The sequence below is a fragment of the Photorhabdus bodei genome (assembly GCF_003287735.1).
Lineage (GTDB): Bacteria > Pseudomonadota > Gammaproteobacteria > Enterobacterales > Enterobacteriaceae > Photorhabdus > Photorhabdus kayaii.
Window position 1 is genome coordinate 1 of record NZ_NSCM01000034.1, and the last position, 52,362, is coordinate 52,362.

Annotated in this window: 60 protein-coding genes and 5 pseudogenes; 41 read left to right on the top strand and 24 right to left on the bottom strand. The window is 42.0% G+C overall.

The features are described from left to right. The 12 genes and pseudogenes from CKY02_RS16390 to CKY02_RS16435 form a co-directional block, all read left to right on the top strand. Positions 1 to 116 (top strand): annotated as a pseudogene (locus tag CKY02_RS16390) (IS630 family transposase); the annotation flags it as partial. A 187-nt stretch (positions 117 to 303) separates the two neighbouring features. Further along, positions 304 to 858, top strand: coding sequence for a cytochrome b (locus CKY02_RS16395; RefSeq protein WP_112896162.1), 555 nt, complete (start codon positions 304 to 306; stop codon positions 856 to 858). Positions 859 to 884: 26 nt separating this feature from the next. Continuing rightward, positions 885 to 1,463, top strand: a complete 579-nt coding sequence (locus CKY02_RS16400; protein ID WP_112896127.1) for a YceI family protein — start codon at positions 885 to 887, stop codon at positions 1,461 to 1,463. Positions 1,464 to 2,027: 564 nt separating this feature from the next. Next, a pseudogene (locus CKY02_RS25820) lies at positions 2,028 to 2,153 on the top strand (type II toxin-antitoxin system RelE/ParE family toxin); the annotation flags it as partial. A 2-nt stretch (positions 2,154 to 2,155) separates the two neighbouring features. Beyond that, positions 2,156 to 2,239 (top strand): annotated as a pseudogene (locus CKY02_RS16410) (transcriptional regulator); the annotation flags it as partial. Positions 2,240 to 2,285: 46 nt separating this feature from the next. Next, positions 2,286 to 2,453 carry a hypothetical protein gene (locus tag CKY02_RS24795; protein ID WP_167405321.1) on the top strand — a complete coding sequence of 56 codons (168 nt, stop codon included), beginning with the start codon at positions 2,286 to 2,288 and terminating at the stop codon, positions 2,451 to 2,453. 548 nt (positions 2,454 to 3,001) lie between these two features. Next, positions 3,002 to 3,274, top strand: coding sequence for a PAAR domain-containing protein (locus CKY02_RS16415; RefSeq protein ID WP_112896128.1), 273 nt, complete (start codon positions 3,002 to 3,004; stop codon positions 3,272 to 3,274). Positions 3,275 to 3,354: 80 nt separating this feature from the next. After that, entirely contained in the window at positions 3,355 to 4,626 is a 1,272-nt protein-coding gene (locus CKY02_RS16420; RefSeq protein ID WP_338015701.1) for a lipase family protein, read from the top strand. A gap of 23 nt (positions 4,627 to 4,649) precedes the next feature. Beyond that, positions 4,650 to 5,243: a hypothetical protein gene (locus CKY02_RS26550; RefSeq protein WP_338015702.1), complete on the top strand. Its 594-nt coding sequence runs from the start codon at positions 4,650 to 4,652 to the stop codon at positions 5,241 to 5,243. Continuing rightward, positions 5,240 to 5,971, top strand: coding sequence for a hypothetical protein (locus CKY02_RS16425; RefSeq protein ID WP_112896129.1), 732 nt, complete (start codon positions 5,240 to 5,242; stop codon positions 5,969 to 5,971). The genes CKY02_RS26550 and CKY02_RS16425 overlap by 4 nt, the downstream gene beginning before the upstream one ends. A 242-nt stretch (positions 5,972 to 6,213) precedes the next feature. Continuing rightward, entirely contained in the window at positions 6,214 to 6,453 is a 240-nt protein-coding gene (locus tag CKY02_RS16430) for a hypothetical protein (protein ID WP_193493147.1), read from the top strand. A gap of 171 nt (positions 6,454 to 6,624) precedes the next feature. Beyond that, complete coding sequence (locus CKY02_RS16435; protein ID WP_112896130.1) at positions 6,625 to 7,188, top strand: VOC family protein; 564 nt, start codon at positions 6,625 to 6,627, stop codon at positions 7,186 to 7,188. Between the two features lie 15 nt (positions 7,189 to 7,203). On the opposite strand, the gene CKY02_RS16440 is transcribed toward CKY02_RS16435, so the two are convergent. Together CKY02_RS16440 and CKY02_RS16445 are read right to left on the bottom strand one after the other, a co-directional pair. Continuing rightward, on the bottom strand, positions 7,204 to 7,518 hold the full coding sequence (locus CKY02_RS16440; protein WP_112896131.1) for a helix-turn-helix domain-containing protein: 315 nt from the start codon (positions 7,516 to 7,518) through the stop codon (positions 7,204 to 7,206). Between the two features lie 6 nt (positions 7,519 to 7,524). Next, positions 7,525 to 7,704, bottom strand: a pseudogene (locus CKY02_RS16445) (toxin); the annotation flags it as partial. 62 nt (positions 7,705 to 7,766) lie between these two features. On the opposite strand from CKY02_RS16445, the pseudogene CKY02_RS16450 reads away from it, so the two are divergent. Together CKY02_RS16450 and cutC are read left to right on the top strand one after the other, a co-directional pair. Then, positions 7,767 to 7,916, top strand: a pseudogene (locus CKY02_RS16450) (VOC family protein); the annotation flags it as partial. 137 nt (positions 7,917 to 8,053) lie between these two features. Continuing rightward, the gene (gene cutC, locus CKY02_RS16455; RefSeq protein ID WP_112896132.1) at positions 8,054 to 8,800 is read left to right on the top strand and encodes a copper homeostasis protein CutC; all 747 of its coding nucleotides are present in this window, start codon (positions 8,054 to 8,056) and stop codon (positions 8,798 to 8,800) included. A 42-nt stretch (positions 8,801 to 8,842) separates the two neighbouring features. Here the strand turns inward: cutC and cmoB are convergent, their stop codons facing one another. Together cmoB and cmoA are read right to left on the bottom strand one after the other, a co-directional pair. After that, positions 8,843 to 9,814, bottom strand: coding sequence for a tRNA 5-methoxyuridine(34)/uridine 5-oxyacetic acid(34) synthase CmoB (cmoB, locus tag CKY02_RS16460; protein ID WP_112896133.1), 972 nt, complete (start codon positions 9,812 to 9,814; stop codon positions 8,843 to 8,845). Next, positions 9,811 to 10,569 (bottom strand): carboxy-S-adenosyl-L-methionine synthase CmoA, encoded by a 759-nt coding sequence (gene cmoA, locus CKY02_RS16465; RefSeq protein ID WP_112896163.1) that lies wholly within the window; start codon positions 10,567 to 10,569, stop codon positions 9,811 to 9,813. Before cmoA ends, cmoB begins: the two co-directional genes overlap by 4 nt. 278 nt (positions 10,570 to 10,847) lie before the next feature. On the opposite strand from cmoA, the gene CKY02_RS16470 reads away from it, so the two are divergent. Then, on the top strand, positions 10,848 to 11,099 hold the full coding sequence (locus CKY02_RS16470; RefSeq protein ID WP_112896134.1) for a type II toxin-antitoxin system Phd/YefM family antitoxin: 252 nt from the start codon (positions 10,848 to 10,850) through the stop codon (positions 11,097 to 11,099). Beyond that, positions 11,089 to 11,370, top strand: a complete 282-nt coding sequence (locus CKY02_RS16475; protein ID WP_112896135.1) for a type II toxin-antitoxin system RelE family toxin — start codon at positions 11,089 to 11,091, stop codon at positions 11,368 to 11,370. The genes CKY02_RS16470 and CKY02_RS16475 overlap by 11 nt, the downstream gene beginning before the upstream one ends. Before the next feature lie 126 nt (positions 11,371 to 11,496). Here CKY02_RS16475 and CKY02_RS16480 read toward each other — a convergent pair whose 3' ends face one another. Continuing rightward, positions 11,497 to 11,892, bottom strand: a complete 396-nt coding sequence (locus CKY02_RS16480) for an MAPEG family protein (protein WP_112876061.1) — start codon at positions 11,890 to 11,892, stop codon at positions 11,497 to 11,499. Positions 11,893 to 12,168: 276 nt separating this feature from the next. On the opposite strand from CKY02_RS16480, the gene aspS reads away from it, so the two are divergent. The 6 genes from aspS to ruvB all read left to right on the top strand — a co-directional run bounded on the left by aspS (position 12,169) and on the right by ruvB (position 17,631). Beyond that, the gene (aspS, locus tag CKY02_RS16485; RefSeq protein WP_112896136.1) at positions 12,169 to 13,941 is read left to right on the top strand and encodes an aspartate--tRNA ligase; all 1,773 of its coding nucleotides are present in this window, start codon (positions 12,169 to 12,171) and stop codon (positions 13,939 to 13,941) included. Further along, positions 13,941 to 14,378, top strand: a complete 438-nt coding sequence (gene nudB, locus CKY02_RS16490; RefSeq protein WP_112876059.1) for a dihydroneopterin triphosphate diphosphatase — start codon at positions 13,941 to 13,943, stop codon at positions 14,376 to 14,378. Before aspS ends, nudB begins: the two co-directional genes overlap by 1 nt. A 29-nt stretch (positions 14,379 to 14,407) precedes the next feature. Further along, positions 14,408 to 15,151, top strand: a complete 744-nt coding sequence (locus tag CKY02_RS16495; RefSeq protein WP_112896137.1) for a YebC/PmpR family DNA-binding transcriptional regulator — start codon at positions 14,408 to 14,410, stop codon at positions 15,149 to 15,151. Between the two features lie 237 nt (positions 15,152 to 15,388). After that, positions 15,389 to 15,910, top strand: a complete 522-nt coding sequence (ruvC, locus tag CKY02_RS16500) for a crossover junction endodeoxyribonuclease RuvC (protein WP_112896138.1) — start codon at positions 15,389 to 15,391, stop codon at positions 15,908 to 15,910. 79 nt (positions 15,911 to 15,989) lie between these two features. Then, complete coding sequence (gene ruvA, locus CKY02_RS16505) at positions 15,990 to 16,607, top strand: Holliday junction branch migration protein RuvA (RefSeq protein ID WP_112896139.1); 618 nt, start codon at positions 15,990 to 15,992, stop codon at positions 16,605 to 16,607. A gap of 16 nt (positions 16,608 to 16,623) precedes the next feature. Beyond that, positions 16,624 to 17,631 (top strand): Holliday junction branch migration DNA helicase RuvB, encoded by a 1,008-nt coding sequence (gene ruvB, locus CKY02_RS16510; RefSeq protein ID WP_112876056.1) that lies wholly within the window; start codon positions 16,624 to 16,626, stop codon positions 17,629 to 17,631. A gap of 66 nt (positions 17,632 to 17,697) precedes the next feature. Here the strand turns inward: ruvB and CKY02_RS24800 are convergent, their stop codons facing one another. From CKY02_RS24800 to znuC, 3 genes are read right to left on the bottom strand one after another with little or no spacing between them, the layout of a single operon-like run. Beyond that, on the bottom strand, positions 17,698 to 17,841 hold the full coding sequence (locus CKY02_RS24800; protein ID WP_162120257.1) for a hypothetical protein: 144 nt from the start codon (positions 17,839 to 17,841) through the stop codon (positions 17,698 to 17,700). Between the two features lie 8 nt (positions 17,842 to 17,849). Then, positions 17,850 to 18,635: a zinc ABC transporter permease subunit ZnuB gene (gene znuB / locus CKY02_RS16515; protein WP_112896140.1), complete on the bottom strand. Its 786-nt coding sequence runs from the start codon at positions 18,633 to 18,635 to the stop codon at positions 17,850 to 17,852. Further along, a complete protein-coding gene (gene znuC / locus CKY02_RS16520) occupies positions 18,632 to 19,390 on the bottom strand; it encodes a zinc ABC transporter ATP-binding protein ZnuC (protein WP_112876054.1) in 759 nt (252 codons plus the stop codon). Before znuC ends, znuB begins: the two co-directional genes overlap by 4 nt. Before the next feature lie 76 nt (positions 19,391 to 19,466). On the opposite strand from znuC, the gene znuA reads away from it, so the two are divergent. The 3 genes from znuA to lpxM all read left to right on the top strand — a co-directional run bounded on the left by znuA (position 19,467) and on the right by lpxM (position 22,862). Further along, positions 19,467 to 20,414 (top strand): zinc ABC transporter substrate-binding protein ZnuA, encoded by a 948-nt coding sequence (gene znuA, locus CKY02_RS16525; RefSeq protein WP_112896141.1) that lies wholly within the window; start codon positions 19,467 to 19,469, stop codon positions 20,412 to 20,414. A 20-nt stretch (positions 20,415 to 20,434) separates the two neighbouring features. Beyond that, positions 20,435 to 21,742: a murein DD-endopeptidase MepM gene (gene mepM / locus CKY02_RS16530; RefSeq protein WP_112896142.1), complete on the top strand. Its 1,308-nt coding sequence runs from the start codon at positions 20,435 to 20,437 to the stop codon at positions 21,740 to 21,742. A 151-nt stretch (positions 21,743 to 21,893) separates the two neighbouring features. Further along, positions 21,894 to 22,862, top strand: coding sequence for a lauroyl-Kdo(2)-lipid IV(A) myristoyltransferase (lpxM, locus tag CKY02_RS16535; protein ID WP_112896143.1), 969 nt, complete (start codon positions 21,894 to 21,896; stop codon positions 22,860 to 22,862). A gap of 283 nt (positions 22,863 to 23,145) precedes the next feature. Here lpxM and pyk read toward each other — a convergent pair whose 3' ends face one another. From pyk to CKY02_RS16550, 3 genes are all read right to left on the bottom strand, one after another. After that, positions 23,146 to 24,588 carry a pyruvate kinase gene (gene pyk, locus CKY02_RS16540; RefSeq protein ID WP_112896144.1) on the bottom strand — a complete coding sequence of 481 codons (1,443 nt, stop codon included), beginning with the start codon at positions 24,586 to 24,588 and terminating at the stop codon, positions 23,146 to 23,148. Positions 24,589 to 25,203: 615 nt separating this feature from the next. Continuing rightward, positions 25,204 to 26,220, bottom strand: coding sequence for a tail fiber protein (locus CKY02_RS16545; RefSeq protein WP_112896145.1), 1,017 nt, complete (start codon positions 26,218 to 26,220; stop codon positions 25,204 to 25,206). 594 nt (positions 26,221 to 26,814) lie between these two features. Then, positions 26,815 to 27,675: a MurR/RpiR family transcriptional regulator gene (locus CKY02_RS16550; RefSeq protein WP_011146375.1), complete on the bottom strand. Its 861-nt coding sequence runs from the start codon at positions 27,673 to 27,675 to the stop codon at positions 26,815 to 26,817. Between the two features lie 344 nt (positions 27,676 to 28,019). On the opposite strand from CKY02_RS16550, the gene zwf reads away from it, so the two are divergent. The 4 genes from zwf to mdtI all read left to right on the top strand — a co-directional run bounded on the left by zwf (position 28,020) and on the right by mdtI (position 30,872). Continuing rightward, positions 28,020 to 29,495: a glucose-6-phosphate dehydrogenase gene (gene zwf, locus CKY02_RS16555; protein WP_112896146.1), complete on the top strand. Its 1,476-nt coding sequence runs from the start codon at positions 28,020 to 28,022 to the stop codon at positions 29,493 to 29,495. Between the two features lie 16 nt (positions 29,496 to 29,511). Beyond that, positions 29,512 to 29,679: a hypothetical protein gene (locus tag CKY02_RS24805; protein WP_167405322.1), complete on the top strand. Its 168-nt coding sequence runs from the start codon at positions 29,512 to 29,514 to the stop codon at positions 29,677 to 29,679. A gap of 442 nt (positions 29,680 to 30,121) precedes the next feature. Further along, entirely contained in the window at positions 30,122 to 30,538 is a 417-nt protein-coding gene (gene mdtJ, locus CKY02_RS16560; protein WP_112896147.1) for a multidrug/spermidine efflux SMR transporter subunit MdtJ, read from the top strand. A 1-nt stretch (position 30,539) separates the two neighbouring features. Beyond that, entirely contained in the window at positions 30,540 to 30,872 is a 333-nt protein-coding gene (mdtI, locus tag CKY02_RS16565; RefSeq protein ID WP_112896148.1) for a multidrug/spermidine efflux SMR transporter subunit MdtI, read from the top strand. 81 nt (positions 30,873 to 30,953) lie between these two features. Here the strand turns inward: mdtI and CKY02_RS24810 are convergent, their stop codons facing one another. From CKY02_RS24810 to CKY02_RS16585, 6 genes are all read right to left on the bottom strand, one after another. Beyond that, a complete protein-coding gene (locus CKY02_RS24810) occupies positions 30,954 to 31,178 on the bottom strand; it encodes a hypothetical protein (RefSeq protein ID WP_162120253.1) in 225 nt (74 codons plus the stop codon). Next, positions 31,144 to 31,380, bottom strand: a complete 237-nt coding sequence (locus CKY02_RS16570; RefSeq protein WP_112896149.1) for a hypothetical protein — start codon at positions 31,378 to 31,380, stop codon at positions 31,144 to 31,146. Before CKY02_RS16570 ends, CKY02_RS24810 begins: the two co-directional genes overlap by 35 nt. Before the next feature lie 295 nt (positions 31,381 to 31,675). Further along, positions 31,676 to 31,858: a hypothetical protein gene (locus tag CKY02_RS24815; RefSeq protein WP_167405323.1), complete on the bottom strand. Its 183-nt coding sequence runs from the start codon at positions 31,856 to 31,858 to the stop codon at positions 31,676 to 31,678. A 133-nt stretch (positions 31,859 to 31,991) separates the two neighbouring features. Then, on the bottom strand, positions 31,992 to 33,248 hold the full coding sequence (locus CKY02_RS16575; protein ID WP_193493149.1) for a type II toxin-antitoxin system HipA family toxin: 1,257 nt from the start codon (positions 33,246 to 33,248) through the stop codon (positions 31,992 to 31,994). Beyond that, a complete protein-coding gene (locus tag CKY02_RS16580) occupies positions 33,238 to 33,525 on the bottom strand; it encodes a helix-turn-helix transcriptional regulator (RefSeq protein ID WP_240002071.1) in 288 nt (95 codons plus the stop codon). Before CKY02_RS16580 ends, CKY02_RS16575 begins: the two co-directional genes overlap by 11 nt. A 531-nt stretch (positions 33,526 to 34,056) precedes the next feature. Beyond that, positions 34,057 to 34,401, bottom strand: a complete 345-nt coding sequence (locus CKY02_RS16585) for a RidA family protein (RefSeq protein WP_112896150.1) — start codon at positions 34,399 to 34,401, stop codon at positions 34,057 to 34,059. A gap of 100 nt (positions 34,402 to 34,501) precedes the next feature. Between CKY02_RS16585 and CKY02_RS16590 the strand changes: the two genes are divergently transcribed. The 3 genes from CKY02_RS16590 to CKY02_RS16600 all read left to right on the top strand — a co-directional run bounded on the left by CKY02_RS16590 (position 34,502) and on the right by CKY02_RS16600 (position 37,852). Continuing rightward, positions 34,502 to 36,412, top strand: a complete 1,911-nt coding sequence (locus CKY02_RS16590) for a DNA repair helicase YoaA (RefSeq protein ID WP_112896151.1) — start codon at positions 34,502 to 34,504, stop codon at positions 36,410 to 36,412. Between the two features lie 67 nt (positions 36,413 to 36,479). Beyond that, positions 36,480 to 37,175 carry a tRNA (adenosine(37)-N6)-threonylcarbamoyltransferase complex dimerization subunit type 1 TsaB gene (tsaB, locus tag CKY02_RS16595; RefSeq protein ID WP_112896152.1) on the top strand — a complete coding sequence of 232 codons (696 nt, stop codon included), beginning with the start codon at positions 36,480 to 36,482 and terminating at the stop codon, positions 37,173 to 37,175. A gap of 95 nt (positions 37,176 to 37,270) precedes the next feature. After that, positions 37,271 to 37,852, top strand: a complete 582-nt coding sequence (locus CKY02_RS16600) for a Slp family lipoprotein (protein WP_112896153.1) — start codon at positions 37,271 to 37,273, stop codon at positions 37,850 to 37,852. Positions 37,853 to 37,949: 97 nt separating this feature from the next. On the opposite strand, the gene CKY02_RS16605 is transcribed toward CKY02_RS16600, so the two are convergent. Continuing rightward, complete coding sequence (locus tag CKY02_RS16605) at positions 37,950 to 38,483, bottom strand: GNAT family N-acetyltransferase (protein WP_112876038.1); 534 nt, start codon at positions 38,481 to 38,483, stop codon at positions 37,950 to 37,952. Between the two features lie 353 nt (positions 38,484 to 38,836). Between CKY02_RS16605 and fadD the strand changes: the two genes are divergently transcribed. Together fadD and rnd are read left to right on the top strand one after the other, a co-directional pair. After that, positions 38,837 to 40,525 (top strand): long-chain-fatty-acid--CoA ligase FadD, encoded by a 1,689-nt coding sequence (gene fadD / locus CKY02_RS16610; RefSeq protein ID WP_112876037.1) that lies wholly within the window; start codon positions 38,837 to 38,839, stop codon positions 40,523 to 40,525. A gap of 90 nt (positions 40,526 to 40,615) precedes the next feature. Further along, complete coding sequence (rnd, locus tag CKY02_RS16615; RefSeq protein ID WP_112896154.1) at positions 40,616 to 41,743, top strand: ribonuclease D; 1,128 nt, start codon at positions 40,616 to 40,618, stop codon at positions 41,741 to 41,743. A gap of 142 nt (positions 41,744 to 41,885) precedes the next feature. Here the strand turns inward: rnd and minE are convergent, their stop codons facing one another. The 3 genes from minE to minC are packed head-to-tail and all read right to left on the bottom strand — an operon-like array spanning position 41,886 to position 43,678. Next, entirely contained in the window at positions 41,886 to 42,155 is a 270-nt protein-coding gene (gene minE / locus CKY02_RS16620; protein ID WP_112876035.1) for a cell division topological specificity factor MinE, read from the bottom strand. Between the two features lie 3 nt (positions 42,156 to 42,158). Then, positions 42,159 to 42,971 carry a septum site-determining protein MinD gene (gene minD / locus CKY02_RS16625; protein WP_112876034.1) on the bottom strand — a complete coding sequence of 271 codons (813 nt, stop codon included), beginning with the start codon at positions 42,969 to 42,971 and terminating at the stop codon, positions 42,159 to 42,161. 23 nt (positions 42,972 to 42,994) lie between these two features. Then, positions 42,995 to 43,678, bottom strand: a complete 684-nt coding sequence (minC, locus tag CKY02_RS16630; RefSeq protein ID WP_112896155.1) for a septum site-determining protein MinC — start codon at positions 43,676 to 43,678, stop codon at positions 42,995 to 42,997. Between the two features lie 144 nt (positions 43,679 to 43,822). On the opposite strand from minC, the gene CKY02_RS16635 reads away from it, so the two are divergent. The 4 genes from CKY02_RS16635 (at position 43,823) to CKY02_RS16650 (ending at position 46,265) form a co-directional block, all read left to right on the top strand. Then, positions 43,823 to 44,095 (top strand): YcgL domain-containing protein, encoded by a 273-nt coding sequence (locus CKY02_RS16635; RefSeq protein WP_112876032.1) that lies wholly within the window; start codon positions 43,823 to 43,825, stop codon positions 44,093 to 44,095. Between the two features lie 227 nt (positions 44,096 to 44,322). Next, positions 44,323 to 44,979: a fumarylacetoacetate hydrolase family protein gene (locus CKY02_RS16640; protein ID WP_112896156.1), complete on the top strand. Its 657-nt coding sequence runs from the start codon at positions 44,323 to 44,325 to the stop codon at positions 44,977 to 44,979. A 23-nt stretch (positions 44,980 to 45,002) separates the two neighbouring features. After that, positions 45,003 to 45,434, top strand: a complete 432-nt coding sequence (locus CKY02_RS16645; RefSeq protein WP_112876029.1) for a YcgN family cysteine cluster protein — start codon at positions 45,003 to 45,005, stop codon at positions 45,432 to 45,434. A gap of 189 nt (positions 45,435 to 45,623) precedes the next feature. Continuing rightward, positions 45,624 to 46,265, top strand: coding sequence for a hypothetical protein (locus CKY02_RS16650; RefSeq protein WP_112896157.1), 642 nt, complete (start codon positions 45,624 to 45,626; stop codon positions 46,263 to 46,265). 68 nt (positions 46,266 to 46,333) lie between these two features. Here CKY02_RS16650 and CKY02_RS16655 read toward each other — a convergent pair whose 3' ends face one another. The 3 genes from CKY02_RS16655 to CKY02_RS16665 all read right to left on the bottom strand — a co-directional run bounded on the left by CKY02_RS16655 (position 46,334) and on the right by CKY02_RS16665 (position 48,717). After that, positions 46,334 to 46,954 (bottom strand): hypothetical protein, encoded by a 621-nt coding sequence (locus CKY02_RS16655; protein ID WP_112896158.1) that lies wholly within the window; start codon positions 46,952 to 46,954, stop codon positions 46,334 to 46,336. A gap of 323 nt (positions 46,955 to 47,277) precedes the next feature. Beyond that, on the bottom strand, positions 47,278 to 47,691 hold the full coding sequence (gene hslJ / locus CKY02_RS16660; protein WP_112896159.1) for a heat shock protein HslJ: 414 nt from the start codon (positions 47,689 to 47,691) through the stop codon (positions 47,278 to 47,280). A gap of 21 nt (positions 47,692 to 47,712) precedes the next feature. Continuing rightward, a complete protein-coding gene (locus CKY02_RS16665) occupies positions 47,713 to 48,717 on the bottom strand; it encodes a 2-hydroxyacid dehydrogenase (protein ID WP_112896160.1) in 1,005 nt (334 codons plus the stop codon). A gap of 365 nt (positions 48,718 to 49,082) precedes the next feature. Between CKY02_RS16665 and CKY02_RS16670 the strand changes: the two genes are divergently transcribed. From CKY02_RS16670 to CKY02_RS16680, 3 genes are read left to right on the top strand one after another with little or no spacing between them, the layout of a single operon-like run. Beyond that, the gene (locus CKY02_RS16670; protein ID WP_193493151.1) at positions 49,083 to 51,710 is read left to right on the top strand and encodes a YdbH family protein; all 2,628 of its coding nucleotides are present in this window, start codon (positions 49,083 to 49,085) and stop codon (positions 51,708 to 51,710) included. Beyond that, positions 51,707 to 51,904, top strand: a complete 198-nt coding sequence (locus CKY02_RS16675) for a YnbE family lipoprotein (protein WP_011146401.1) — start codon at positions 51,707 to 51,709, stop codon at positions 51,902 to 51,904. The genes CKY02_RS16670 and CKY02_RS16675 overlap by 4 nt, the downstream gene beginning before the upstream one ends. Before the next feature lie 9 nt (positions 51,905 to 51,913). Beyond that, positions 51,914 to 52,243 carry a YdbL family probable chaperone protein gene (locus tag CKY02_RS16680; RefSeq protein ID WP_112896161.1) on the top strand — a complete coding sequence of 110 codons (330 nt, stop codon included), beginning with the start codon at positions 51,914 to 51,916 and terminating at the stop codon, positions 52,241 to 52,243. The last annotated feature ends 119 nt before the right edge of the window (positions 52,244 to 52,362 follow it).

The following is a 52,362-nucleotide window of genomic DNA, read 5'->3' on the forward strand; positions in this document are numbered from 1 at the left end:
GAAATCATTGTTGTCAATTTATGTGGCAGTTACTGAATTATGTTGATGCCTTTTTGGCATCGTTTTCATCACAGCAAAAGCCAGGAAGACAAAAAATGGGTGTAGCACAATTATGAAATCTTATTTATTTCTATCTTATTGTTATTTAATATTTTTTTACCTTAAATGATTTTCATTGATTAAAATTGAAAATCTTTTGCAAATTATTTGTTGGGATTTTTAATAAAAAAGAGATTAATATCATTCATAATTGAATTAGTTCAAAAAATGGCTAGTCTACATTTACCTAAAAAAGGAACTGTTATGCTTTGGAAGAATACTTCCAACCAGTTTGGTCACTTATCTGTCCTTTTACATTGGCTGGTTGCATTGGTCGTATATGGCATGTTTGCGCTAGGACTGTGGATGGTGACATTAGGGTATTACGATACGTGGTATCACAAAGCACCTGAAATTCATAAAAGCATCGGGATGTTGCTGTTTATCATGATGGCTGTGCGTGTTATCTGGCGTTTTGTTTCTCCACCACCCAAGCCATTAGCCAGTTATAGTCGTCTGATTAGAGTCAGTGCTGTTTTAATGCATATTTTGTTGTATATCTTACTGTTTGGCATTTTGATTAGTGGTTATTTAATTTCGACCGCTGATGGGCAGCCGATTTCTGTTTTTGACTGGTTTATTGTTCCGGCCACATTAATCGGTCAGGGCGAACAGGCGGATACTGCCGGAATGATTCATCTTTACCTTGCTTGGGCAGTGGTAATTTTATCGTTATTACATGCTGTTGCAGCATTAAAACACCATTTTATTGACCGTGATGCAACCTTAAAGCGGATACTGGGTTTCCGTCCTGAATAATATAAAAGACGATTATGGAGAAGAATATGTTGAAGAAGACGTTACTTGGCCTGACTGCGGGTGCATTGTTACTAAATGCAAGTTCTGCATTAGCTGCCAATTATAAAATTGATATACCCGGCCAGCACGCCTTTATTGGATTTCGCATTCAGCATTTGGGGTATAGCTGGCTATATGGGACATTTAAAGATTTTGATGGCTCTTTCACATTTGATGAGCAAAATCCGGCTGAAAATAAAGTTAATGTGACGATCAAAATAGCCAGTTTGGACACTAACCACGCCGAACGTGATAAACACCTGCGTAGTAAAGATTACTTTAATACAGAGAAATACCCTGAAGCAAAATTCACGTCAACTGAAGTGAAAAAAGAGGGGGAGAAATATGTTGTTACGGGTGATCTGACTTTAAACGGTGTGACAAAGCCGGTGGTACTGAATGCAGAGCTGATGGGTGAAGGTAAAGACCCGTGGGGTGGCTACCGCGCAGGTTTTGAAGCTTCTGGTAAAATCAAACTGAAAGATTTTAATTTCAAAGCAGATTTGGGACCTAAATCACAGGAAGCGGATTTATTGATTTCTATCGAAGGTGTTCGGGAAAAGTAATACGCTGATGACTTAGCTCGTTAGTGCAATTTATTAAGGGCTGCGCATTGCGTGGCCTGTTTTATGGATAGGCAAAACCTTCTTTTCAGTTGATGTCATAGATGATGCTGTTATTATATACAGATTTATGCAATTGGTTGATTGTATGTGGTTTTTGGGTAGACCAGTTTTAAACTTTTTGTTGGCAATCTTAGCGACGAGCGTGGCTATTGATGGGGGCTGTGGCACTTCCTGACCAATTGGGTTTCAATGAAAAAATTAAAGTTTGTGATCTGTATCAATTATAATGATCTTTATATCGATAGTTAATTTTAATATTGTAATTTTTGCTTTCTATGTTTTTTATAGAATATTAATTTTATGTTGTAATAATAAATTTATGGTTATTTTTGATTTTAAATAATTTTAATGAATCACTAGAATAAAAAAATAAGACTCTTCTTTTTAATTCCCTAATCTAATTATTTTAGAAAACCAGAATTGCCATTAATTCCTATTCCGTGTGGAAATTGCGTAAAATGGTTACAGTAAATTATTGGTAGATAGTGTTTCTTGCATGGAGCAGTTATTTATTACTACAAAGTGGACGTTTCACACATCAGATTGCTGTTGATTTATAAAAAAGGTATACAGGACGATCTGAGTGAATCAGAAAAGAAAATCTTGAGAGACTTAAATGGGAGGTGGTAAAGATGGATAGTAAATTGTTTGCTAGGTTGACTGAAAGCATGACACAGATGAATGAGATCATTAACGGTGAACGTGCGCCATCTCGTGAAACTAACCCTAATAGGAAATCGGTTAACACCGGGATAAAATGAGTTGTATACCCTATGGATTTCAAGATGGATCGCGACGGCAAGGGAGAGAATCCCCGGGAGCATAGGTAACGATGTGACCGGGGTGAGCGAGTGCAACCAACAAAGAGGCAACTTGAAAGATAACGGGTATATAAGACAGTTAATATATCAGGTACTTAATTCAGACTGAATCATTAATCAAACGATTAATTGAAAGATTAAATAGATGGTATTATTGGTGGCTAGGTAATCAGTGTTAACGATATGTTTTAATTAAAAATTAACATATTGAATGTTTGATGTCATAACCTTAAGTGGAAAATAAGTGGAGGTCAGACTGTTTTATATATCGTGGATTGCTATTCTTGGGGAGTAGGCTATTTTTATAATTTTATCCTTCATGAAATTTACAATAACTTAATCTTTTATTGAATTTGTAACACTTTCTTACAAAATCTACTTTTTGTAAATGAAAAAAATGGAAATTTTTTCTTGCTATTTTGTGATGGTTTAATAATTATAACTTAAACTCCGTCACCTAGGCAGTATGAAGGAAATTTCAACTTCTGTTCCCTTTATTCAAAGGGACTCATTGATGGGAATACATTTCTGCCTTCCTGTCATTCAACTCACTATTATTCACGGCATAAGCGGTGCTTTTTGTCGATGGTAATAGGATTTTTATTACCTTATTTTGGGTGAAGAAATCAATCATTTCCATTTTCTGGCAGGATATTTATGTTGAAAAATATCATACGACAAGGTGACAAAACCTCTCACGGTGGTTCGGTGTTAGCCGGTGATGAGCGTTTTCAGGTTTTGGGCAAAGGTGTGGCGCGGATTAACGATCCGGTGTCCTGTCCAAAGTGTGGCGGGCATCAATCCATTGCAGAAGGAACTTCGTCCGCAGTCGGGACCAATCAACAAAGGCTCGCACTGGAAGGCATGAAAACCTCTTGTGGGGCTATCTTGATCGCTTCGCAAACACTTTTCCAGATAAAAATCATGTAGGAGAGCGTGTTGGGATTTTCAACACATGATGTTTGGGCTGCGTGCCTATCTGTAACGTTAATTGTAAGGAAATAGTATCAATGAGCAAATTAAGCCCACTCGATTGTCTTGACTGTAAAAACATGCTGAAAAACTGGATAGAATTTCAGTTGGTGGATGAACAGGGGAAACCCTTGGTCAATATGCCTTATCGATTGAAAATCCGTGGAAATCCGCTGCTGGGACGTAAAGGGGTTACCGATGGCAATGGATTACTAAGGGAAGAAGATATGCCGTCCCATCCGGTAACTTTGTATATCGGTGCCCAACCGCTGGCCGATGAGATGGAGCAGCGTCCGTTGCGGGAAATACGCGGTGAAGAGGCTTCTGTGGTGAAGCCAAAAGCGGAAGCTGAAGGCTATCAATATCGCTATGTGACTATCGGGCAGATTAGTGATGGATTGCCAGCACTAGATGATTGGAATGATCCCAACAAAATTCCACCTCCCTATCATTTCCCGGACCCGGAGCCAAAAGGCTATCAGGTTCATCCGGTGAATCAACGGTATGTTCTGGAAGTATGTCCTTTCCGGGCCTGGGTTTTGCTGCTACATCATCAGAAGGAGTATTCCATTATGAATGCTTATAACCAGTGTTTGATGAGTGTGCTGGCTTACGCAGATGAAGATGTTAATGTAGCAGGCTCTGTTAAACACTTTTTTAATCGGCAAATGGTAGATGTTTCAAAATTGCCCTATAAAGTGGAGGAATTGTCGGCAACGCCTGTAGTTTACGATATGCCGTTTAGTGAACGTTATACTCGGATAGAATTTATTAATTCGAAAACAGGAGATAATAAGCAGGGTAATACCCAGTTGTTTTATGTCACCAGTAAAAATGATGTGATTGTCAGTTGGCGGGGTACAGCCAGTACAGAGGATGTTCTGACAGATGCTACATATCAGCCTTTGAGGTTAGATTGCAATGAAAAAGCCCTATGCAGCGGGTTTATTTATAGCGGCAAAGTACATAAAGGGTTTTGGGAGGCATTTAATTTGGTTAGCAAGTTAAGAGTTCCCAGTGATACGGATCAAGAAGTATTCACCGATATTACTAAGTTGGTTAAAAATAAAAGACTATTTATCTGTGGTCATAGTTTAGGAGGCGCACTAGCATTATTGCACTGTGCACAACTAAAAGAACATAATCCATGTTTTTACAGCTATGGAATGCCACGGGTATTAACAATCAGTGCAGTACGGGAACTAACTGATATCATCCATTATCGCCATGTGAATGAAGATGATCCTATTCCTTCTTTACCACCGAAAAAAATCTGGATAACTGGCTATATGATTGTTGGGGACCTCTAGGCTATCTATTCAGCCCTGTTGAATTGCTGGATTTTACCAAAAGTGGTGAAGTCTTCCTGCATCATGGAAAAATAGTACACTTTTGTAAAATCAATCTGGTTATTGAATGGCAGGAAGAGCGTAATCCAAGCAACTATATACGACTCAGAACTACCTTACCCACTAAAACAAAACTGTATTTAATTCCGTCGCTAAACCGTGAAACCGAAAATAATCTAAAGGATGCAGGTGAGATTCAGAAAGGATTTTTTAAACAGATAAGCGATTCTGATAAGGCCAAATGGTTTCCGCTGAACGAAAACCCAACTTTAAAAGATGCCTTAGGTTTCCCTGATCACAGTTCATTAAAATACGCCCGTTACATTGGTGCACGACTAGCAGAACTGGTTGCACCGAGTAAATACCATTTTTTCCGAGATCAAGAACAGTTATTTGAAAAAACACTGAATGAGAAGCCCGATATTGTTGCAGATATTCGGCAGCGCGATACATTATTTTTACAGATGGACCATCACTTAAAGCAAGCATTGATTTGCACTCAGCAGGATAAACAAGGACCGTTAGCCTTAACACGCTATATAGATAACGCTGTAGGAATTGAGGAACAGTTACCATGATAAATATTAAACAATACTTATCTGTCTTATCCGTAATTTTAATATCAGGTTGTGCTGATCCTAATGAGCCGCTTTCTCCGCCCAAAGAGAATCAATGGATCACCGTGGAAGGGGTAGCACCAAAATATACCGAACCTCATGTGTCCGCAGAATATATCTCAAAAGATTGCCTTGAATATCAGATGCATGCTGATATGTCACCTTATAAGGTGCCTACCTATAATGGGCTTCGCCTGAAAGTAAAGGCCGATCCACAAACCGGTTACTTTCAGGCGAAACTACCTTTCAATGGCGGAGGCCGATGTAAATGGAAAATTAACCGGGCCTTTGTATCAATCAGTTATACTGATGTTCATCATCTGGTAAAAGATGCGGTGCCTTATGGGGGAACAGGTTTAATCGCATTTATCAATGATGCAGTCCAGACGAATATTAGTGAAATGCCCGCATCGAATACGATTGATTTTAGCCCGGTTATTTACCCTGTTTTAGAAATAGTTGAAGGATTTCCAAAAAGCGTATCCTTACAAGGTGAAGTATTAAAAATGCGTCCTTTTCGACTCATGTTAACTCCAGGAGCTAAATGGAAAATTATTTTTAAACCTAAGCTGGATGAAACCAAAATGGCTAAGGTCACTGTGACTAATGGGAAAGGTGAATGGGTTGAATATCCTAATGGAAGAATTGACCTCCATCGCCAAACGATAGACTACTGGAAAATAAAATAACGTCACCAAGGCCATATTACTAATTTACTTAAACACCAACATCAGAAATAAGGAGTCCATACGAACGATGGATTACACTTTCTCTGTCATATTACCGATTTGCCGGAGAAAACTTTTGCGGTAGCTGAATTTTCTCTACAGAAAGTCGGCGGTCATTTTATCCGGTTAACCCCCGGTGGTATTCCCGTCCTGAAAATTGTGGTCCCGGTGGGAGTGAACAACCCTTTGTTCTGGGTAGTCATTTGCTGCATGCCTGGCATCATTCCGATTACGCCCTGAAAGGGAAAGTATTTGTGATCAGTAGTGATATGTGGGAAAACCACGGTGAATTAGCTGAAAAACTGAATGAGCCAGAGGGACGGTTAGCGGAACAGATTATTAATTGGCTAAAAGCGCGTTTAGAAAGCGGAGATGATATTAGTAACCTGATCAGTGCAGACTATTTGCAGACGCTTGATGAACAATATACGACCGCTGGATAGTGTCTAACATCTTGCGAATTTATGGAGGTTATTGAAAGAGTGGTTGTGTTGGTGCCATCAAATTTCATTTTGTTACAAATCGAGAGTATCATTTGAGGCTTGAAGCGGCGGCAAGCCTTTAAAGCTCTTGGGCTGTTTAGCGCCAATTTATAGCATCTTAACTGGGATAATATGACACATTTTTCTTCTATTGTTGAATTACAGGATTTAGTGGCTGATCTGGCAATATTTGAGCAAAAATTGGTACGGTTCAAACAGCGGCTTAATTTGAATGTTGAGCAATATCAAGCAGATCATGTCTCCTTACGTTGCCACGATATCTCTGTAGCCGAGCGCTGGCGTAAAGGTTTTTTGCAATGTGGCAGTTTGATGTCAGAAAGTATCATTAATGGACGTCCAATCTGCTTGTTTGATTTAGAACACCCAATTGCAGTGCTTAATTGGCAAATCGATTGTGTTGAATTGCCCTATCCTGGTAAGAAAACTTACTTGCATCAGGGATGGGAACATGTGGAACTAGTGCTGCCGGTGGCGCCTGAGATTTTATCAACAGCAGCAAAAGCATTATTACCGCAACCTTTGCCAACAGGTTTTTTTGTCAAAGAGAATCAACCCAAAGGGGAACAAGAGCGATTGCCTAATCCTACTTTAGCTGTCACTGATGGCGAGATCACCGTCAAGTTTCACCCATTTACATTGCGTGAAATTGTTAAAAGTGAATGCCTGGCTACATAAGTTAAAGTGATATCGTTATGTGAGGCTGGCAAGAAACTCTAGTGCCTGCGGGTGGCGTTCCACCATTTTAATCAGTAACACAGCTTGTTTATTTGGTTTAGCCCGCCCCTGTTCCCAATTCTGGTATGTCGTCTCACCGGTATGCAGGTACTGGGCAAAAACAGCTTGAGAAATATTCAGTTTACTTCGGATGGATTTCAACTCATCTGGATTGATGGAGATATCATTTTTTAACCTCCTCTTATGCGTTTTCAATGTGAGTTTGCCTTCATTAGCCTCTTCCCAAGCTTTCATTGCTTCATTGAGTTCTGCAAATAGATCACGGTTCATTTATGCTCCCTTTTTCCTTCGGGAATCAGTAAAACGTACTTTACGTAATCCGCCGGTATGTTGGATTACGTCCCCTGCTGTTGGATTTTTCAGCAATATATTTTGGAAGGTTCGAAACTCCTCATCACTCAGGTAGTTATGGCGGTAACGTTCAAAAGGTGGTAATTCAATAAAAACAGCTTCCATCACTTATCCATCTGTCCCCAACTTGAGTATAATATACACCCAAGTTGGGGATAGTTAAATAGAATCAACCCAAAGGGGAACAAGAGCGGTTGCCTAATCCTACTTTAGCTGTCACTGATGGTGAGATCACCGTCAAGTTTCACCCATTTACATTGCGTGAAATTGTTAAAAATGAGCACCAGTCGGCAAAATTAACTTTTTCGTCCTTGTGATCCAGATAAAAATTCTGACCTTGTGATTTCCTACAAATCATCGGCAATAATTAGATGTCATAGTTAGTGAGTTGAACTACTGAATCGCGTAGATTCATTGATTGCTCGTTAATAACTGGGTGTCCAAGGAACTTCTGATGACAAAGTTAGAAATTTGTTGTTTTAGCGTGGGTTGCGCATTAATCGCACAACAGGCGGGTGCTGACCGGATAGAGCTTTGCGCCAGTCAGGCGGAAGGGGGATTAACACCGAGTTTTGGTACATTGAAGCAGGCTATTGAGCAATTAACTATTCCTGTATATCCCATTGTACGTCCAAGAAGTGGTGATTTTTGCTACAGTCACTCAGATTTTGAGGTGATGAAAAATGATGTTGCTCAGATCCGTGATATGGGATTTATGGGCGTCGTTTTTGGTGTATTAGATGAAGAAGGACATATTGATTTGCCCCGTATGCAACAATTGATGGCATTGTCTGGCAATATGGCCGTCACTTTTCACCGTGCATTTGATATGTGTTTTAATCCTTATGTGGCATTGGATCAACTTACTCAACTTGGTATTAAACGAATATTGACTTCCGGCCAGCAACAGAATGCCGAATTGGGATTACCCTTATTGAAAGAGCTGCATCAAGCCAGTCAAGGGCCAATTATTATGGCGGGGGCGGGTGTTCGTATGAGTAATATTCATAAATTTATCGATATCGGGTTAACGGAAGTTCACAGTTCGGCAAGTCGGATTATGCCTTCTACCATGACCTATCGCAAAGCAGGGGTGACGATGAGCGCGGACAATGAGGTGGATGAGTTTTCACATTATTGTGTTGATGGTGGTGTGGTCGAGGTGATGAAAGGGATGCTGAGTCTGACTTTATTTGAGTAAAATCTATTATGGACTGGCCCAACTTTGGGCCAGTTGACAAAATCAGGGCTTACGGGCGATGAGTACCGCCCGTAGAGGAGCGGGATAACCCTCAATGGTTTTACTGCTATCCGCAGGATCGAGGAAGTCAGATAGCGATTCAGTTTTCATCCAATCTGTACGACGTTGTTCTTCCGTGGTTGTGACTGCCTGATCGACAATTTTTACATCGACAAAACCGCACTTCTCCAGCCAAATTTTCAACATTTTTGCCGAAGGGATGAAATAGACGTTGCGCATTTGAGCATAACGTTCACCGGGGATTAAACAGGTATGTTCATCTCCTTCAACAACCAGACTTTCCAGTACTAACTCACCCTCAGATACTAGTTGGTTTTTCAACTGCCAGAGATGGTCAAGGGGAGAGCGGCGGTGATAGAGAACACCCATCGAGAAAACCGTATCGAAAGCGGCCAGTGCCGGTAATTGTTCAATGCCCAGAGGTAAAAGATGGGCACGTTGATCATTGCCAAGTAACTTTCTGACAGCTTCAAATTGGCAGAGGAAGAGCTGAGTTGGATCGATACCAACGGCAAGTTCAGCCCCTTCACCCACCATCCGCCACAGGTGATAACCACTGCCGCAACCAACATCAAGAATTGTCCGGCCGGTTAATGGAGAAATATGGGGCAGTACCCGATCCCACTTCCAATCTGAACGCCATTCAGTATCAATATTTACGCTATAAAGAGAGAATGGGCCTTTGCGCCACGGCGTGAATACTCGCAATATATTAGTAAGGCAAATTTTTTCACCTTCGGATAGGGGCGGATCGCGTTCTGCGATCACGCCATTTTTCAGATCTAATTGGGTCGGTGAAATTTCGGGTAGGTTTTCCAGGGTTTTTACCCATGGTTTAAAATTACCGTGCAGGGCCGCTTTTTGCCATTCTTGCAGTTGAGCAGGAAGGCAATTAAGCCAATGCTGGAGGTTATTTTTTGCAATAAGTTGATAAAAATTACCGAAATCGATCATTTATCGGCTCCTTTTATCGCTAGCAGTGAACCAAAGTTAAAACACTGAAACCAGACTTCAACGTGGTTAAAACCGGATTGGTGGAGACGGGATTTGTGTGTTTCTACAGAATCAGTCAACATGACATTTTCAAGCATGCTGCGTTTCTGGCTGATTTCCAGTTCGCTATATCCGTTAGCACGCTTAAAATCGTGGTGCATATTAAACAGTAACTCACCAATCTGTTGATCTTCAAAGCTGAATTTCTCTGATAAAACTAAAACACCCCCCGGACGTAATCCCTGATAAATCCGGTTAAGTAAACCTTGTCGATCTTGCGGGTTGAGGAATTGTAAGGTGAAATTCAGTACGACCATCGAAGCATTTTGAATATCGATATTAAGAATATCGGCTTCAATGACTTCAACCGGTGTTTGTGCCCGGAAAGCATCGATATGGCGACGACAGCGTTCCACCATTGCCGGGGAATTATCAACGGCGATAATTTTGCAGTTTTCAGCGGCAATATTGCGGCGCATGGCCAAGGTTGATGCGCCCAGAGAACAACCCAGGTCATAAATTTGACTGTTTGATGTCACGAAACGACCGGCCAGTATACCAATCATGGAAACAATATTTGAATAACCTGGCACGGAGCGTTGGATCATATCAGGGAAAACTTCGGCTACCCGTTCATCGAAACGCCAGTCTCCCAGATTGGCAATGGGCGTGGCAAACAGGCTATCCCTTTGATGGTAAGGATCTTGATTTGACATAACAGCATTAATTATCAGAAAAAATAGAAGGTGGCATTCTAACAGATGTAAAGCTTGACCTTGAACCAATTTTCTCTGTGCTTAAAAGTAGTGAATAATGGAAATATTTGAGGAAGTTAAGTGTTGTACAAAAATCATATCATGGCGCGATCAATCCTTGATTTCATGAGTCAGTCAGCATTAGAGGAGCTTTGGGTTTTATATAAAAAAGTAAAGATGCATTGAAAAGCACCTTTAAATGACCTATTGTTTGCTTACGTAAAAGAGTGAGGTGGTGTATGGCATATCAAATCTTAACAAACTTAGCGGCAAGTATTACCGATTTGAAACGTAACCCAATGGGGACATATTTGCAGGGGGAAGGTGAGGCGGTCGCAATCCTGAATCGGAATGAACCTGCGTTTTATTGTGTGCCTCCTGAATTATTCGCCTACTATCAGGAGCTAGCAGAGAATGCCGCACTAAACAAAATTGCAGATGAACGTTTAGAAGATGCTGAATTTGTTAGTGTGAACCTAGATGATCTATAGTCTGGAATTTGAAAAGCGGGCCTTAAAAGAGTGGAAGAAGCTAGGTCATCCAATTAAGGAGCAGCTAAAGAAAAAATTGGCTGAACGCTTAGAAAATCCTCATGTGCCGTCAGCAAGATTAAGTGGGCGAGCGAATCGATACAAAATTAAATTGCGGTCTTCTGGCTACCGCTTAGTTTATGAAGTGAATGACAATAAGATTATCTTGCTGGTAATTGCTATTGGTAAACGGGCCGGAGATGCGGTTTATACTCTCGCCAATGAGAGGTAAAAAAACCAACACTTGCTCGCTTTGCATGTCAACGTTGGAAAGTCTTCCTTACATGGGGAACAGCTATGGTTAGAATAATAGGCAGCAGAGTTTGCTGCCTGTTATTTCAGCGCTAGTACTATTAGATTAGTAGAGAGAAAATATCTGTTCCCAAGGCAAGTAGTAAATATTTGTCATCACCATTAATACGATTGAGAGATAAGTTGCTACCATGCCTGAACGTCGCCAGCGGAGTTCACGGTGGTGCAGACCATAATAATGCAAGACTCTGCCGGTGAGCAGAATCAAACCACAGACATGTATCATCCAGACATTTGAGCCGTTCATCTCCATCATGACCAGCAATAACATAGAGATAGGAATATATTCCACAGCATTACCGTGGATGCGGATCGCTGTTTGTAATTCGTAAAAACCACCGTCTCCATATGAGACACGATATTGTGTTCTTAACTTAACCACATCAAAAGACAGCTTAATCAATAATAGTGCGCCCAACACAACATAAAGCGAGCTAACCATTTTTAACTCCATTGCCTAACCGAAATTGGCCAATTAAGTTATGATAAACCCCAAAAATAAAACTGTCGCTATAAATAGATGGGAATTGAAAATAAATTGCCCGATTATCAGACATCAAGCAATGGTATAGCATCGGAATATTACCTGCCCTTATCTCTGAGCAGAATTTCCATTATAATGGCGACCTTTTTTGACACTTCATGACATTTTTCAAGTTCAAGAACGATGCCAAAATTTCCGCAGCAACAGCACAACAGCCGAGTAAAAGGATATTGTATGCGTACTGATTATTGTGGGCAGTTGAATCTGACCCATGAAGGCCAGAAGGTGACTCTTTGTGGTTGGGTAAACCGCCGCCGTGATCTGGGTGGCTTGATTTTTATTGATATGCGTGATCGTGAAGGGATTGTTCAGGTGTTTTTTGACCCGGATCAGCAAGCCGCATTTTCTCAGGCTGCTGAACTGCGTAATGAATTCTGTATTCAAATCACCGGTACTGTACGCGCCCGTCCTGACAGTCAAATCAATAAAGATATGGCTACCGGTGAAATAGAGGTTTTTGCGGAAAGTTTAAATATTATCAACCGCTCCGAACCTTTGCCTTTGGATAGCAATCAGACGAACAGTGAAGAGCAGCGTCTGAAATATCGTTATATTGATCTGCGTCGGCCTGAAATGGCAAATCGTCTGAAAGCACGTGCTAAAATCACCAGTTTTGTTCGTCGTTTCATGGATAATCAGGGTTTCCTGGATATTGAAACGCCGATGCTGACGAAAGCAACCCCCGAAGGTGCTCGTGATTATTTGGTGCCGAGTCGTGTTCATAAAGGCAAATTTTATGCCCTGCCTCAATCCCCACAGTTATTTAAACAATTGCTGATGATGTCTGGTTTTGACCGTTATTATCAAATTGTTAAATGCTTCCGTGATGAAGATTTGCGTGCGGATCGTCAGCCAGAATTCACCCAGATCGATGTGGAAACTTCCTTTATGACTGCTGAGCAGGTAAGGGAAATGATGGAAAAAATGATCCGCGAATTGTGGCTTGAAATTGAAGGTGTTGATCTGGGGCATTTCCCTGTGATGACGTTTGCCGAAGTGATGCGTCGTTTCGGTTCTGATAAACCTGATCTGCGTAACCCATTGGAGTTGGTTGATGTTGCTGATCTGGTTAAAGATGTGGAATTTAGTGTTTTTGCTGAACCGGCGAATGACAGTAAAGGCCGCGTAGCCGTAATTCGGGTACCAGGTGGCTCTGAACTGAGCCGTAAGCAGATTGATGAATATGGCAAATTCGTTGGGATTTATGGCGCAAAAGGGCTGGCGTGGATAAAAGTCAATGCGCGTGCTGCCGGTCTGGAAGGGGTTCAAAGTCCGATAGCCAAGTTCCTGAATGCAGAGGTGATTGAAGGTCTGCTTTCCCGTACCGGTGCACAGGATGGCGATATTTTGTTCTTCGGTGCTGGTAATGTAAAAGTGGTCACTGATGCTTTGGGAGCGTTGCGTCTGAAATTAGGGCGCGATCTGAGCCTGACAAAATTGGATAGCTGGCGGCCACTGTGGGTTATCGACTTCCCCATGTTCGAAAATGATGGGGAAGGTGGCCTGACCGCTATGCACCATCCGTTTACTTCACCGTGTAATATGTCAGCGGCGGAGTTGGAGCAAGATCCGGTTTCGGCTATTGCCAATGCTTACGATATGGTGATTAACGGCTACGAAGTGGGTGGTGGCTCAGTGCGTATTCACCGTAATGAAATGCAACAAGCGGTGTTCCGTATTTTGGGCATTAATGAGCAGGAACAGCAGGAGAAATTTGGCTTCTTGCTGGATGCACTGAAATTTGGTACGCCTCCCCATGCAGGTTTGGCATTTGGTCTTGACCGTTTGGTGATGTTGCTGACAGGAACGGATAACATCCGTGATGTTATCGCATTCCCTAAAACTACCGCTGCCGCTTGTTTAATGACGGAAGCGCCAAGTTATGCCAATTCGGCGGCCCTTGAAGAGTTATCAATCTCTGTTGTTGCTAGAAAAGAGAGTGAATAATGGCTTATAAGCGCCCCGAGTCTGTGCTGGTGGTTATTTATGCGTTTTCCAGCCGACGGGTGCTAATGTTACAGCGGCGGGACGATCCTGATTTTTGGCAGTCTGTAACTGGCAGCCTTGATGGAGATGAAACGCCGTGGGAGACAGCATTACGTGAAGTGCAAGAAGAAGTCGGTATTGATATTATAGGTGAAAATCTTGAACTGATAGATTGCCGGCGTTCTCTTTATTATGAGATTTTTACCCACTTGCGCCATCGCTATGCCCCAGGAGTCACCCGCAATAAAGAGTACTGGTTCTGTCTGGCATTGCCGGAAGAGCGAGAATGCCTGTTGACTGAACATCAAGCTTATCAGTGGCTGGATGCGGATAAAGCAGTAAAGCTCACTAAGTCGTGGAGCAATCGGCAGGCGATTGAAGAGTTTGTTATTGAATAAGTTTATTAGACGTTTTATCGGAGAACCTTATGGCAGGTCATAGTAAATGGGCCAACACCAAGCACCGCAAAGCTGCGCAGGATGCGAAACGCGGTAAGATTTTCACCAAAATTATCCGGGAGCTAGTAACGGCAGCCCGTCTGGGTGGTGGAGATCCGGCATCTAACCCACGTCTGCGCGCTGCAATTGATAAAGCACTGTCCAACAACATGACCCGCGATACTCTGAACCGTGCTATCGCCCGTGGTGTCGGCAACGATGAAGCGGATAACATGGAAACCATCATTTATGAAGGTTATGGTCCGGGGGGAACGGCGGTGATGGTTGAGTGTCTGAGTGATAACCGTAACCGTACTGTTTCTGATGTTCGTCATGCTTTCACTAAAACCGGTGGTAATCTGGGTACTGATGGCTCGGTTGCTTATTTGTTCACCAAAAAAGGGGTGATTTCTTACGCGCCAGGGCTGGACGAAGATGCGGTTATGGAAGCAGCGTTGGAAGCCGGCGCTGATGATGTAGAAACCTATGATGATGGCGCGATTGATGTTTACACCACACCAGAAACGTTTGGTTACGTGAAAGATGCGTTAGATGCCGCCGGTTTTGTGGCTGAATCAGCGGAAGTTTCGATGATTCCTTCCACTAAAGCGGAATTGGATGCGGAAACCGCACCTAAATTATTGCGCTTGATTGATATGTTGGAAGATTCAGACGACGTACAAGAGGTTTACCATAACGGTGAAATCTCTGATGAAGTTGCTGCTTTGCTGTAATTTCAATCGGGTTGTATACCCAATGGATTTCAAGATGCATCGCGACGGCAAGGGAGCGAATCCCCGGGAGCAATAGATAACTATGTGACCGGGGTGAGTGAGTGCAGCTAACAAAGAGGTAACTTGAAGGATAACGGGTATATAGCGTAGAGAAAGTGTGCTGTGGTACAGGACACTTTCTCTAACGTTTTTATCTCCTTATATTAAAGGTGATAATCAAAGGCGAATAAACAGAATATGGCGATTATCTTAGGTATCGACCCGGGTTCCCGCGTCACTGGCTATGGTGTGATCCGTCAGCAGGGGCGTCATTTGAGCTACCTTGGCAGCGGTTGTATCCGAACAAAAGTTGATGATCTGCCTAACCGGTTGCAGCGTATTTATGCAGGTATTCTTGAAATTATTACGCAATTTCAACCGGATGCTTTTGCCATCGAACAAGTTTTTATGGCGAAAAACGCCGATTCAGCGCTGAAATTAGGGCAAGCGCGAGGAGTTGCTATTCTTGCCGCTGTCAATCAATCTGTGCCGGTTTTTGAATATGCTGCCCGACAGGTTAAACAGACGGTTGTGGGAACCGGGGCGGCTGAAAAAAGTCAGATTCAGCATATGGTGCGTTCTATGCTGAAATTATCTGCTAATCCGCAATCCGATGCGGCAGATGCATTGGCGATTGCGATAACCCATTGTCACTTTAATCAGAATCTTTTGCGGGTTGGTGATCCCAGATTAATCCTGGCGCGTGGACGTTTAAGATAACGGCTGGATATGCATCCAGCTTTTTTTATGTTATAACCATAAATAGAACAATCAGTTGTATTTTTTAGGGGATAAACGAGTGATAGGGCGTCTCAGAGGAATTGTGCTGGAAAAACAACCACCTTTGGTTTTACTGGAAACGAATGGCGTTGGTTATGAAGTTCATATGCCAATGACCTGTTTTTATGAATTGCCTGATGCTGGACAGGAAACTGTTCTATTTACTCACTTTATTGTGCGTGAAGACGCGCAATTACTTTATGGTTTTAATGATAAGCAGGAGCGGGCGCTATTCCGTGAATTAATTAAAGTGAATGGTGTAGGGCCTAAATTGGCGTTGGCTATTCTTTCGGGCATGTCTGCGCAGCAATTTGTCTCTGCTATTGAACAAGAGGCGATCGCTTCTCTGGTTAAACTGCCGGGTGTAGGTAAGAAAACCGCTGAACGGCTGGTGGTTGAAATGAAAGATCGCTTTAAAGGGCTGAATGGCGATCTCTTCAATCAGAGCAGTGATATTAATTTGCCGGCAACGGCCAAACAGACAACTTCTGACGCTGATAGCGAAGCGGAAGCCGCTGCGGCATTAGTTTCATTGGGTTACAAACCACAGGAAGCCAGCCGCATGGTAAATAAAGTCGCTAAACCGGGGGCGGATTGTGAAACACTTATCCGCGAAGCGCTTCGCGCTGTTCTCTAAGTTACAGGGGTAAGCCATGATTGAAGCTGACCGTCTGGTTTCTGCGGAAGTTTTGCCAGATGATGAAGCCGTTGACCGCGCCATCAGACCTAAATTGTTGTCTGAATATGTCGGACAACCGCAGGTCTGTGAGCAGATGGAGATTTTTATTCAGGCTGCCAGACAGCGTGGTGATGCTCTTGACCATCTACTGATTTTTGGTCCGCCGGGATTGGGGAAAACAACGCTGGCGAATATTGTTGCCAATGAGATGGGTGTTAATCTTCGCACAACTTCAGGCCCGGTGTTGGAAAAAGCGGGTGATTTGGCGGCAATGCTGACCAATCTTGAACCGCACGATGTGTTGTTTATCGATGAAATTCACCGCTTATCGCCGGTAGTGGAAGAAATTCTTTATCCAGCAATGGAAGATTACCAGCTGGATATTATGATTGGCGAGGGGCCGGCAGCCCGTTCGATTAAAATTGATTTGCCACCTTTTACCCTGATTGGGGCTACTACTCGCGCAGGTTCTTTGACTTCTCCATTGCGTGATCGATTCGGTATCGTACAGCGTCTTGAATTTTATAATGTGGACGATTTGCAAAGTATCGTTTCTCGCAGCGCTCGTTTTATGGGGGTAGCGATCACTGACGAGGGTGCCCGGCAAGTTGCCATGCGTTCTCGTGGAACGCCGCGGATTACAAATCGTTTACTGCGCCGGGTACGTGATTTTGCTCAAGTAAAAGGGAATGGTGCGATTGATGGCAATATTGCCACCAGAGCGCTGGATATGTTGAGCGTAGATGCTGCCGGTTTTGATTATCTGGATCGTAAATTACTGATTGCTATCATTGATAAATTTATGGGCGGGCCGGTTGGGGTAGATAATCTTGCCGCTGCTATTGGTGAAGAGCGGGAAACGATTGAAGATGTGCTGGAACCCTTTTTGATTCAACAGGGTTTTATTCAACGCACTTCCCGTGGACGAATTGCCACCGAACATGCTTATCGCCATTTTGGTATGGTCAGAGATCAGGAATGACTTGTTTAATTACCTGAAAAATCGGGATGGGTACTCCCCGCAAGGGAAACCTATCCCCTATGGATTTCAAGATGCATCGAGACGGCCAGGGAGCGAATCCCCGGGAGCATAGATAACTATGTGACCGGGGTGAGTGAGTGCAGCCAACAAAGAGGCAACTTGAAAGATGACGGGTATATCCCGTTCTCCTGATAACTGGGTTATCCCCACTCAGTGGATCAATTTTTTGCTTTACTGATCAGGCTGATAATGAACATCACCGCAGCACATAGCACGACAGAAGGCCCTGCTGGTGTGTCGTAAACGGCGGAGAAAGCTAATCCACCGGTGACGGCAAGCGTACCAACCGTAATAGCAATACCGGCCATTTGCTCCGGTGTACGGGCAAAACGGCGAGCAGTGGCGGCCGGGATAATGAGCAGGGAGGTGATAATCAGTGCGCCGACAAACTTCATTGCCAAGCCGATTGTCAACGCGGTTACCAGCATTAACAGCACTCTTAACCGCTGTATTTTAATTCCATCCACAAAAGCCATTTCTTGACTGACGGTGATAGAGAGCAAGGCGTTCCATTGCCAGAACAGGAGCGTGGTGACCATGGTGACACCGATGGCAATCAACCAAATATCTTCATAGGTGACTGATAACAAATCACCAAACAGATAAGCCATCAAATCAACTCGCACATTAGACATTAAACTGACAACCACTAGCCCTAATGATAATGCGCTGTGAGCCATAATCCCCAACAAAGTATCGATTGCCAGTTGAGGACGTTTCTCCAGCCAAACTAAAATAATTGCCAGTATCAAGGTGACGGCGATAATTGTGTAAAAAGGGCTAATATTTAGCAATAATCCGAAAGCAACGCCCAGTAATGAAGCATGAGCCAGAGTATCGCCAAAATAGGACATTCTGCGCCAGACAACAAATGAGCCTAATGGCCCGGCAGCAATAGCCAATAATACGCCGGCCAACCAACCGGGGAATAATAATTCGATCATGAGTGGCATTCCCTGTTATTTTCCAAGCTAATTTTCCCTTTCAGATCATGGTGATGGTCGTGTTGGTGGCGGTATATTGCCAATTGTTCAGCACCATGATGACCAAACATCGCGATAAATTCAGGGTGAGTTGAAACAACTTCAGGTGTGCCGGAACAACAAATATGTTGATTAAGGCATAAAACTTCGTCTGTTTTCGCCATGACCAGATGCAAATCATGGGAAACCATCAGTACAGCGCAATGCAATTCGGTCCTGATTTGATTGATTAAATCATAAAGTGCTAATTGACCATTAACATCGACCCCTTGTGTTGGTTCATCAAGGACGAGTAATTGAGGTTGATTTAATAGTGCTCTGGCTAATAAAACCCGTTGGCTTTCCCCACCGGATAATTTTTGCATGGGCTGTTGCAATAGATGAGCAGCATTTACTCGTTCAAGTGCCGGCAAGATATCGCCAGATTTTACCCCGGGTTTTAGCATCATGAAGCGTTTAACTGTCAATGGCAGGGTGGGGTCAAGATGCAACTTCTGTGGAACATAGCCGATTTTCAATCCATCGGTATGTTCAATAGTGCCGGATGATGGCTCAATAAGCCCTAAAACAACGCGGACTAAAGTTGATTTACCGGCACCATTAGGACCTAGCAACGTCAGAATATTTCCTCGTTGCAAATGTAGAGAGATATTGTTTAATACCCGACGATCGCCGAAATTAACAGCAATATTTTTTAAAGTGATGAGTGTCGACATGTTAAATATATCTTGCGTGAACATTGAGATGTTATAATATAACAATTCTGGTTTCTGTCCACGAGATATTTACATTATGTTACACAAATCATATAAACTAGCGCACAAGTTTCTCTGCAAGACCGCGATTACTGCTGTTTTTATGTCAGGAACGATACAATCGGTTAATGCCGATGTTGTGACATCAATCCGTCCGTTGGGTTTTATTGCTGCGGCAATAACTGAAGGTGTAACTGATACGCAGGTGCTGTTACCTGATGGGGCATCACCGCATGATTATGCATTGAAACCGTCTGATCTTAAGAAAGTTAATCAGGCAGATTTAGTTGTGTGGGTTGGACCTGAGATGGAAATCTTTTTGTCTAAACCGTTAGCCAAAGTTCCACAAAATAAACAGTTAGTTTTAGCACAATTGCCAACGATTAGGCCATTATTGCTGAAAAATAATGAAGATTTACCCAAATCGGATCAACATAAACATGAAGATGGTCATGAACATCATTCTCATGGTGAATATAATATGCACATCTGGTTATCACCAGAAATAGCAAAACAGGTCGCACAGGGGATTTATGACCAATTACAAGCGCGTTATCCGCATAAAAAAGCAGCGCTGGACGTAAACCTACGTAAATTCAATACTCAGCTTGCGCAAACTGACAAAAATATTGCTAATATTCTTAAGCTGGTGCGTGGTAAGGGGTATTTTGTTTTTCACGATGCTTATGGCTATTTCGAGCAGCATTATGGCCTGACGCCATTAGGACATTTTACGATTAATCCTGAAATACAACCTGGCGCACAAAAATTACATCATATACGAACACAATTGGTTGAGCAGAAAGCAACCTGCATTTTTGCTGAGCCACAATTCAGGCCGACCGTTATTAATGCTGTGGCGAAGGGTACGGGAGTGCGCATGGGCACTTTAGATCCGTTAGGAGGCCGCGTCGTATTGGATAAGGACAGCTATATGAAATTTATAACTCAGTTGTCGGAACAGTACGCGGGTTGCCTGAATTAAAGTAATAAGGAATTCAATGAGTGCAACAGATAGTTAAAACTATCGTTCTGGTGTATAAGGAGTTACCGCGACCGCATAAAATTATGTTGGGTTCGCTGACTGTAGCAACATTGGTTGTCACTATGTGGCAACCTATTGCTTATCATCATGAACAAGAAGAAACAACAGTCGGCAGCATCGCCATCAACCTTCCCGTAGATAGTGATGAGATTATTGCAGATAGCAGTGAACAGCTACCGGACGAGGGTATTCCTGATGAAGAGACGAACTCAGAGGTCTCGGCTCAAACTCCGCATGAATATATTGTCTCCGACGGTGACACCCTCAGTAATATTCTGACCCAATTTGGTATCGACTCTTCTGATGTAGCGTTACTCGCGAGTCAGCATAAAGCGTTACGGGGATTGAACATTGGTCAGCCATTGTCATGGACAGTCAATGAAGCGGGTGACTTGCAAACGCTGACTTGGGGTGTTTCCCGCCGTGAAATGCGCATTTATACCCGTGAAGGCGATCTGTTTAAAGAAACAAAAGAGTTTCAAAAAGGGGAGTGGAAAAACAGCGTCGTCGTTGGCGTTGTTGATAGTAACTTTACCAGTAGTGCTTTAAATGCCGGCTTAACCAGCAGTGAAGCACGTGAAGTCACTAAGGCACTGCAATGGCAAATTGATTTGCGTAAATTACATGAAGGTGATCGTTTCTCTGTATTGCTATCCCGTGAAATGTTGGATGGTCACAGTGAACAGAGCCAATTACTTGGTGTTCGCTTAAATAGTGGTGGTAAAGATTATTATGCTATCCGGGCGGAAGATGGGCGTTTTTATGATCGTCAAGGTTCCGGTCTGGAGCGCGGTTTTTTGCGTTTTCCAACCACCAAGCAATTTCGGGTATCTTCCCAATTTAATCCTCGGCGTGTGAATCCAGTTACTGGTCGGGTTGCGCCGCATAAAGGTGTGGATTTTGCCATGCCGGTGGGAACGCCTGTTTTGGCGGTGGGTGACGGTGAGGTGATTGTCTCCAAATATAACGGAGCAGCAGGTAACTTTATTGCCATTCGCCATGGCCGCCAATATACCACGCGTTATATGCACTTGAGAAAGCTGCTGGTGAAATCAGGGCAGAAGGTAAAACGGGGTGATCGTATTGCGTTGTCCGGTAGCACTGGTCGTTCTACGGGCCCACATTTGCATTATGAATTCTGGATCAATCAGCAGGCGGTAAACCCATTAACGGCGAAATTACCGCGTTCTGGAGGTTTGAGTGGTAAAGAACGCACAGAATTCCTGGCAACGATAAAAGAGGTAACGCCCCAGCTTCTGTTAGATTGAGTTTAATTGTTCATTAGTAACAGACTTTAAAGCGGATGATTGATATCATCCGCTGTCGTTTTGTATTGCAGAACAAGATATGTTGACATCTGTTGATATAGATCCCTGTATGAAAATGGCAAATTATCGTTTTGTTTTAAAGAGTTATCTCATGCATAAAGAAACAGATACAGACAGTAAAGCTGGTTATGTGCCGACATTTCATAAATCTTACCTGCATCCTCGTTACTGGGGATTATGGCTGGGCATTGGTGTGTTGGCCGGGCTGGCTTACCTACCAGTTAAAGTGCGTGATCCTCTGCTGGCTAAAATAGGCTGGTTGGCGGGTAAGTTAGCGAAAGGGGCACGTCGTAGAGCAAGAATAAATCTGTGTTACTGTATGCCGGAACTGACGGAGCAACAGCGTGAAGCATTGATTGATGAGATGTTTTCTACCGCACCTCAACCTTTTGTTATGTTGGCTGAACTGTGTTTACGTGGTACAAAATCAACGTTAAGCCGGACGCAGTGGCATGGGGAAGAGATTATTCTTCAACTGAAAGCGCAGGGGAAAAACGTTATTTTCATGGTGCCTCATGGTTGGGCTGTGGATATTCCAGCGATATTACTGTCTGTGGGCGGACAGAAAATATCAGCCATGTTCCATCACCAGAAAAACCCGGTTGCAGATTATCTATGGAATAAAGTTCGCCATCATTTTGGTGGCCGTTTACATTCTCGTGATGCTGGAATTAAACCGTTTGTTGCTACTGTTCGCCAGGGTTTCTGGGGATATTATCTACCTGATCAAGATCATGGTGAGGAGCACAGTGAGTTTGTTGATTTTTTCGCAACTTATAAAGCGACATTGCCGGCAATTGGGCGATTGATGAAGGTTTGTCGTGCTGCTATTGTGCCGCTGTTTCCGGTTTATAATTACCGTACTCATCAGCTTGATATTTATATTCGTCCGCCAATGGATGATATTGATGGCAAAGATGATGCTTTTATTGCCCGTCGGATGAATGAAGAATTAGAACAATTAGTGCGACCAAATCCTGAGCAGTACACCTGGATACTTAAATTGCTTAAGACGCGGAAAGAGGGTGATATTGAGCCGTATAACAGAGAAGATCTGTGATTCTAATCGCAAGATATATGTGAAAATCATAATCACAGTTTGAAATTTTTTATTGTCCCCCTAATGTTGGGCATGTTAGGGGGTTTTGTGAAAAAACATATTATTTGTACTTTGATATATTAGTTGAATGGTGGTTCTATATTTTCAAATACAGTATTAGTTGAGTGAAATAGAGACGGTAAGAATCTATTTTTACCGTCGGGTCGTTGTTGGATAAGCGAAACGCGCCAGTATTCTAGGCTTACCTGATTGTCGAAAACTTGGCGCTAAATGTAATAAAGTTTTATTCCACTTCAAGAATACGGCAGGTATTAGTACTGCCAATTGTCCCCATCTGATCACCCTGAGTAACCAGAACAAGGTCGCCGGAAACCAAATAACCTTTATCACGCAGACGATTAACTGCTTCATTGGCTGCTGTTATGCCGTCAGTATGACTGCTGCAATAAACTGGTGTAACGCCACGGTAAAGTGCCGTTTGGTTTAAGGTTTTTTCATGACGAGACATAGAGAATATGGGGAGACCAGAACTAATGCGAGACATGATACGAGTGGTGCGACCTGATTCGGTCATTGCAATAATGGCTTTAACCCCATTTAGGTGGTTTGCCGCGTACATGGTAGACATCGCAATGGCTTCTTCGATACTGTCAAAAATTGTGTCTAGCCGATGTTTCGATACGTTTAGCCCGGGCATTTTTTCTGCTCCGAGACAGACTCGCGCCATTGCGGCAACCGTTTCGGCAGGGTATTGGCCCGCGGCGGTTTCAGCGGAGAGCATCACGGCGTCAGTGCCGTCAAGAACGGCGTTTGCCACATCCATCACTTCTGCACGAGTAGGCATTGGGTTGGTGATCATAGATTCCATCATCTGAGTCGCGGTAATCACTACACGATTTAGTTGACGGGCACGGCGAATTAATTTTTTCTGAATGCCAACCAACTCTGGATCACCGATTTCTACGCCAAGGTCACCACGAGCAACCATGACGACATCGGAAGCCAGAATGATTTCATCAATGGTTTTATCACTGCTAACGGCTTCTGCGCGTTCAACTTTTGCCACGATCTGCGTTTCACAGCCTGCGTCTCGTGCCAAGCGGCGAGCATAGTTAAGATCTTCACCGGTGCGGGGGAAAGAGACAGCAAGGTAATCAACGCCAATTCTGGCCGCCGTAATAATGTCTTCTCTATCTTTTTCGGTCAGGGCTTCAGCGGATAATCCACCGCCCAGTTTGTTGATTCCCTTATTGTTGGATAGCGGGCCACCCACTGTCACTTCAGTGAATACTTTCATGCCCTGAACGGTTAATACTTTCAGTTGAACACGGCCATCATCCAGCAACAAAATGTCACCCGGTACAACATCCGTGGGTAATCCTTTGTAATCGATACCGACTTTCTCCTTATCGCCTTCGCCTTTACCAAGATTGGCATCAAGCAGAAATTTATCTCCGACATTCAGGAAAATCTTGCCCTCTTTAAACGTTGATACGCGAATTTTAGGTCCTTGAAGATCGCCAAGAATGGCGACATGGCACCCCAGGCGGGCTGCGATCTCGCGGACTTTGTTGGCGCGCTGGAGATGATCTTCGGCGGTACCGTGGGAAAAGTTAAGGCGGACTACGTTTGCACCCGCAGCAATAATCTTTTCAAGATTATTATCACGGTCGGTAGCCGGACCAAGTGTAGTAACAATCTTCGTTCTTCTGAGCCGTCTGGACATATTTTACTCCGTTGACCTGTGAGTATTGGTATTTGTGATATAAAAATAATCAATAATCTATTAATTATCCTATATACCCGTTATCCTTCAAGTTGCCTCTTTGTTGGCTGCATTCTCTCACTCCGGTCACATAGTTCTCTATGCTCCCGGGGATTCGCCCCCTTGCCGCTGCGATGCATCTTGAAATCCATAGGGTATAAAACGAGTAAAAAAACTCTTCGGCAATCCAACTATCAAGCCTGTTTATAGATTACTTTTGTGACCCATATCAACTTATCATGATACTTTTCGCTGTAGTGCCTATTGACCAGTGTCAGCAACGGATATTTATTGCCGTATTTCTATCCTATCACGATTTGTTCCCGATTTATCAATAATGTGACTGCTCCCCGTCTTGCTGTGTGAGTCTGATACAAGCTTTCTGAAATTTACTGGGATTCAGCAACACTTGAGGGCTGGAAAGCACGAAACGTCCAGGGTGGGTATGCTGTAAAGTATGCAAATGATAAGTTTTCTTTGAGGAGGACGAGTTGGCACTGTCTCTTAAGTCAGACTTATGATCAAGAGACAGCTATTTGCGTGAGATTTGTTAGCGGTCCGGGGGATGTAGGGTTCTTATGCTTTTCGATACCATCCCATTAACTTAATATATGAATTGGTAATTGAAATCGCTGCATTGCCACCAGAATCTCCGGTGTTACCTGAAATTGTATGGTTATGTGCTCCTATTGATACCGTATGAGAGTGGGCACCATTAGTACTGGTGTTGTATTTGTAGTTGTCATTATCTGGTACTTGTGATGACCCTATATTGTTTCTAGAATTGTCGTAATAGCCGTAACGCCCACCCCAAGCTTCACCCCAGCCGCTATCATGATGGTGATCCCCAGTGACATTAGTGGTTTTGGTGCCATAATCAAATGTGCTCGTTGTTCCAGAGAATGTATGATTATGCGCTGGCATTTGTGCCGCTGTCAGATTTATCGAATCGCTGCCACCGGTTGATAAAAGATCGGAACCATTGGTGCTAGCTAATCGTACCGTTTTATTTTCACCAATATATTCCCAGGTAGTGCCCGGAAATAGCACATTGGGATTTTTATTTTGAGCGAACCAAATCACAATTCCTACAGGATATTGGATGTTAATAATGGTTTCGATTAAGCCAAGATTTTTCACAAATGCATTTTTATCAGGAATGTCGGCACCGTTTTGGTCTTTTGCTAGCCGATTATTAGCGTTATCATTTATATCAGAAACAAGCTTCTGTGTTGCCGCAAGGGTATTACTATTGCCTGTTTGGTCTGTGAGTTGAATAATGCCTTGTTGTGTTAATGAGGCGTTTGGCACAGTTGTTGTAATTTTTTGTTCTAACGCTCTATTTAATTGAGTAATGAGTTTAGCTATATCACCATCATCCAAAATATCACTACCAGATTGGGTCGCGATAAAATTAGCGATAACAGAGGAGATGGTTGATGACTGACGTAATACTTTGTTTAGTAAATGAATAGTAATATCGCTTGGGGGAAACCCAGTTTTCAAACTTCGGCTTTCTTCATAGGCTTCTTGACTGACTACATTAGCATTGTTACCAATAGAAAAAGCTTTAAAATCATTCTTGAGATTCATATATTTTCCTCAGATATAAATAATGTGCTTTTATAAACAACATACTGAATTATTAAAAAATTAATTTTAATTAATATATGTCAATAATATTTTAGCTCGGAAAAAACATAATAAAGTATTCTTATAACTTAGAGGGATAATAGTTTTTGTATAATGGGTGGAAATAATAAATGTGAAACTGTTGATCGGGTAAATATCTAAATTATTTATATTCAATATCTGAAAGTTATTTTTATCTTCCTGCTTTCTATTTCTTTCGGTAAATTTTTTATAATAATATCCTATGTTTTAATTTTAAAAGGTCATTATTTTATTGAGTTAACTGAATAATATGGGATTTTCTTGATATAATTCAATAATTCCTCGCTTATCTTGGCTGGTACAGATTATTTACTGATGCTCAATGAGCCATAAACGATCACTGACTACGCAATTGTTGCGAGTCAGCCTAATATACCCGTTATCTTTCAAGTTGCCTCTTTGTTGGCTGCGCTCACTCACCCCGGTCACATAGTTACCTATGCTCCCGGGGATTCGTTCCCTTGCCGTCGCGATGCATCTTGAAATCCATAGGGTATAGTAAGAGGACTATTTTCAGGTCGGGGGAAAGTCAATTTTATCAAAGCGTGAATTTCGTAGCGCTTCTTTGACTCTTTTCAAGTTATCTCTGAATTTTGAACCACGGCGCAGGGTAAAACCCGTAGCTAAAACATCAATAACAGTTAATTGAGCGATTCTTGAGACCATTGGCATATAAATATCTGTATCTTCCGGGACGTCCAGAAGAATGGCGAGTGTTGCTTCGTGGGCGAGGGGAGAATCTTGGGAGGTAATTGCGATAACTGTCGCATCATTTTCTCGCGCAAGTTGTGCTGCTTCGACCAGACTTTTAGTCCTGCCGGTATGGGATATGAGGACGACGACATCACCTTCGGCACTGTTAATACAGCTCATCCGTTGCATCACAATGTCATCAAAATAGATAACGGGGATGTTGAAGCGGAAAAATTTATTCATTGCGTCGTGTGCGACGGCCGCAGAAGCCCCTAAGCCAAAAAATGAGATTTTCCGGGCTTGAGTCAGTAAATCAACAGCTCGGTTAATGGCTGTAATATCCAAATTGTTTTTGACGGTATCCAGAGTTGCCATTACCGATTCAAATATCTTATTGGTGTAGGCACTCACTGTATCGCTCTCTTCAACATTGCGATTTACATAAGGCGTGCCATTGGCAAGACTTTGGGCTAGATGGAGTTTGAAATCGGGAAAACCTTTAGTATCCAGACGGCGGCAAAAACGGTTAACCGTGGGTTCACTGACTTCCGCCATTTTTGCCAGTGTTGCGATACTGGTATGAATTGCAGTTTGCGGTGAAGCCAGGATTGTCTGCGCCACTTTTTTTTCTGACTTACTCAAAAATTCGATACTGTTTTGGACCCGTTCCAGTGTATTCATAAAACGCAGTTACCTGTGGTTTTTGACGATTTCATTCAGAAGAGAAATCTATGTAAATTTTTATGAAAATATACTATTAGCAAATTGAAGCTGGCAGTAGGAAGTCACAATAATTTAATGTTTTTCATAAAAGTATGACAAGTGTCTAACTTTCATATTGGTAATTATCTTTCATAAACGTTGTAAAATTACATAAATTTATCACATTTTTATCATATGCGAAACATATTGTTAACGCGGGGTGATGGTTATTCGTTATCTCTGTTTACGCGCCATGGTCAAAAGAGTACATTATCGGTTAATGCTGTAACAAAATTACAATATCCCGCAACGAGGAGAGACATATGGCGGTTACTTCTACAGCTCAGGCTTGTGATTTAGTCATTTTTGGCGCTAAAGGGGATTTGGCACGCCGGAAATTATTGCCCTCCCTTTATCAGCTTGAGAAAGCGGGTTATATCCACCCAGAAACCCGGATTATCGGTGTTGGCCGGGCTGATTGGGATAAAAAAGCTTATACCAAGGTTGTTGAAGAAGCTTTAAATACATTCTTGCCAGAAAAATTAGATTCAGAATTATGGAAGATATTGAGTGAGCGTTTGGCGTTCTGCAATCTGGATGTTAATCAAAAGGAAGACTTTGCCAAATTGAAGGCAATTCTTAAGCAGGATAATCGGCCTGCAATCCATTATTTTGCGATGCCACCCAGTACCTTTGGTTCGGTTTGTCACGGATTGGGCCTTGCAGGGCTAAATAAAGAGCCAAATCGAGTTGTGATGGAAAAGCCTTTAGGGACCGATCTTGAATCATCCAAAGCCATCAATGATGAAGTGGCTAAATATTTCAATGAGCGTCAGGTTTATCGCATCGATCATTATCTGGGTAAAGAAACCGTATTGAATCTGTTGGCGCTGCGGTTTGCCAATTCCTTGTTTGTGAATAATTGGGATAACCGGACAATTGATCATGTACAAATTACAGTAGCTGAAGAAGTCGGTATTGAAGGCCGTTGGGGTTATTTTGACCAAGCTGGGCAGATGCGCGATATGATTCAGAATCACCTGTTGCAAATATTGACCATGATTGCTATGTCTCCTCCGGCAGATCTGACGACAGACCGTATCCGTGATGAAAAAGTAAAAGTATTGCGTTCTCTGCGTCGTATTGATCATACGAATGTGCGGGAGAAGACGGTACGAGGTCAATACACTGCTGGTTTTGTTCAGGGGCATAAGGTACCGGGGTATCTGGAAGAAGAGGGGGCAAACCAGTCCAGCCGGACGGAAACTTTTGTCTCTATCCGTGTCGATATTGATGACTGGCGTTGGGCCGGGGTTCCTTTCTACCTGAGAACCGGTAAACGTCTGCCAACGAAATGTTCCGAGGTGGTAGTTTATTTCAAAAAGCCTGCACTGAACTTGTTTTCTGAATCTTATCAACAACTACCGCAGAACAAGCTAACGATTCGTTTGCAGCCGGATGAAGGTATTGATATTGAAGTGCTGAACAAAGCTCCGGGGCTGGAACACAAGCATCGTCTGCAAACCACTAAGCTAGATTTGAGTTTCTCTGAAACGTTTAACCATATTCCGTTGGCGGATGCTTATGAGAGGTTACTGCTGGAGGCTATGCGGGGTATTCAGGCGCTATTTGTTCGTCGTGATGAAGTGGAAGAAGCGTGGAAATGGGTTGATTCTATTATGAATGCATGGGCGGCGGATAATGATGCGCCTAAGCCTTATCAGGCGGGGACGTGGGGGCCGGTCGCTTCTGTTGCGATGATCACTCGCGATGGTCGTTCGTGGAATGAGTTTGAGTAATTGACAAACCTTTCTGTTGAAGCTCAAGCCGCACTATAAGCGGCTTGGGTTAGTATCAACAAGGTATCAGCTTATACCCGTTATCTTTCAAGTTGCCTCTTTGTTGGCTGCACTCGCTCACCCCGGTCACATAGTTTGCTATGCTCCCGGGGATTCACTCCCTTGCCGTCGCGACGCATCTTGAAATCCATAGGGTATATGTTGGTATCAATTCTGTTTTTCTATTCAACGTTGTTTATCAGATAAAAAAATAAATGAGATTGGGTGGTTGCTTTCTATTATCTTATATGGTAGAAGTACTAGGAAAATTAACACTATTTATTTATGAGGATTCTTAGTATATCGCGCAGAATATCGGTGCGATGAAGGAATGAAATATCATGAACAGCGCCAAAAGCGTCAAGTTTCAAAGTTCCACTCACATGCTTTTCCTTTCTGCCATTTTATCCAGTGAGCATTACTGGTGCAGTTCATTATAGCGTCTGACTCCTGTTAACCGGTTTTCAACCGGTATTTCTGTTTCGTCAAAAACGCAGGTTATTATTTCTCATCTTATATATGGGTGGGTTTAGGTCATTTATAGTTTGCGTCTTGACGTGCGTATTTGTGTGGTCAGGAGAAAGAAAATGATTTATTGGTTGTTCCTTGCAATGGCAATTATTACCGAAGTTATCGGTACTTTATCGATGAAACATGCCAGCGTTTCCGGTGGTGTAGTTGGCATGGCCGTTATGTACATCATGATCGCCACATCCTATATCTTGTTGGCAATGGCGGTGAAAAAAGTGGCACTAGGCGTTGCGTATGCTTTGTGGGAAGGGGTTGGCATTCTATTTATTACTGTTTTTAGTGTTATGTGGTTTGATGAATCACTGTCATTGATGAAAGTAGGGGGATTGGTTCTGCTGATAACAGGGATTATGTTGATTAAATCTGGCACTAGAAAAGCCGCAGTCAAAAAATCGGCAGAGGTAGTGAAGCAGATGGCAAATAAGGCTGTCAGTGTCGCAACAACCAAAAACGGTAAAATAAAGGAGGCATAACATGTTGCAACAATTTGAATGGTGGCATGCGGCGTTCTTATTCCTTGCTATAGCGTTGGATATTTTAGCGAATATTTTACTGAAAATTTCTGATGGTTTTAGACGTCCTTGGATGGGTATTCTTTCGCTTATTACTGTTCTTGGGGCGTTCAGTGCGCTTGCTCAGGCAGTGAAGGGAATTGAGCTTTCCATTGCTTATGCCTTATGGGGCGCTTTCGGTATTATCGCGACAGTTGCTGCTGGCTGGATTATGTTTAATCAGCGTTTGAATTGTAAAGGTTGGGGTGGAATTGCCTTGTTGCTGTTGGGTATGATGATGATCAAGATGGCTTAAGCCATCTTAATTTTTAAAGTCAGGACAAAGATACGTTATTGGCGTTCAGGTTTTTAACTAACGAATTTTATTGTTTATTTCTTATATTATTTGCTGGCATGCAACTATTTTGCATAATAACCAGCAGATATGAATATACCCGTTATCTTTCAAGTTGCCTCTTTGTTGGCTGCACTCACTCACCCCGGTCACATAGTTACCTATGCTCCCGGGGATTCGCTCCCTTGCCGTCGCGAAGCATCTTGAAATCCATAGGGTATATAAGTGACTTTTAGCAGGTAAAACAGACGTCTGGTTTATGACCATCTTTCACGCAACAACCAGGACAACAAGACTGAACAATATAGCGGCCATTCCCCATCTCCTTCATGTCAAAGTCTTTATAGTGATAAAAAACATGTTGACCCATTGAGGCGGAACAAGATGGGCAACTTTTATAGATCTTGCCTTCTGCTTCCGCAACAACGGAATCATGAAGGGAATCATGACAACCTGAACAAACATCCATAGCATGCTCCATACCAAGTGATAAAAGTTATTGAAGATTAGGCCATGTTTATATTCACTAAACAGTGGCCAGACACTGATGTGCTTATTAGAAAGTATGGACGACGTATAAGTATAATTCAACATTGAAAAGGTAAATAGTCGAAAATCCATTTGGTGAGTTAACTCTGTCAGATGAAATTAACGCGATTTGTGATAAGCAATATTGGAAACTATTTTATTACACTTAATCATCGAAGTTTTATCTACGAATTAAAAATAGTCTAATTTAAAATTATTCCTAAAATAGGCCATTACTAAAGTAGGTGTTTTGGCCTGTAAGATTGATTTATAATAAGTTTATACCTGTCATCCTTCAAGTTGCCTCTTTGTTGGCGGCACTCACTCACCCCGGTCACATCGTTATCTATGCTCCCGGGGATTCGCTCCCTTGCCGCCGCGATGCATCTTGAAATCCATAAGGTATATATACCCGTCATCTTTCAAGTTGCCTCTTTGTTGGCTGCACTCACTCACCCCGGTCACATAGTTATCTATGCTCCCGGGGATTCGCTCCCTTGCCGCCGCGATGCATCTTGAAATCCATAGGGTATATACAGGCTCCTAAAATTCTCAAAAAGCTATAGAAAATGGATTTAAAAATTGTCTATGCCAGAGCAACTTTTTATCTATTTCACTTAATTCAGCTTCTTCACAGATACTGTTCCAATTATCTTGGATTATTGATATTTGTTTATTAAAGATTTCTTTTGCTTTTTTCTCTGAAATATTAAAGTTATGCGCAGTTTCCAAACAAATTTGTAATTGACTTAGATTTTTATTTCCGACTATTAGCATTGCTTGAGATGCTTCATTACCCGATCTACCTTGAGGACATATATCATAAGCAGGGGTTAAACTTAAATTTTTTCCATCCCAAAATGCAGCATGATTTCGAGCGTGATCATCTGTGTTACCACACAATATATTAAAAACTAACCGTGAAAATAATTCTTCTAATGTTTTTTGAGGATTAGTGAAACGATATCGTATAATCTCGGCAAATTTTTCATAACTAGCATATCTAGCCATCATATCATCCAAATTAAATAGGGTTAGAGCAGAGACCATTGATTTTCGTAACCAACCATTTTGGGTATGTTCTCGATCAAATCTTTCAATTAATAGTACATTTTTATTTGAGGATGTTGTTAATTTTACTGGTGCAACATCAATACCAACTCGCTTAGCAAGTTTCATGGCAATAAACTCTGCTTTAACTACACTGTAAAGATCACTACTTGAAGAAAATTTAGCGACATATTTTCTTCCTTTATCCTCAATTAGTGCTTTAGGCCGTGCCCCGCCGATTGAACTACCGTGAAAAAGTGCTTGGTCTAATTCTGGCGTTAATAATAGACCATTTTCAACTCGTTCTGCGGATTGAACTAATTCTTCTAAACTGACATTTTTTATAGATCGTGGAGTATATTCGGATGGAGATAGTTGAAAATCTAAAGCACCTATGCGGTCAGATCCTGATTCAAGAAGGTAAGTTATTTCATTTAATATAGTAGTTTCTGTATCTGCTCCTTTTAGTCCTAATTTTTTGTTGATTATAACTCTGCGACCCCACGCATCAGGAGAAGCGTCGCGGATACAGCCAGGTATTGTTAGATCACTCTGTGGGGATATGATCCCTGATTTTAATGGTAATTCTGGCTCATAAATCGAGATAGATGGTGGCTGGCTATTTAATCTTCCAAGGTAACTTTTACCATAGTTAAATAAAATGCGGCCATTAAATTCTTCTAGGCGGCCAGCCACCACTGGCTTAGTTTGTTCTGGTAACCATATCCAGACATAAGCTTCTTTGTTGTTAGAAATCATCGTACATTTCTCTCTCTTCTTCCTGAATACGTTGTGGTAACAAAACTAGCTTATCTCTCGTTTGTTCTATACGTGCTGAGATAGGAAGCTTATCACTGTCAAACAAGTTGATACCTACAAGGTTAGCTAGCTCAAATGCTAATCCTATAGAGCAACCCATATCTCCGCTTTCAATTTTTTGCAGTGTGGTTCTGGATATACCAGCACGTTCTGCCAAATTCTTTTCTGACCAATGGCGCCGTTTTCTACCTAACTTGATTTGTTCTCCGAGTAACATGACTGCTTCTTTAGAGAATTTTGAATAGGCTCTATGTTTTAACATACTCCCTCCGTATGACCATTATAATGATCATTGATAGTATTAATGACCATTATAATAGTCATTATCATGGTTTGTCAAAATAAGAATGTCAACATTAGATGACCATTATAATGGTCATCTTATAGTTCAAGGCATAGGAGGAAGGTTAGAAGTGTTGGGTTTATACCCGTTATCCTTCAAGTTGCCTCTTTGTTGGCTGCACTCGCTCACCCCGGTCACATAGTTATCTATGCTCCTGGGGATTCGCTCCCTTGCCGTCGCGATGCATCTTGAAATCCATAGGGTATATAATATTCCACTTGGAACAATGGATAATGTAGTTCATGAAAATATCGATTAATATTTTATTTTAAAATGTTATTGCAACTAAATTAACGGATAAAATTATATCTTATTTACATTAATAACACCTATTGGGATATTCTTAATAACCTCCATATAATTAAAATATAAATGCAGGCGATAGAGAATATCCCCAAATTAATATTAAATACCTGCGATAACTTTTATCTCGACTTTGTATTTGGGATTCATTAGTTTAGCTTCAACTGTGCAGCGTACAGGTGCGCTTCCTGCAACAACCCATGCATCCCAGGCGGCATTCATGCCAGCAAACTCTTTTCCATCCGCCAGGAAAAGAGTGGCGTCGATAATTTTGCTTTTATCAGAACCGAGACGCTGTAACATAATATCAATAGCGGCCAGTGTATTCGCTGTTTGCTCAGTAATATCACCATCCAGGTTTTCCGGTACGGCGGTGTAGTAAATGGTTTTATTGTAAACTACCGCTTCGGACCAGCGATCTTGAGGATCAATACGTTCAATTGTCATGGATACTCCTTCCTGTGAATGATTATCTGCCTGATTTTGGGTGGTGATCAGAACATACTATTGGCATAATCTCCATCCATTCTATTGAAAGAGACGGTTTGTGTCAGACGATTTTGCGAAAAATGGTGCCCTTGCTAAAGCAATAACAGGTTTTAAACCCCGTGATGCTCAAAGAGAAATGGCAGTGGCTATTGAGTGTGCGATTAAAAACCATCAACAATTGGTCGTAGAAGCAGGCACGGGAACAGGTAAGACATTTGCCTATTTAGCACCCGCGTTGCGTTCTGGGCAGAAAGTTATCATTTCCACAGGTTCTAAGGCATTACAGGATCAGCTCTATAATCGTGATTTACCGACAGTCGCTGAAGCAATTAATTTCACCGGTAAATTGGCGTTGTTGAAAGGCCGTGCAAATTATCTGTGCTTGGAACGGTTGGAACAGCACTCTTTTGGGGGCGGACAATTGGAAGCAGAAATTCTGTCAGATATTGTTCGGCTAAGAGGCTGGTCTTCACAAACTGAAGAGGGTGATATCAGTACTTGTCACCAAGTGGCGGAAGATAGCCAGGTTTGGCCGTTGGTCACCAGTACGAACGATAATTGCCTTGGCAGTGATTGCCCACGTTATCAGGAATGCTTTGTACTCAAAGCCCGCCGTCGGGCAATGGAGGCAGATGTTATCGTTGTTAACCATCATCTGTTTATGGCGGATATGGTGGTGAAAGAAACGGGATTTGGTGAGTTGATCCCGCAAGCAGAAGTCAAAATATTTGATGAGGCACATCAAATCCCTGATATTGCCAGTCAATATTTTGGTCAGCAATTAAGTAGCCGCCAACTGATGGATCTCTCAAGAGACATCACTATGGCGTATCGCACGGAAGTCCGAGATCAAGTTCAGTTACAAAAGAGCGCAGATCGTCTGAGTCAGAGTACACAAGATTTCCGGCTAGCGTTGGGAGAGAATGGTTATCGGGGTAATTTGCGGGAGTTATTGCAAAATCCGCAAGTCCAGCGAGCATTAGTATTGCTTGATGATGCGCTTGAGCTTTGTTATGACGTGATAAAATTATCTTTAGGGCGTTCAGTCATGTTGGATGCGGCATTTGAAAGGGCAACAATTTATCGTAATCGTCTTAAACGCTTGAAAGAGGTGACTATCCCCGGTTATAGCTATTGGTTTGAAAGTTATGGTCGTCATTTTCTTTTAGCACTCACACCGCTGTCTGTTGCCGATAAATTTAATGAGATAATTAATGAGCAATCCGGTTGTTGGGTGTTCACCTCAGCGACACTCTCTGTTAACGAGCAACTTTCCCATTTCACTGAACGACTAGGTTTAAAAGAGGTGAAAACGTTATTACTGCCAAGTCCATTTGATTATCAAAGCCAGACACTACTTTGTGTTCCCCGTCATCTACCATCACCAAATCAGCTTGGTAGTGCAAAATGGTTGGCAGAGATGCTCAAACCACTCATTGAAGCCAATAAAGGTCGATGTTTCTTTTTATGTACCTCACACCAGATGATGCGCAGTCTGGCTGAGGCATTCCGTGCCAACATGACATTGCCGGTTTTGGTTCAGGGGGAAACTAGCAAGGGTCAGCTACTTTCGCAATTTATTGCTGCCGGCAACGCTTTATTGGTGGCAACCAGCAGTTTTTGGGAAGGTGTTGATGTGCGCGGTGAGGCGCTTTCCTGTGTCATTATCGATAAATTGCCCTTTACGGCACCGGATGATCCGCTGTTAAAAGCCCGTATTGAAGATTGCCAACTTAGAGGTGGTGATGCATTTAATGAAGTTCAGTTACCGGATGCGGTGATTAGCCTGAAACAAGGTGTCGGGCGGCTTATTCGTGATATTGATGATTATGGCGTCGTTGTTATTTGTGATAATCGTTTAGTGATGCGTCCATATGGTGAAGTGTTTTTGAATAGTTTGCCACCTTCACCACGAACCCGAGATTTAACGAAAGCGGTCGCTTTCTTGCAAGCCCGGCAATCTGGGTAAAATCGACTGCGTTGTGATAAAATAGCACCTTATTTTGGATTATATTTCTTGCCGAGGTGCTTAAGGCATGCCTGTACGAATTCTGGCTATTGATACTGCAACGGAAGCCTGTTCTGTTGCTCTTTGGAATGATGGTGCCGTTTTGGCACAGTTTGAAATTTCTCCACGTGAACACACGCAACGTATTTTACCTATGGTTCAATCTGTTCTGGCAGAAGCGGGGATGAGTTTACAACAGCTTGACGCTTTAGCTTTTGGCCGTGGGCCGGGTAGTTTTACCGGTGTACGTATTGGTGTTGGTATTGCTCAGGGCTTGGCACTGGGGGCTGAACTGCCGGTGATTGGTGTGTCAACGCTCAATGCAATGGCTCAAGGTGTTTTTCGTCTGCTAGGTGCAACTCAGGTATTAACCGCCATTGATGCCCGGATGGGAGAAGTTTATTGGGGGCAATATATCCGTAATCAGCAAGGTGAATGGCAAGGAAGTGAAACAGAAGCAGTGTTGAAACCGGAACAGGTACAGGCATTCATGGCTTCATTAAGTGGCGATTGGGTGGTTGCGGGTACTGGCTGGCAGGCTTATCCTCAGTTGATGGCAAGTCATTTAACGTTAACTGATAGTAGTATCACATTACCTCATGCTGAAGATATGTTACCTCTGGCAATACAGATGTGGCAAAACGGTGAAGTGACGGCCGTAGAACATGCTGAACCGGTATACTTGCGTAATGAAGTTACTTGGAAAAAATTACCGGGCCGTTAAGTATCTATTGATGAAGCTTGTAGTAAAAGAAAGTATCAAATAGACAGAGTTATTTTAAACATCATGATTGGGACAATTTTTAGGAGAAGGTGGTTATGTTAAGAGTAATAAACTACCGGACGAGTATTAACGCGCTAATCTTATTAGGTGCTGTAATGCTTACAGGCTGTATCACCGTTCCTGATTCAATAAAAGGAACGTCACCAACGCCTGTTCAAGATCTGCTTTCTGTTAAGAGTACGCCTGAGCTGTTTATCGGGCAGGAAGGGCGATTCGGCGGCAAGGTACTTGGTGTAGTAAATGAAAATCACCGTACTCGTTTGGAAATATCGTCATTGCCATTAGCATCGGATGCCAGTCCAGAATTAGATGAGCCTTCCCTTGGCCGTATCTATGTTTATGTTAATGATTTCCTTGATCCTGACGATTTTAAAGGAAATTACGTCACTGTCGTAGGTCCGATAGTGGGATTGAAAAAGGGAAAAATTGGTTGTGCGGATTATGCTTATGTTGTGATTAATGCAATGGGTTATCAACGCTGGAAAGTTGTTCAGCGAGTATTGATGCCTTATGGCCCGGGGCCTTGGAATTATTATGGCTATCCATATTATTCAGGTTGGGGATGGAATTGGTATTACCCCGACCCCACACCTGTTGAGACTATTTTGACCAGATAGAGTTATTTCAATCGGGATTGTTGATATACACTTTGTGACATTGTAACTTTCTTTCCAGTTTGAGCCGCCGCAATAATATGTGGCGGTAATTTATTTGTTATTTCCTATCTATCTTTGGATTGATCGTTAATTTCATCGCAATTCTTGCACCCAAACCCGCAGTCATCTCTTCTACTAGAATTTTCTGTAGTTCATTAGGAATATCATTCGAATGCAGTATGACAAAACCAAATTTGTCATATAATTTGCGGCTTGGTAGAAAATCACGAAAAGTTGTGAGGTAAAGTGCGGTTTCTTTGTTTTGTTCTAATTGCTCAATGATTAAGCTAAGCAGGGTACTGGCAATACCTTGGTCATGATATTTCGGCAACACATCAATCTCAGCTAGCAGCATCAATTGATTTAAACGGCGGATTAGCGCAAATCCAACCAGTTTTTGATCACTTTCAGCGACCCAAAGCCGTTGTTCCTGAATACTTGATTCAATTTCATACGCGGGTAGGGTTTGATCACCGAGCACTTTTGGTAAGAGTTCTTCTGGAAAAAGGGACGCAGCTTGGCGCTCTATGTCGCTGATAGTAGCACTATCTTTATAGGTTGCCCTTCTGACCGTAATGTTATTTATAATCATTTTTTATTACCATTGGTTTTTTAATAATGCATTGGAATAGACGAAAGCAATAAATGCTATTTCAAAAATGCTATCTTAAGCAAAAAATAAGTAGGTCAATGTATAGTCAATAGCTACAAAGTTAAATATTAACTGTGGCAATAATATACTGATAAATAAAAATAATTTACAGACAACACAATTCTCTTTGTTTTTATGTATCAGGATTAACGTGAAATTAGTGATGTGTATCTCAACCTGAACAATGTTTCTTTTTTAAACTGGTACGCTGAGTTAATAATTTGTTAAATCAAAGCGTGCGTTATTTATTAGGCGAGTGATAACATAGCAATTAAAATTTCAGGAGTACTACCTTGGAGAAAGTCTGGCTAAAACATTATCCGGCGGATGTTCCTGCGGAAATTGACCCGGATCGTTATGCATCATTGGTTGAGATGTTTGAAAATGCCGTAGCGCACTATGCGGATCAACCTGCATTTATCAATATGGGTGAGATTATGACCTTTCGTAAGTTGGAAGAGCGTAGTCGGGCATTTGCAGCATATTTGCAAAATGGCTTGGGATTAAGTAAAGGAGATCGCGTTGCGCTGATGATGCCAAACTTGCTGCAATATCCCGTTGCACTGTTTGGTGTTCTACGTGCAGGTATGATTGTCGTAAATGTAAACCCGCTGTATACGCCACGTGAGCTTGAACATCAGCTTAATGACAGCGGCACTTCCGCTATTGTGATCGTCTCCAATTTTGCCCATACATTGGAAAAGATCGTTTTTAATACTAAAGTTAAGCATGTTATTTTGACGCGTATGGGGGACCAACTATCTCGTCCTAAAGGTACGTTGGTTGATTTTGCGGTGAAATATATTAAACGGCTGGTACCGAAGTATAATCTGCCTGATGCCATTTCATTTCGTTGTGCGATACAGAAAGGTTATCGCATGCAATATGTAAAACCAGAAATTAACGGTAATGATTTGGCTTTTCTGCAATATACTGGTGGCACCACTGGCGTAGCTAAGGGGGCTATGCTGACTCACCGTAATATTTTGGCAAATCTTGAACAGGCAAAAGCGGTTTATTCTCCATTATTACGTGTAGGCCAAGAGCTGATTGTTACGGCGTTGCCTCTCTATCACATATTTGCGTTAATGGTAAATTGCTTGTTACTTATTTACTTGGGTGGGTGCAATCTTCTGATCACTAACCCGCGTGATATTACGGGTACAGCTAAAGAATTAGGTCGTTATCCGTTCACTTCTGTCACCGGGGTAAATACATTGTTTAACGCCTGGTTGAATAATGAAGAATTTAAGAAGCTTGATTTTTCTACGCTGCGTCTGGTTGTTGGTGGTGGTATGCCGGTACAGAAAGCGGTTGCTGAGAAATGGGCAAAAGTGACAGGCACCAATCTGCTTGAAGGTTATGGTCTGACAGAATGTTCACCTTTGGTTTCCTGTAATCCTTATAATTCGAAACATTACACTGGCAGTATTGGTTTCCCGGTCTCTTCAACGGAAATCAAACTTATGGGTGATGATGGTAATGAGGTAGAGATGGGCCAGCAGGGAGAATTGTGGATACGTGGCCCACAGGTGATGGTTGGTTATTGGAATCGTCCTGATGCAACAGAAGAAGTGTTGAAAGATGGTTGGGTAGCAACGGGTGATATTGCGAATGTTAATGAACAAGGTTTCATTCGTATCGTAGATCGTAAAAAAGATATGATTTTGGTTTCTGGTTTCAATGTGTATCCTAATGAAGTTGAAGATGTTGTATCAGCTCACCCTAAAGTGCTAGAGTCAGCAGCAATAGGGGTATCAAGCGAAAGTTCCGGTGAAACTGTCAAAGTATTTGTGGTTCGGATAGATCCTAGTTTGACCGAGGATGAACTTAAAACCCATTGTCGTCGTTATCTAACAGGGTATAAAGTACCAAAGATCATTGAGTTCCGGGATGAATTACCTAAGTCTAATGTAGGTAAAATTCTTCGTAGGGAACTGCGTGATGAAGAGGAAAAGGTCAGGAATGTAGCTATAGCCTGAGATCCTCTTCATAATATTGATAAGCACGACAACGCCGGTATTAGCCGGCGTTGTCGTGCTTATTCCATGAATGGCTAAGAGAACTATGTTTTGAATTATCAGTTGATCACCACAGATGCTCAGTTGCAACAAGTTTGCGAAGGGGCAAAAAAATACTCAAAAGTAGCATTGGATACTGAATTTGTACGCACACGGACGTATTACCCACAATTAGGTTTGATACAACTGTATGATGGCGAACAACTTTCTCTGATTGATCCACTTAATATCACCAACTGGCAACCTTTCCGTGAGTTAATTACTCATCCTCAAATATTGAAGCTGTTACATGCTGGCAGTGAAGATTTGGAAGTTTTTCTGAATGCTTTTCAATGCTTGCCGGAACCGATGATTGATACTCAGGTCTTGGCGGCTTTTATTGGGCACCCGCTTTCATGTGGCTTTGCCGCGCTGGTGGCTGAATATATCCATGTCGAGCTGGATAAAAGCGAATCCCGCACTGATTGGCTTGCCCGTCCGTTAAGTGAAAAACAGTGCGAGTATGCAGCAGCGGATGTTTATTATCTGTTGCCTTTAGCGGATATCCTAATGACTGCAACAGAGCAGGCTGGATATATGGAGGCTGCGACGGGTGAGTGTCAACTTATCTGTCGACGCCGTAAAGAGATATTGGTGCCGGAATGTGCTTATAAACAGATAGGCAATATCTGTCAATTACGTCCCCAACAGCTTGCGTGTTTGAAAAAACTGGCCGCATGGCGTTTGAGTCAGGCCAGAGAACGCGATTTAGCCGTGAACTTCGTCATTCGTGAAGAAAACCTATGGCAGGTAGCGCGTTATATGCCAACTTCTTTGGCAGAGTTGGATGCGTTAGGGCTAAGTGGGCAGGAGATTCGTTGTCATGGTCGTCGCCTATTGGCAATGGTTGCTGAAAGTGGAAATATTCCAGAAAGTGAATGCCCGCCGCCAATGACGAACCTGATTGATCAACCTGGTTATCGTAAAGCATTTAAGGATATTAAAGCGCTGATCCATCAGGTAAGTGAGCAGCATAGATTTAATTCTGAATTATTGGCATCTCGTCGTCAGATTAATCAATTACTCAGTGTTCACTGGAAATTGAAACAATTAAATGGCAAACCTGAACTGCTTAGTGGGTGGCGGGGAGAGTTGCTGGCTGAGCCAGTCTCAGAGATTCTGGCGAACTATCCTGATTAACCCATATTAGAGCTTTAGCCTGACGCCAGTCTAAAGCATGAGAAGGGGTTCCCGGTTAGGGGTTCCCTATCTCAGATTGCCACATAATTCGTTTGTGGTTACTTTGATGGCGGTAGTGATAAAACAGCACTGTTTATCCGCGTTATTTTTGAGGTTCTTCTACCTCAGGTAATGTTATATTCAGCTCCAGGACGGAAATATCATCACCTTTCTGCTCAAATTGTACAGAGAGCATATCTGGATCGACCTGTATATACTTACAGATTACTGCCAAGATATCCCGTTTCATATCAGGCAGATAAGCAGGTTCAGAATCACCGCGGCGACGTTCTGCCACGATGATTTGCAGCCGCTCTTTAGCGATATTTGCTGTCGTTTTTTTTCTCGACAGAAAGAAATCTAGCAAGGCCATGTTTTATCCCCCAAACAGGCGTTTTAAGAAGCCTTTTTTCTCTTCTTCAATGAAGCGGAAAGGACGTTCTTCCCCTAGTAAACGTTCAACAGTATCTGTATACGCTTTTCCTGCATCAGATTCTGTATCCAGAATGACCGGTTCCCCTTGGTTAGATGAACGCAGTACAGATTGATCTTCCGGAATAACACCGATTAAAGGAATGCATAAAATTTCCAGAACGTCTTCCATACTCAGCATATCACCACGACTTACACGGCCTGGGTTATAGCGGGTTAATAGCAGATGTTCTTTAATGGGATCTTCACCCCGTTCAGCTCGTCGAGATTTTGAGGCCAGGATACCCAGAATACGGTCTGAATCACGTACGGAAGAGACCTCAGGATTTGTTGTGATAATGGCTTCGTCAGCAAAATAGAGTGCTATCAACGCACCACTTTCAATCCCTGCTGGGGAGTCGCAGATAATAAACTCGAAACCTTGTTTATCCAGATCAACTAAAACTTGCTCAACGCCTTCAGTAGTGAGAGCGTCTTTATCGCGGGTTTGCGATGCAGGTAGGATATAAAGATTCTCGGTACGTTTATCTTTAATTAATGCCTGATTAAGCGAGACGTCTCCTTGGATAACGTTCACGAAGTCATAAACTACGCGGCGTTCACATCCCATAATCAGATCGAGGTTACGCAGGCCGATGTCAAAATCGATAACGACGGTCTTTTTACCTCTTTGAGCAAGGCCGGTAGCAATGGCCGCGCTTGAAGTGGTTTTGCCAACGCCACCTTTACCTGATGTAACAACAATAATGCGTGCCATGAAGTGATTCCTTATTAAAAGGGCTAGATTAAAGGTTCAATAGTTAATTCATTATTTACCAGGCTAAGTTTTGCGGCTTTTCCTGCTAATTCAGTTGGGATTTTATCGCCGAGCCAATATTGCCCTGCGATAGAGACAAGTTCAGCATTTAAATGGGTGCAAAAAACCAGGCACTCCTGATCACCGGATGCACCGGCTAATGCCCGACCACGCATCATACCGTAGATGTGAATATTGCCGTCCGCAATCAATTCGGCACCGGCGCTTACATTACTGGTAACAATAAGATCACTGCCTTGGGCATAAATCCTTTGACCTGAGCGAACAGGTAAATTAATTACACGGGTTTTTTTAATTGCGGGTTCGACCGGTTTATCTTCCTTTGCCGAGGTTTTTTGTTTTTTTCCTTCACTTAGTAGTGGTAAGGATGCTTTTATTACCGCCCTGCGTTGTTGCTCATCACGACAACCACTTATTCCGACAATACGGAATCCTGCTGAATCAATAGCGTAATGCAGTGCTTTCAGATCAGCGCTTGCCGGCAGAGCGGAGATATTAATGACAACAGGCGCATTTTTCAGGAAATCCGGTGCTTGTTCCACTTTTTCCTGTAGGGCCTGTAGAATGATTTCTGGTTGGTCATTGTGTAAATGAACAACCGAAAGCGTAAAATTACTGCCTTTTAGCTCAATTGGCGACTGTGACATCTATCCTGCCTGACTCAGATTCAGCAAATTTGAGATCCCCCCAGAATACCCCCTGGGATACGATATTTAGAAATACAATAAACATGTTATAATTACTGAATTATTCAAGCAAGTTGTGACCTGAATTTAAAAGAGTTTATTATAATGATTTGTGCGATCTACAGAAGTCCGAAAAGGGAGCAAACATATCTTTATGTTGAAAAAAGAGATAATTTCTCTCGCGTTCCCGAAGAGTTACTGAAAAGTTTTGGACAGCCCCAATATACAATGACGATCTCTCTGGTGGACAGAAAAAACTTGGCTGGTGCTGATATCGAAAAGGTAAAAATATCGTTAATTGAACAGGGTTTTTACCTGCAAATCCCCCCTCCGGTTGAAAACTTAATGAATGCACATCTGAACCAGATGGAAAAATAAGAAGAATCCAGGGGCTTGATGAGCAAAATTAACCGTCGGCGCGGTTTTATTAACCACCACAATATTCACAATGAGTTGTGCTTTTATAAGGGAAACAATCTGGTTTGCCTCTCAAAGGAAAGGTTTCCTTATTTTGCGATCAGTTTTGGCGTGGTGGCCGATAAGATGGGGCAATAAGTGCTATAATTATGGGTATGTTGCCTAATAAACCAGAGTGAGAAACGAATATGTATCAACACAGAGACTGGCAGGGGGCATTACTGGATCTTCCTGTCAATAAAGTGGTTTGCGTTGGTAGTAATTACGCTAAACATATTAAAGAGATGGGATCTCAGCCAGCGGAAGAGCCAGTCATTTTTATTAAGCCGGAAACTGCACTGTGTGATATACATCAGCCAATTGCAATTCCAAAGGATTTTGGTGTTGTTCATCATGAAGTTGAACTGGCTGTACTGATTGGTACGCCGTTGAAACAAGCAAATGAAGAGCGAGTTGGCGCCGCTATCGCGGGTTTTGCTGTTGCATTGGATCTCACCTTGCGTGATTTGCAATCTAAATTCAAGAAAGCGGGTCAACCGTGGGAAAAAAGTAAGGCGTTCGATGGCTCTTGCCCGATATCTGGGTTTATTCGAATAAGTCATTTTGGTGATCCGCGGAATGTCCAGTTTTCACTGACAGTCAATAATGCGCTACGGCAGAACGGTAATAGTAACGATATGTTGACACCCATTGTTCCCCTGATCAGCCATATGTCGCACTTTTTCACTTTGCGGCCGGGAGATGTCATTCTCACTGGTACACCGGAAGGTGTTGGAGCACTAAAACCCGGTGATGTGCTAAAGGTTACTCTGAATGATAATTCACTCACTACCAGGGTGATTTGAATAATATAAGGAATAGTAGAGTTATGTCTCAGCCTTTCTGGCAGGTAAAAACCTTAGATCAGATGACGGATGAAGAATGGGAGTCATTATGTGATGGTTGTGGGCAGTGTTGCTTACATAAATTGATGGATGATGATACCGATGAAATTTATTTTACTAATGTTGCTTGCAATCAACTCAATATAAAAACGTGCCAATGCAAAAATTACGAAGATCGTTTCAGATATGAACCGGATTGTATCAAATTAACCCGTCATAATTTGCCGACTTTTGCATGGTTACCAATAACTTGTGCATATCGTTTGCTTGAAGAAGGGAAGCCATTATTACCGTGGCATCCTCTGATTAAAGGTTCTAAATCAGCAATGCATAGCGAAAGAATTTCTGTTAGGCATATCGCTGTACGGGAAATTGATGTTGTGGAATGGGAAGACCATATTATTAATAAACCTTGATAATGATTTAACTAACTGTAATTTAATAAGTTATTTTCTGTGTTTCCCAAGTTGGGAGCTTGCTCTAGAGCTAAGTTAACCAGTGGGTATATCCACCAAAAATGAACTAAAGGTTGATTGTATATAATTGCATCTATACTATTACCATTAGGTAATTGAACCTGTGGTCTATTATAGGAGGCATAAAGTATGCCAATACATGTGGGAAACATAGAAAAGATTACCAATGATTTCATCCAATTGAGTGAGTTAGAGTTCAATCGTGTTCTGTATGATGCTCTTGATTCCTCTGGTACTAATATTGTGCATGATGTGGATGAACTCATTTTTCCACCTGGTTACCGGTTGATCAGGGTTGATAACAGGCTAGATTTGGATGATATAGATGAGCCCTATTTTGAATTAGCGCTGCTTAGTGACGAAACAAAAGAAGTAGTTTATTACAACAAAGTTATTATATTAAGTGACTTGGTGCTTAACTGTCGCCTCGCTTCGCAGATACTTGTGTGGCGAACGAGGAAGCCACAACATAAAGCGGCATTAAGTGATTTGGCCGCTAAAATCTTTTTCCACTATCTGATTAAAACCTATGATGTTGTTGCTTCAAATATGAGTCAAATAATAGAAGGCACCTCTTTTTGGCAAGCCAGAATGTATGAGGCGTTACAGTTTGGGCTTCATGTTTACGGCTATGACGTTATGACTTGTGAATTAAGAAATATTTTAGCTGAAGGTGATGTTAGTAAAGAGCAGAGTTGGTTGTGGGGTAATGTGGAATATTATATGGATAGACTGGCAATTATTTCCAGGATCAAACTGCCTAATAAGTAATTAATTTTTCCAGGTTATATCTGAGGTGAATATAATGGTTCGAACTAATTCGAACCATTATCAATTAATTACAAAGCACCGGAAATCCAAACATTAATTTTATCATAGAACGATTTAATTGATTCCCACGCTCTGCTTATCCATTCAGAGAGTTGCCTGGCTGCATCAAGTATAAAATTTGAAAGTCTGCCAAATAAACTGGAGAAGAATGCATTAGTTTTTTCCATAAAACTTTGTATTGCTGCTCTAGAGTTAGGAAATTGTAACCCGAGTTGAATGGCTTTATCGTAACTTGTATCAATTTGTCTGTTGTTCTCATCTTTGGTTCTTTGACGAGATTTGTTCATGTTATCGATCCAGTCTTGGTCTGCGTTGTCTGGATCAGCGGTAATTGCTTTCTGATATTTCTGTGTGCTATCAGTTACACTTGCCTTAGAAACGTTTGTTGTTGAATTAGCACCAGATTTCACAGAATCTTTCAATTCATTAATAATACCATCTATTTCCTTATTTTCGGTAATATCTATACTTTCATATTGTTCCCCAAGCGTATTTGCATATGCTTGAAGTTCAGGTGTCGATGGCATAAATGGTTCAATTTTAGAATCATTTAACATCCGTTTTGCGTGTTGGCGCATTTCGTTCATGAGGTCGATAAATTGAATATCAGTCAGTACAATATTGGACATAAATTATTTCCTTTTATTTAGTTAGTAAACTATCTATTAAATGTAAAAAGTGTAAAGCTCTTTATTTAAGTTGGAGGGAATAAGTTAAAAATAAGTGATGTTATCTATATTTATTTATGTCGATTTTGGTTCTCCTATAATGTTTAAAAGTTTAATGTCGGCGGTAAATTTATTGCTTAGGTATTATATCTGGAAGTGCCGGAGAATAATTTCCGGCACCTAAAACATAAAACATTTGGATAAACAGAGTTTAATCTTGAGTCCATTCAAGAAATTTCACTCTGCTAAATGTTTAATGCTAACTTTATAAATGATTTTTTTGATTACTGAACTTTATAAACCAATGTATTGTCGGGGTGAGATAGTGTCAATTTTTGATCTTTCAACTTCACTTTAACGCCATCTTCTAACACTTGACCAATTAGGTAATCCCATCTATTCAATTTTTCATCAGAGCAAAGCATCTGAGTGCTGGCTAGGTTTTTAACGGTCAGTACACCATTTTTCAGTTTACCTTGACCCATAAAGAGATTACACATGGAACCAGAAACGTGCATTTTTTCCCCGAATTCAATGGTTGGTACGCGACCATCTTGATTTTTCACGCCTTCGCCATTAACGCTCACCAGAACAAATTTGTGACGTTGTAAATCATCAACTGACACGTTTTCTACCGCAGACGCTTGGAATGTGGCTAACAATAAAGTTGCTGTTGCCAAAGGTAGTATTTTTTTCATGTTTATCTCCTATATATTATTTTAAGGGTACTTACTAACAATATTTGGGCAATTTTTCCCGTTGATTAATTGCTGGATATTTCTCAGCGTAGTTTCACTGATACTGGTTAAGGCTTCTTCTGTCAGAAATGCCTGATGACCGGTAAACAGCACGTTATGACATGAAGACAAGCGACGAAAAATATCATCCTGAATTACGTCATTAGATTTATCTTCAAAGAAGAGATCGCGTTCATTCTCGTAAACATCCATACCCAGAGCGCCAATTTTTTGTTGTTTTAATGCGCCAATGGCTGCGATGGAATCAATTAGAGCCCCTCGGCTGGTATTGATGATCATTACGCCGTTTTTCATTTTGCTGAAAGCAACTTCATTCAGCAGATGATGGTTTTCTGGTGTTAACGGGCAATGAAGAGATATGACGTCGGATTGTTCATACAGCGTATCCAGATCGACATATTGAGCACCGAGATTCAAAACAGCTTGATTGGGGTAGGGATCATGAGCTAGCAAACGCATACCAAACCCGTTAAGAATACGTAGAGTTGCAATACCAATCTTGCCGGTTCCGATAATTCCCGCTGTACGACTGTGCATATTGAAGCCAATTAAGCCTTCAAGAGAGAAATTGGCGTCACGGGTACGTTGGTAAGCTCGGTGGATACGGCGGTTTAAGCACAACATTAATCCGACGGTATGTTCAGCAACAGCTTCAGGGGAATAGGCTGGAACTCGTACAACCTGAATACCCAATTCTTCAGCTGCATCTAGATCGACATTATTAAAACCTGCGCAACGTAACGCGAGGATTTTTATATTCATTTCAGCCAATTCTTCGAGCACTTTACGGTCAGCATTATCGTTGACGAAAATACAAACAGCATCTGCACCAATAGCGTTTTTGGCAGTTTTTGAACTAAGAGGGAAATCGAAAAACTCGAAATCATAACCAAATCCGAGTTTTTTATTGACCTGCTCCAGATGTTTATGGTCATACTGTTTGGTACTGTAAACGACTAATTTCATGGAATTATCTCCGCTATAATTTAAGTAGCTAATAAATTGTTTTGGGCTTAAATTATTGCTGACGTAAGGGGTTAAATAAACAATAAATTAATTAACTCTATAAGTGTATTGCTTGTTGTTCCCCTATATGTTCAACATAATTTTCTTAATAATCAATGTCTTAGTTTAATGTTTGTCTGCTAAATTATGGAATAACAATATACCCAATGGATTTCAAGATGGATCGCGACGGCAAGGGAGCGAATCCCCGGGAGCATAGGTAACGATGTGACCGGGGTGAGCGAGTGCAGCCAACAAAGAGGCAACTTGAAAGATAGCGGGTATAGAAGTAACCGATCTAAGGCTTAATAAGGAGAGGCAAGGATTTGATAACCAAAGGGTTAAAAATATTCATTACCATACCTATTCTGTTGGTATTACTGATGGCGGCGGGATGGTTTTCGATTCCTCATTGGTTACCTAAGGTTACCGGTCACTGGTTACCTCCAGGTATGACGGTTTCATTGAAACAACCAGAATGGAAAAATGGAGTTTTGCAACTGGCTGATATTTTATTGCAGGTGAAGGATTGCAGGCTTATTCGTGTATCGCGATTATCTGTTAGTTACCCATATTCAGAGATAGATAACAGTTATCATTGGCAATTAAATGCCGCAGATATTAGTGGGGATATCAATTGCCTAAATCAGTTACCTGAATCTACACAAGGTCTTGCTCCATTGTCTGTTGCTGATATTTTAGCTCATATTCCACAAGGAAGTTTGTCCGTGGAAAATCTTTCTTTTCATCCCTGGCAAGATTTTGCTGGAAGACTAAAATTCAATTCCTCTTCTCAGGGGCAAAAACTAAGTTATCAGGGGAAGAAGGTTAAATTGTCAGCGCATATTTATGGTAAGGAATCGCTAGTTATTGACCAACTGGCAATTAAATTACCAGAACAGGAAATCAGCCTTAATGGTGAAATGACTTTACCTCTTAATGTGGATAAACTACCTCCTCATGGTGAAGTAAAAGGTAAAATTATTGCCAAGCAATATGCGCACCCGCTAAATATCAAGTTAGGTTGGCGAGGGAAATCCGGCAAGCTTATTATCAGAGAAGAGGGGGCGACACTATCTTTGGCTGAATTACCTTGGCGGTTTAACCAAGAACAGCTTGATATTACTGATGGTAAATGGCGGTGGACTGGGGCGGGGCAACCTCTTGCGGGTGGCGTGAATATTAAGATTGCTCATTGGCAACAAGGGTTGGATAACCTGCTAATTAGTGGCCGTATAAATTTGGTCACTCAGGGTGAACGTGGTAAAGCGAATATTGTATTAACGATAAAACCGGGCCGGATAAACTCATTAAATACGCAACTTCCTTTTCAATTAACAGGTCAGATTAATGTGCAGGATATGATTATGGCTATGTCATTGCCTGCGATAATTAATGGTCCGTTGGTTAATCCGAAAATGACTTTCCAGTCAGGTTCGTTGTTTCGGGTTTGGGGGCGTTTGTCTGATGAGCTTATTGTTAAAGATGCCCGATCACCGTTAGCGGGAGCTTATCTGACACGTGACGGTTTTACTGGTCGGTTACAGGCAATTGTAAATGCACAACACCGTGACTGGGGAAAATTCCATTTGCATCTTGATGGTCATGCCGAGAATTTTATGCCGGATAAAGGCTATTGGCGTTGGAACTATTGGGGAGATGGCGATTTGCCGTCACTACAGGCTAAATGGGATATCGCCGGAAAAGGGCGCTGGCATGACACATTGATTAGCGTCAGCGAAATGACTACCGGCTTTAATGTTATTAAGCACGGCATGATCCGGGTGGATACGCCGCGTCTACAATTAACAAAACCATTGGAATGGCAACGTTCAGAAGAATCGCCCGCCTTTAATGGTGAGTTACGGCTGACAGCGAAGAAAACATCGTTTCGGTCCGGTGGCTTTTTGCCCCCCGCTGAGCTGACAGCAAAATTGACAGGAGAAAGCCCGAACAATTTTATTGTTAATGGTGATCTTTCATCAAGAAATATGGGTCCGATCCCTTTTTACAGTCGTTGGGATGGAGCAAGATTGCGTGGTGAAGCGCGTTGGCCCACTCAATCTTTACTCGCATTTCAGCCGTTGGTACCTAAAGATTTAGGGATAAACTTACGATCAGGTGATCTTTATGCACAGGCCGCTTTTTCTGTTACACAGGGGCAAGGTTTTGTTGCGGGTGGTCACTGGGTGGTAAAAAATGGCAGCATGTGGCTTAAAGATGGTGAAATCAGTGGGCTTGATTTTGTCTTACCGTGGCGCCTGAGAGATAGTATCTGGCAATTTGGTGTTAAATCGCCGGTTCAGCTACGAGTGAAAACGATTAATAACCTGTTTGAAATGCGTAGCTTGACGGCGGATTTACAGGGATTTTATCCACCATCGGAACAAAAACCGCTGGAATTGACTAATGTGAATGTAGGTATATTGGATGGACATATTAACCTAGATAAATTAAGGCTTCCTCAGCAGCATCCTGCTATTTTGACGCTTGATAAATTGGAGTTAAGTCGCCTTTTTACGGTATTGAAAGTTAAACAATTTGCGATGTCCGGCAAAATCAGCGGAAAATTGCCGTTGTTTATTAATAATGAACGTTGGATAGTTCAGCAAGGTCGGATTGCCAATATCGACCATATGACCTTACGTCTGGATAAAGACACGATAGATTCCATTAACAAAGATAATATTTCCGCTGGTGCCGCTATGGATTGGTTACGCTATTTAGAAATCAGTCTCTTACGGGCGCAAGTCAGTCTTGATAATTTAGGGATTCTGACACTTAATGCTGAAATTCAAGGTGTTAATTCATTAAGAGATAAAAAACGGCAAGTCAAACTGAATTACCATCATGAAGAGAATATCTTTCACTTATGGCGTAGTTTACGGTTTGGCAACAATCTTGAAGATTGGCTACAGCAGAATATATCTGTATTAAATGGGAGTGATAGATGACAAAACAAACTGGAATGAAGCTGTTCTTACTATCAATGGGGCCTTTAATGCTGTCAGGTTGTATACGCCTTGAAGTGGCAACACCGGAGAAGCCCATTAATATTAATATGAATGTCAAAATTGAGCATGAAATTCAGATAAAAGTAGACAGGCAAGTTGAAGAGATGCTTAAGAATAACACGGGTTTATTCTAGGGGGGCATTATGAAGAGAACAGGTACGGGAATATTGTTATTGGCTAGTGTATTGTTCAGCTCTTCCGTTGTAGGAATGACCCTGAATGAGGCGAAGCAGAAAGGGTTGGTCGGTGAAACTTTCAGTGGTTATCTGGCTATAGTGAAAACAGATAGTCAGGCACAAGCTTTGGTGGCAGAAATTAATCAAGCCCGTGAGAAAAAATACGCAGAAATTGCGGCTGGCAATAATATTTCTACAAAGCAAGTGGCTAAACTTACTGGCGAAAAATTGGTGAACAGAGCTGAACCTGGTGAGTATGTGCTTGGTATTAATGGTAAGTGGTTGAAGAAATCATAACCACCCGCATAGCGGGTGGTTTGCTCTAGCCCTATAAGGGCATGTTACCGACCGCGCCTAAATGACGCCGCTTTCTCTTTGTTCAAGCTAAAGGGTCATTGTCTCTTTGGCTTACCCCT

Bases quoted from the DNA above. Each gene is read 5' to 3' on its own strand.
- CKY02_RS16395 (WP_112896162.1), top strand. From the start codon at position 304: ATGCTTTGGAAGAATACTTCCAACCAGTTTGGTCACTTATCTGTCCTT.
- CKY02_RS16400 (WP_112896127.1), top strand. From the start codon at position 885: ATGTTGAAGAAGACGTTACTTGGCCTGACTGCGGGTGCATTGTTACTA.
- CKY02_RS16415 (WP_112896128.1), top strand. From the start codon at position 3,002: ATGTTGAAAAATATCATACGACAAGGTGACAAAACCTCTCACGGTGGT.
- CKY02_RS16420 (WP_338015701.1), top strand. From the start codon at position 3,355: ATGAGCAAATTAAGCCCACTCGATTGTCTTGACTGTAAAAACATGCTG.
- CKY02_RS16425 (WP_112896129.1), top strand. From the start codon at position 5,240: ATGATAAATATTAAACAATACTTATCTGTCTTATCCGTAATTTTAATA.
- CKY02_RS16435 (WP_112896130.1), top strand. From the start codon at position 6,625: ATGACACATTTTTCTTCTATTGTTGAATTACAGGATTTAGTGGCTGAT.
- CKY02_RS16440 (WP_112896131.1), bottom strand. From the start codon at position 7,518: ATGAACCGTGATCTATTTGCAGAACTCAATGAAGCAATGAAAGCTTGG.
- cutC (WP_112896132.1), top strand. From the start codon at position 8,054: ATGACAAAGTTAGAAATTTGTTGTTTTAGCGTGGGTTGCGCATTAATC.
- cmoB (WP_112896133.1), bottom strand. From the start codon at position 9,814: ATGATCGATTTCGGTAATTTTTATCAACTTATTGCAAAAAATAACCTC.
- cmoA (WP_112896163.1), bottom strand. From the start codon at position 10,569: ATGTCAAATCAAGATCCTTACCATCAAAGGGATAGCCTGTTTGCCACG.
- CKY02_RS16470 (WP_112896134.1), top strand. From the start codon at position 10,848: ATGGCATATCAAATCTTAACAAACTTAGCGGCAAGTATTACCGATTTG.
- CKY02_RS16475 (WP_112896135.1), top strand. From the start codon at position 11,089: ATGATCTATAGTCTGGAATTTGAAAAGCGGGCCTTAAAAGAGTGGAAG.
- CKY02_RS16480 (WP_112876061.1), bottom strand. From the start codon at position 11,892: ATGGTTAGCTCGCTTTATGTTGTGTTGGGCGCACTATTATTGATTAAG.
- aspS (WP_112896136.1), top strand. From the start codon at position 12,169: ATGCGTACTGATTATTGTGGGCAGTTGAATCTGACCCATGAAGGCCAG.
- nudB (WP_112876059.1), top strand. From the start codon at position 13,941: ATGGCTTATAAGCGCCCCGAGTCTGTGCTGGTGGTTATTTATGCGTTT.
- CKY02_RS16495 (WP_112896137.1), top strand. From the start codon at position 14,408: ATGGCAGGTCATAGTAAATGGGCCAACACCAAGCACCGCAAAGCTGCG.
- ruvC (WP_112896138.1), top strand. From the start codon at position 15,389: ATGGCGATTATCTTAGGTATCGACCCGGGTTCCCGCGTCACTGGCTAT.
- ruvB (WP_112876056.1), top strand. From the start codon at position 16,624: ATGATTGAAGCTGACCGTCTGGTTTCTGCGGAAGTTTTGCCAGATGAT.
- znuB (WP_112896140.1), bottom strand. From the start codon at position 18,635: ATGATCGAATTATTATTCCCCGGTTGGTTGGCCGGCGTATTATTGGCT.
- znuC (WP_112876054.1), bottom strand. From the start codon at position 19,390: ATGTCGACACTCATCACTTTAAAAAATATTGCTGTTAATTTCGGCGAT.
- znuA (WP_112896141.1), top strand. From the start codon at position 19,467: ATGTTACACAAATCATATAAACTAGCGCACAAGTTTCTCTGCAAGACC.
- lpxM (WP_112896143.1), top strand. From the start codon at position 21,894: ATGCATAAAGAAACAGATACAGACAGTAAAGCTGGTTATGTGCCGACA.
- pyk (WP_112896144.1), bottom strand. From the start codon at position 24,588: ATGTCCAGACGGCTCAGAAGAACGAAGATTGTTACTACACTTGGTCCG.
- CKY02_RS16545 (WP_112896145.1), bottom strand. From the start codon at position 26,220: ATGAATCTCAAGAATGATTTTAAAGCTTTTTCTATTGGTAACAATGCT.
- CKY02_RS16550 (WP_011146375.1), bottom strand. From the start codon at position 27,675: ATGAATACACTGGAACGGGTCCAAAACAGTATCGAATTTTTGAGTAAG.
- zwf (WP_112896146.1), top strand. From the start codon at position 28,020: ATGGCGGTTACTTCTACAGCTCAGGCTTGTGATTTAGTCATTTTTGGC.
- mdtJ (WP_112896147.1), top strand. From the start codon at position 30,122: ATGATTTATTGGTTGTTCCTTGCAATGGCAATTATTACCGAAGTTATC.
- mdtI (WP_112896148.1), top strand. From the start codon at position 30,540: ATGTTGCAACAATTTGAATGGTGGCATGCGGCGTTCTTATTCCTTGCT.
- CKY02_RS24810 (WP_162120253.1), bottom strand. From the start codon at position 31,178: ATGGTCATAAACCAGACGTCTGTTTTACCTGCTAAAAGTCACTTATAT.
- CKY02_RS16570 (WP_112896149.1), bottom strand. From the start codon at position 31,380: ATGGATGTTTGTTCAGGTTGTCATGATTCCCTTCATGATTCCGTTGTT.
- CKY02_RS24815 (WP_167405323.1), bottom strand. From the start codon at position 31,858: ATGACGGGTATATATACCTTATGGATTTCAAGATGCATCGCGGCGGCA.
- CKY02_RS16575 (WP_193493149.1), bottom strand. From the start codon at position 33,248: ATGATTTCTAACAACAAAGAAGCTTATGTCTGGATATGGTTACCAGAA.
- CKY02_RS16580 (WP_240002071.1), bottom strand. From the start codon at position 33,525: ATGTTACTCGGAGAACAAATCAAGTTAGGTAGAAAACGGCGCCATTGG.
- CKY02_RS16585 (WP_112896150.1), bottom strand. From the start codon at position 34,401: ATGACAATTGAACGTATTGATCCTCAAGATCGCTGGTCCGAAGCGGTA.
- tsaB (WP_112896152.1), top strand. From the start codon at position 36,480: ATGCCTGTACGAATTCTGGCTATTGATACTGCAACGGAAGCCTGTTCT.
- CKY02_RS16600 (WP_112896153.1), top strand. From the start codon at position 37,271: ATGTTAAGAGTAATAAACTACCGGACGAGTATTAACGCGCTAATCTTA.
- CKY02_RS16605 (WP_112876038.1), bottom strand. From the start codon at position 38,483: ATGATTATAAATAACATTACGGTCAGAAGGGCAACCTATAAAGATAGT.
- minE (WP_112876035.1), bottom strand. From the start codon at position 42,155: ATGGCCTTGCTAGATTTCTTTCTGTCGAGAAAAAAAACGACAGCAAAT.
- minD (WP_112876034.1), bottom strand. From the start codon at position 42,971: ATGGCACGCATTATTGTTGTTACATCAGGTAAAGGTGGCGTTGGCAAA.
- minC (WP_112896155.1), bottom strand. From the start codon at position 43,678: ATGTCACAGTCGCCAATTGAGCTAAAAGGCAGTAATTTTACGCTTTCG.
- CKY02_RS16635 (WP_112876032.1), top strand. From the start codon at position 43,823: ATGATTTGTGCGATCTACAGAAGTCCGAAAAGGGAGCAAACATATCTT.
- CKY02_RS16640 (WP_112896156.1), top strand. From the start codon at position 44,323: ATGTATCAACACAGAGACTGGCAGGGGGCATTACTGGATCTTCCTGTC.
- CKY02_RS16645 (WP_112876029.1), top strand. From the start codon at position 45,003: ATGTCTCAGCCTTTCTGGCAGGTAAAAACCTTAGATCAGATGACGGAT.
- CKY02_RS16650 (WP_112896157.1), top strand. From the start codon at position 45,624: ATGCCAATACATGTGGGAAACATAGAAAAGATTACCAATGATTTCATC.
- CKY02_RS16655 (WP_112896158.1), bottom strand. From the start codon at position 46,954: ATGTCCAATATTGTACTGACTGATATTCAATTTATCGACCTCATGAAC.
- hslJ (WP_112896159.1), bottom strand. From the start codon at position 47,691: ATGAAAAAAATACTACCTTTGGCAACAGCAACTTTATTGTTAGCCACA.
- CKY02_RS16665 (WP_112896160.1), bottom strand. From the start codon at position 48,717: ATGAAATTAGTCGTTTACAGTACCAAACAGTATGACCATAAACATCTG.
- CKY02_RS16675 (WP_011146401.1), top strand. From the start codon at position 51,707: ATGACAAAACAAACTGGAATGAAGCTGTTCTTACTATCAATGGGGCCT.
- CKY02_RS16680 (WP_112896161.1), top strand. From the start codon at position 51,914: ATGAAGAGAACAGGTACGGGAATATTGTTATTGGCTAGTGTATTGTTC.